Source organism: Streptomyces sp. SAI-135 (assembly GCF_029893805.1).
Classification (GTDB): domain Bacteria; phylum Actinomycetota; class Actinomycetes; order Streptomycetales; family Streptomycetaceae; genus Streptomyces.
This window is the reverse complement of record NZ_JARXYP010000001.1, coordinates 1,036,225-1,079,578: the sequence shown is the minus strand read 5'-3', so window position 1 is coordinate 1,079,578 and position 43,354 is coordinate 1,036,225. Positions and strand designations below refer to the sequence as shown.

At 68.4% G+C, this 43,354-nt stretch carries 39 protein-coding genes and 4 pseudogenes (1 of these 43 cut by a window edge); 17 read left to right on the top strand and 26 right to left on the bottom strand.

The window, feature by feature from the left end; genetic code table 11:
• The 3 genes and pseudogenes from M2163_RS46575 to M2163_RS04775 form a co-directional block, all read left to right on the top strand.
• Positions 1-400 (top strand): annotated as a pseudogene (locus M2163_RS46575) (transposase); the annotation flags it as partial.
• Complete coding sequence (locus M2163_RS46570; RefSeq protein ID WP_348542151.1) at positions 384-2,111, top strand: Mu transposase C-terminal domain-containing protein; 1,728 nt, start codon at positions 384-386, stop codon at positions 2,109-2,111. The pseudogene M2163_RS46575 and the gene M2163_RS46570, both read left to right, overlap by 17 nt.
• Positions 2,112-2,164: 53 nt before the next feature.
• Complete coding sequence (locus M2163_RS04775; protein WP_280893126.1) at positions 2,165-3,133, top strand: ATP-binding protein; 969 nt, start codon at positions 2,165-2,167, stop codon at positions 3,131-3,133.
• Positions 3,134-3,208: 75 nt separating this feature from the next.
• Here the strand turns inward: M2163_RS04775 and M2163_RS04770 are convergent, their stop codons facing one another.
• Complete coding sequence (locus M2163_RS04770) at positions 3,209-4,090, bottom strand: XRE family transcriptional regulator (RefSeq protein ID WP_280892826.1); 882 nt, start codon at positions 4,088-4,090, stop codon at positions 3,209-3,211.
• Positions 4,091-5,022: 932 nt separating this feature from the next.
• Here M2163_RS04770 and M2163_RS04765 point away from each other — a divergent pair.
• Entirely contained in the window at positions 5,023-5,796 is a 774-nt protein-coding gene (locus tag M2163_RS04765) for a GntR family transcriptional regulator (protein WP_280892827.1), read from the top strand.
• Positions 5,797-5,818: 22 nt separating this feature from the next.
• Here M2163_RS04765 and M2163_RS04760 read toward each other — a convergent pair whose 3' ends face one another.
• Together M2163_RS04760 and M2163_RS04755 are read right to left on the bottom strand one after the other, a co-directional pair.
• Positions 5,819-6,244: a hypothetical protein gene (locus M2163_RS04760; protein ID WP_280893125.1), complete on the bottom strand. Its 426-nt coding sequence runs from the start codon at positions 6,242-6,244 to the stop codon at positions 5,819-5,821.
• A gap of 409 nt (positions 6,245-6,653) precedes the next feature.
• Complete coding sequence (locus tag M2163_RS04755; protein WP_280893124.1) at positions 6,654-7,205, bottom strand: hypothetical protein; 552 nt, start codon at positions 7,203-7,205, stop codon at positions 6,654-6,656.
• Between M2163_RS04755 and M2163_RS04750 the strand changes: the two genes are divergently transcribed.
• Positions 7,165-7,695, top strand: a complete 531-nt coding sequence (locus tag M2163_RS04750) for a haloacid dehalogenase-like hydrolase (RefSeq protein WP_280854335.1) — start codon at positions 7,165-7,167, stop codon at positions 7,693-7,695. The two genes, M2163_RS04755 and M2163_RS04750, sit on opposite strands and share 41 nt — an antisense overlap.
• 21 nt (positions 7,696-7,716) lie before the next feature.
• On the opposite strand, the gene M2163_RS04745 is transcribed toward M2163_RS04750, so the two are convergent.
• The 3 genes from M2163_RS04745 to M2163_RS04735 all read right to left on the bottom strand — a co-directional run bounded on the left by M2163_RS04745 (position 7,717) and on the right by M2163_RS04735 (position 9,326).
• On the bottom strand, positions 7,717-8,448 hold the full coding sequence (locus M2163_RS04745) for an A24 family peptidase (protein WP_280893122.1): 732 nt from the start codon (positions 8,446-8,448) through the stop codon (positions 7,717-7,719).
• 255 nt (positions 8,449-8,703) lie between these two features.
• Positions 8,704-9,075: a fic family toxin-antitoxin system, toxin component gene (locus tag M2163_RS04740; RefSeq protein ID WP_280892832.1), complete on the bottom strand. Its 372-nt coding sequence runs from the start codon at positions 9,073-9,075 to the stop codon at positions 8,704-8,706.
• Positions 9,072-9,326: a hypothetical protein gene (locus M2163_RS04735; protein WP_280854338.1), complete on the bottom strand. Its 255-nt coding sequence runs from the start codon at positions 9,324-9,326 to the stop codon at positions 9,072-9,074. Before M2163_RS04735 ends, M2163_RS04740 begins: the two co-directional genes overlap by 4 nt.
• A 147-nt stretch (positions 9,327-9,473) precedes the next feature.
• Here M2163_RS04735 and M2163_RS04730 point away from each other — a divergent pair, with 147 nt between their 5' ends.
• Positions 9,474-9,908, top strand: a complete 435-nt coding sequence (locus M2163_RS04730) for a hypothetical protein (RefSeq protein ID WP_280893121.1) — start codon at positions 9,474-9,476, stop codon at positions 9,906-9,908.
• Between the two features lie 261 nt (positions 9,909-10,169).
• Here the strand turns inward: M2163_RS04730 and M2163_RS04725 are convergent, their stop codons facing one another.
• From M2163_RS04725 to M2163_RS04700, 6 genes are all read right to left on the bottom strand, one after another.
• On the bottom strand, positions 10,170-13,721 hold the full coding sequence (locus tag M2163_RS04725) for an NACHT domain-containing protein (protein WP_280854340.1): 3,552 nt from the start codon (positions 13,719-13,721) through the stop codon (positions 10,170-10,172).
• 25 nt (positions 13,722-13,746) lie between these two features.
• The gene (locus M2163_RS04720; RefSeq protein ID WP_280854341.1) at positions 13,747-14,058 is read right to left on the bottom strand and encodes a trypco2 family protein; all 312 of its coding nucleotides are present in this window, start codon (positions 14,056-14,058) and stop codon (positions 13,747-13,749) included.
• Positions 14,059-14,587: 529 nt separating this feature from the next.
• A complete protein-coding gene (locus tag M2163_RS04715) occupies positions 14,588-15,958 on the bottom strand; it encodes a hypothetical protein (protein ID WP_280854342.1) in 1,371 nt (456 codons plus the stop codon).
• Between the two features lie 135 nt (positions 15,959-16,093).
• Entirely contained in the window at positions 16,094-16,300 is a 207-nt protein-coding gene (locus tag M2163_RS04710; protein ID WP_280854343.1) for a hypothetical protein, read from the bottom strand.
• On the bottom strand, positions 16,297-18,909 hold the full coding sequence (locus M2163_RS04705) for a hypothetical protein (protein ID WP_280893120.1): 2,613 nt from the start codon (positions 18,907-18,909) through the stop codon (positions 16,297-16,299). The genes M2163_RS04710 and M2163_RS04705 overlap by 4 nt, the downstream gene beginning before the upstream one ends.
• A gap of 839 nt (positions 18,910-19,748) precedes the next feature.
• Positions 19,749-20,171 (bottom strand): RHS repeat-associated core domain-containing protein, encoded by a 423-nt coding sequence (locus tag M2163_RS04700; protein ID WP_280854346.1) that lies wholly within the window; start codon positions 20,169-20,171, stop codon positions 19,749-19,751.
• A gap of 26 nt (positions 20,172-20,197) precedes the next feature.
• On the opposite strand from M2163_RS04700, the gene M2163_RS04695 reads away from it, so the two are divergent.
• On the top strand, positions 20,198-20,503 hold the full coding sequence (locus M2163_RS04695; protein ID WP_280854347.1) for a hypothetical protein: 306 nt from the start codon (positions 20,198-20,200) through the stop codon (positions 20,501-20,503).
• A gap of 222 nt (positions 20,504-20,725) precedes the next feature.
• Here the strand turns inward: M2163_RS04695 and M2163_RS04690 are convergent, their stop codons facing one another.
• Entirely contained in the window at positions 20,726-20,977 is a 252-nt protein-coding gene (locus tag M2163_RS04690) for a hypothetical protein (protein ID WP_280854348.1), read from the bottom strand.
• Between the two features lie 805 nt (positions 20,978-21,782).
• Here M2163_RS04690 and M2163_RS04685 point away from each other — a divergent pair.
• A pseudogene (locus M2163_RS04685) lies at positions 21,783-22,418 on the top strand (GntR family transcriptional regulator); the annotation flags it as partial.
• A gap of 9 nt (positions 22,419-22,427) precedes the next feature.
• Here M2163_RS04685 and M2163_RS04680 read toward each other — a convergent pair.
• Positions 22,428-23,287 (bottom strand): IS5 family transposase gene (locus M2163_RS04680; RefSeq protein ID WP_280854349.1). Its coding sequence is split into 2 segments (ribosomal slippage): positions 22,428-22,931 and positions 22,934-23,287, totalling 858 coding nucleotides; the frame shifts between segments, so codons are not numbered across the junction.
• 66 nt (positions 23,288-23,353) lie between these two features.
• On the opposite strand from M2163_RS04680, the gene M2163_RS04675 reads away from it, so the two are divergent.
• Together M2163_RS04675 and M2163_RS04670 are read left to right on the top strand one after the other, a co-directional pair.
• Complete coding sequence (locus tag M2163_RS04675) at positions 23,354-23,770, top strand: DUF6193 family natural product biosynthesis protein (protein ID WP_280854350.1); 417 nt, start codon at positions 23,354-23,356, stop codon at positions 23,768-23,770.
• 47 nt (positions 23,771-23,817) lie between these two features.
• Positions 23,818-24,009, top strand: a pseudogene (locus tag M2163_RS04670) (transposase); the annotation flags it as partial.
• Positions 24,010-24,207: 198 nt separating this feature from the next.
• Here M2163_RS04670 and M2163_RS04665 read toward each other — a convergent pair.
• The 6 genes and pseudogenes from M2163_RS04665 to M2163_RS04640 form a co-directional block, all read right to left on the bottom strand.
• Complete coding sequence (locus M2163_RS04665) at positions 24,208-25,419, bottom strand: MFS transporter (protein ID WP_348541524.1); 1,212 nt, start codon at positions 25,417-25,419, stop codon at positions 24,208-24,210.
• A gap of 203 nt (positions 25,420-25,622) precedes the next feature.
• Positions 25,623-25,742 (bottom strand): annotated as a pseudogene (locus tag M2163_RS04660) (transposase); the annotation flags it as partial.
• Between the two features lie 17 nt (positions 25,743-25,759).
• Positions 25,760-25,909 carry a hypothetical protein gene (locus M2163_RS04655; protein ID WP_280854352.1) on the bottom strand — a complete coding sequence of 50 codons (150 nt, stop codon included), beginning with the start codon at positions 25,907-25,909 and terminating at the stop codon, positions 25,760-25,762.
• Positions 25,910-26,505: 596 nt separating this feature from the next.
• The gene (locus tag M2163_RS04650) at positions 26,506-27,450 is read right to left on the bottom strand and encodes a hypothetical protein (RefSeq protein ID WP_280854353.1); all 945 of its coding nucleotides are present in this window, start codon (positions 27,448-27,450) and stop codon (positions 26,506-26,508) included.
• Positions 27,451-27,471: 21 nt separating this feature from the next.
• Complete coding sequence (locus tag M2163_RS04645) at positions 27,472-28,059, bottom strand: hypothetical protein (RefSeq protein WP_280854354.1); 588 nt, start codon at positions 28,057-28,059, stop codon at positions 27,472-27,474.
• A 279-nt stretch (positions 28,060-28,338) separates the two neighbouring features.
• Entirely contained in the window at positions 28,339-29,328 is a 990-nt protein-coding gene (locus M2163_RS04640; RefSeq protein WP_280854355.1) for an Lrp/AsnC family transcriptional regulator, read from the bottom strand.
• 203 nt (positions 29,329-29,531) lie between these two features.
• On the opposite strand from M2163_RS04640, the gene M2163_RS04635 reads away from it, so the two are divergent.
• The 3 genes from M2163_RS04635 to M2163_RS04625 all read left to right on the top strand — a co-directional run bounded on the left by M2163_RS04635 (position 29,532) and on the right by M2163_RS04625 (position 32,704).
• Entirely contained in the window at positions 29,532-30,887 is a 1,356-nt protein-coding gene (locus M2163_RS04635) for an MFS transporter (protein ID WP_280854356.1), read from the top strand.
• A gap of 90 nt (positions 30,888-30,977) precedes the next feature.
• Positions 30,978-32,213, top strand: a complete 1,236-nt coding sequence (locus M2163_RS04630; protein ID WP_280893118.1) for an amidohydrolase — start codon at positions 30,978-30,980, stop codon at positions 32,211-32,213.
• 26 nt (positions 32,214-32,239) lie between these two features.
• Positions 32,240-32,704, top strand: coding sequence for a hypothetical protein (locus M2163_RS04625; RefSeq protein ID WP_280854358.1), 465 nt, complete (start codon positions 32,240-32,242; stop codon positions 32,702-32,704).
• 333 nt (positions 32,705-33,037) lie between these two features.
• Here the strand turns inward: M2163_RS04625 and M2163_RS04620 are convergent, their stop codons facing one another.
• The 3 genes from M2163_RS04620 to M2163_RS04610 all read right to left on the bottom strand — a co-directional run bounded on the left by M2163_RS04620 (position 33,038) and on the right by M2163_RS04610 (position 34,595).
• Positions 33,038-33,388 carry a hypothetical protein gene (locus M2163_RS04620; RefSeq protein WP_280893117.1) on the bottom strand — a complete coding sequence of 117 codons (351 nt, stop codon included), beginning with the start codon at positions 33,386-33,388 and terminating at the stop codon, positions 33,038-33,040.
• A gap of 408 nt (positions 33,389-33,796) precedes the next feature.
• On the bottom strand, positions 33,797-34,123 hold the full coding sequence (locus tag M2163_RS04615) for a hypothetical protein (RefSeq protein ID WP_280854361.1): 327 nt from the start codon (positions 34,121-34,123) through the stop codon (positions 33,797-33,799).
• A gap of 130 nt (positions 34,124-34,253) precedes the next feature.
• Positions 34,254-34,595: a hypothetical protein gene (locus M2163_RS04610; protein ID WP_280854362.1), complete on the bottom strand. Its 342-nt coding sequence runs from the start codon at positions 34,593-34,595 to the stop codon at positions 34,254-34,256.
• A gap of 241 nt (positions 34,596-34,836) precedes the next feature.
• Here M2163_RS04610 and M2163_RS04605 point away from each other — a divergent pair, with 241 nt between their 5' ends.
• On the top strand, positions 34,837-35,727 hold the full coding sequence (locus M2163_RS04605) for a helix-turn-helix domain-containing protein (protein WP_280854363.1): 891 nt from the start codon (positions 34,837-34,839) through the stop codon (positions 35,725-35,727).
• Between the two features lie 1,567 nt (positions 35,728-37,294).
• On the opposite strand, the gene M2163_RS04600 is transcribed toward M2163_RS04605, so the two are convergent.
• Together M2163_RS04600 and M2163_RS04595 are read right to left on the bottom strand one after the other, a co-directional pair.
• Positions 37,295-38,497 carry a hypothetical protein gene (locus M2163_RS04600; protein ID WP_280854364.1) on the bottom strand — a complete coding sequence of 401 codons (1,203 nt, stop codon included), beginning with the start codon at positions 38,495-38,497 and terminating at the stop codon, positions 37,295-37,297.
• A complete protein-coding gene (locus M2163_RS04595; RefSeq protein ID WP_280854365.1) occupies positions 38,497-38,781 on the bottom strand; it encodes a hypothetical protein in 285 nt (94 codons plus the stop codon). The genes M2163_RS04600 and M2163_RS04595 overlap by 1 nt, the downstream gene beginning before the upstream one ends.
• Positions 38,782-39,618: 837 nt before the next feature.
• Between M2163_RS04595 and M2163_RS04590 the strand changes: the two genes are divergently transcribed.
• The 3 genes from M2163_RS04590 to M2163_RS04580 all read left to right on the top strand — a co-directional run bounded on the left by M2163_RS04590 (position 39,619) and on the right by M2163_RS04580 (position 42,883).
• Positions 39,619-39,894 (top strand): hypothetical protein, encoded by a 276-nt coding sequence (locus M2163_RS04590; protein ID WP_280854366.1) that lies wholly within the window; start codon positions 39,619-39,621, stop codon positions 39,892-39,894.
• A 186-nt stretch (positions 39,895-40,080) separates the two neighbouring features.
• Complete coding sequence (locus M2163_RS04585; RefSeq protein ID WP_280854367.1) at positions 40,081-41,487, top strand: helix-turn-helix domain-containing protein; 1,407 nt, start codon at positions 40,081-40,083, stop codon at positions 41,485-41,487.
• A gap of 115 nt (positions 41,488-41,602) precedes the next feature.
• Positions 41,603-42,883, top strand: coding sequence for an IS256 family transposase (locus M2163_RS04580; RefSeq protein ID WP_280854368.1), 1,281 nt, complete (start codon positions 41,603-41,605; stop codon positions 42,881-42,883).
• A 403-nt stretch (positions 42,884-43,286) separates the two neighbouring features.
• Here the strand turns inward: M2163_RS04580 and M2163_RS04575 are convergent, their stop codons facing one another.
• A protein-coding gene (locus M2163_RS04575) for an IS5 family transposase (RefSeq protein ID WP_280892845.1) crosses the window boundary here: on the bottom strand, positions 43,287-43,354 show its final stretch. Its footprint extends 802 nt past the window's final position; only the last 68 of its 870 coding nucleotides appear in the window; the start codon falls outside the window, past its right edge; the stop codon is at positions 43,287-43,289.

The following is a 43,354-nucleotide window of genomic DNA, read 5'->3' as shown; positions in this document are numbered from 1 at the left end:
CAGCGACGATGCGGTACGTGAGCAGTACGACCCTGCGCGGCACACGCTGGCCGAACGGGAGCGGGCCAAAGCCGCAGAGCTGACCGCGCTGGGGTTCGGCCGGGTCTCGCGTACGACGGTGCAGCGGATGCGGCTCGCCTACCGCAAGCAGGGTTTGTGGGGTTTGGTCGATCACCGCGCCACCCGCGCCACCCGGCCTACCGGGCGGGCCGATGAGCGGGTGGTGGCCGCTGTCCGTGAGGCGCTGCGTCGTCGGCGTGGCCGTTCCAAGGGCACCGTCAGCGGCGTGTTCCCCCTCATCCAGCAGATCCTCGAAGACCGGTACGGCCCCGGGGTGGTGCCCGTCCCGTCGCAGGCCACCTTGTACCGGCTGGTGGCGGCTCTTGCCCGCCCCCGGTGAACTGCCGGCGGGGCGGGTGCGGCAGGTGCCGGCCAGTTGCGAGGGGCGGGCTTTCACTCCGGCCACGGCTTTGCGGCCGGGCGAGCAGGTCCAGATCGACACCACCCGCCTGGACGTCTTCGCTCTCTTCGACGACGGCATCCCCAGACGTCCCGCTCTGACGATCGCCGTCGATGTCGCCACCCGCGCCATCCTGGCCGCCGTGCTGTGTCCGAGCGCGACCAAGGCCGTGGACGCGGCACTGCTGCTGGCGGAGATGGCCGTCCCGCACCCCGCCCGCCCCACCTGGCCAAACATCTGGCGCATGGACCACCAGCAGGGGGCCCTGCCCCACCAGGAGCTGGCCGCACTCGATGAACGTCTTGAGCAGGCGGCGGCCCGGCCGGTCGTCCTGCCGGAGATGATCGTCATCGACCGTGACCACGTCTTCGTCTCCGCCGCGTTCACCGCCGCCTGCGAACACCTCGGCATCAGCGTCCAGCCCGCCCCGCCCCGCGCGCCCACCGCCAAAGGCATCGTCGAACGCGCTTTTGACACCATCAACGCCCTGTTCGGCCAGCACCTGCCCGGCTACACCGGATCCGACACCACCCAACGTGGCCCCGACGCCGAACACGAAGCCTGCTACAGCGTCCCCCAACTGCAAGACCTCCTCGACGAGTGGCTGGTGCACTACCACCACCGGCCCCACGGAAGCCTGCGCCACCCGCTCATGCCCAAGAAGGCGTTGAGCCCGAACCAGATGTGGGCCGCGCTGCTCGCGGTCACCGGCTACGTCCGCGTCCCCCTCACCCGCAACGACTACCTCGAGCTGCTGCCGGTGCACTGGCGGTCCATCACCCCTGCCGGAATCCGCATCCAGCACCGCACCTACGACGCCGACCTCCTGGCCCCCTGGCGCGGCCAGCGCTCCCCCCACCCAGCCCGCGGCGGGAAGTGGGAGATCCGCTACAACCCCCACGACGTGCGCCAGGTCTGGGTACGGCTGCCCAACGGGAAGCTCACCGAAGTTCCGTGGATCCACCGCGACCACATCCACGAACCGTTCACGGGCGACGTCTGGCGGCACATCCGCACCACCACCCACCACCACTACGACAGGGGCAGCGAGCAGGAGGAAGCCGCCCTTGCTGACGCCGTCGACCAGCTCATGCGCCGCATCCACACCGGCCACGCCACCAGAACCGAACAAGCCGTGATGGCCCGCACCACCCCGCTCCCCCTGCCCCGCCACCCCGAACACCACAACCACAGCCACAGCCACGGCACCAGCGACAGTGCCGAGACCGGGGCCGGCACCGGGGCCCGGGCCGGGGCCGGGGCCGGGGCCGGGGCCGGGGCCGGGGCCGGGGCCGGGGCCGGGGATCTCGCACCGTGGGAAGAGGACGACAGCCTCGACGACCTCGACCACGACGACCTCGACCACTTCGACGAAGCCGACGAGGACGACGACCTCGACCAGGACGACCAGGACGACCAGGACGACCAGGACGACCAGGACGACGAAGCCGACGAGGACGACCTCCTCGACCAGGACGACGAGGACGGCCTCCTCGAGGACCTCGACGAGGACCACGGCGATGAGCTCGACGAGGACCACGGCCTCGACGGCGTCCATGACCGGCCCGGCAGTACGACCCCGCCCGAACGGCCCGCCCCGACCACCGGGTTCGGGCTTTACAACGCGCACGAGGAAGCCGACACCTGGTGAACACCCGTCCCGCCCTCGCCGAAGGCGACGAGCCACCCGAACCGTCCTGGCCGCTGACCACCTGGCAGGGCTGGCACCGCTTCGCGACCACCGACCCGCCCGCCCCGCCCCCACCGGGCGGACCACCGCGCCCCCGTGCAGAACGCCTGGCCTACCACTCCAGCTTCGTGACTATCCGCACCCCCGCCATCAGCGACCTGGCCGCACAGACCCGCACCCTGATGGTCCTGGGCCGCCACCAGGAGGCCACCGCACGTCCCTCACTGATCGTCACCGGGCCCGCCGCCGCCGGGAAAACGACCGCTCTGCTGTCCGTGGGCCGCACCTGCCACCTCGCCCACACCCGCAAAAACCCTCCCCCGCCCGGACGAAGCCGCCCCCCAGTCCCGGTCGCCTACGTCCTGGTCCCGCCCGGCGCCACCGCGAAAACCCTCATCACCGAGTTCGCCCGCTACCTCGCCATCCCCACGACCGCCCGCATGACCCAAAACCAGATCACCGACGCCGTCTGCCACACCTACACCGCTGCGGGTGTCCAACTCGTTCTCATCGACGAAATCCACCGCCTCAACCCCCGCACCACCAACGGCGCCCAGGCAGCCGACCTCCTCAAAGACCTCACCGAAAAACTGCCCGCCACCTTCATCTACGCCGGCATCAACGTCACCGACACCCCCCTGTTCTCCGGCGTCCGCGGCGCCCAGCTCGCCGGCCGCGCCTGCCTCATCCCCTGCGGCCCCCTGCCCGCCCGCCACGGCACCCGCGAACCCTTCCGCGACGTCATCACCGACATCGAAAACCACCTCGACCTGCAGCAGCACAAACCCGGCACCCTGCCCCGCCTCGCCCCCTACCTCCACCACCGCACCGCCGGCCGCATCGGATCCCTCACCCGCCTCATCCGCCAAGCAGCCATCACCGCCATCACCGACCGCACCGAACGCATCACCAAAACCGCCCTCGACGCCATCCGCCTCGACCACCTCGCCGAAACCCACCACCACCCCCGCCCCAACCCCTAACCCCACCCCCGCAGGCAGGCACCACAGCCAGCCCCACCTCGCGGCACCACGGCGCCCATCGCTGCGCGTGCGCAGCTAGGCGGCGGCGAGGTGGAGGAGCTCCGGTACGCCGTCCGCGCGGGCGTAGGGCTTGAAGCGGGGGAGCAGGTCGTCGACGAGGCGGGCGCAGCGCGGTGCTCCGATACGGCGGGCCAGGAGCAGGGACTGGGCCGCGGCGGCCGCGGCGGGCTCGGGCTCTTTCAGATCGAGGTAGCTCGCGGCGCGGTAGGCGAGGAAAACACCCTTCGTCTTGTCGCGGGCGGGCGGCAGCAGACGTTCACCCTCGCTGATCAACTGGTGGGCGCGGCGGGTGTCCCCCAGGTCCAGGAGGGCCTGTCCGGAGTCGACGGCGAGGTCGGCCTCGGACACCCACGCGCACCAGGCCGGCCGGTCGACGCCGGCATCCGAGAGGTGGTGCTCGGCCGCCGCGAGGGATCGCAGCACGGCACCGCGGTCACTACGGTCCCCGCGCGCGGCGAGCGCGCGGGCCAGACGCAAGTGGATGAGGCAACGGGCGGCAGGACTCTGCGCGCGGGCCAGGGCGGAGTGGAGGATGCCGGCCGCCGCGGTGTGATCACGGCGCCAAGCAGCCTGATAGGCGAGGTCACCCAACAGCCCAGCACCCAAATCGCGGTCCCCGGCCGCGTGCGCATGGCGCAGACCCGCAATCCAGCTCCGGCTCGCGTGACTGTGGCGGCGCACATCGAAGGCGTGCCAGGCGACGGTCTGGGCGAGGGAAGCCGCCAGGGTGTGCAGGCGCAGCCCGAGGGCCGGTGCAAAGCGGCCGGTCGCGAGGAGCCCGGTCACCGCGGCCAGGTGCGCCTCCAGGAGCGCGGGGGTGTGCTGGCGCTGCTCGGTAGACAGGCCCGCCAGGCGCCGGGTGGAGTCCTCCAAGGAGGCGACGAGGTCTTCACCCACGGGTGTACCGCCGTGGGCCCGGGCGAACACGCCTGCATGGCCGCCGTCCCCGCCCACAGCCCAACCAGACAGAGCAGTGCCGGAGATCGTCAGGAAGGTACGGCGTTCCATCACTGCTCACTCAGCCTCTCTCCAAACGGCACCAAACGGTGAGACCCGAGACAAGCCACCCCATCAGCCGCCCACGGCAGCCCGTTCAGCCAGACATCGACGCGACCCCTGTCCACCAGCCAGCCGAGCGCACCAGCGATAGAGACCTGTGATCCCTCGCCGGGACGAACGCCACGCTCACGCACCCCTGCTTCACCGACCCCGCAACACCCATGCCACCTGCACGACGGCGGCACGGACACCACAGACGCGTTCCCCATCGCCTTGCCGACCGCACAACGCCCCGCCACCCACGGGTAGAAGGTGGCCTCTTCCACACCCCCATCCAATCACCCAGCGCACACGACCGGTAACACCCTCACGGAGACAGGGCCCACGAAAACCCCTCAACTAGCGGGCTAGCTCGTAGAGTTGAACCCCACCTCGATCCCGAGCACACCGAAAAAGGGCAGCGGCCGTCACCCACGACCCCAGACACCACCCCCCGCAACCCAGTCCCCGTCCCCACGCCAGCCCTCCCCGCCAGCCAGGACCAGCCCGCTCACCACGCGAAGACGAACCACCCCGCCCCAACCCCACCCCAACACCTCTCACCAGCACAAACACCAACCAAGCCTTAACACCCCCACCCAACCACCAACACCCCACCCCCTCACTCAACAAACACCACACAACCCCAGCCCACCCACCCCCACCCCACTACCCCCAACCACCCCCAACCCCTCTCAACCAACCCACAACACCCCACCCCACACACCACCCCCCACACCAACAACCCCCCACCAAACTCAGGGAGCCGCTGACCAGTACGGAGTCCGCGTATGGGCCACGAGGAGCCACCGCCGCCGCCGAAGCACGAGGTCGTCGCCAACGATCTGCGTCTTCGACTCGACAACGGCGAGTGGGCGGTTGGGGAAAGACTGCCCTCCCGTGCGCGGCTCGCCGAGGAGTACGAGGTCGGCGCCAACGTCGTGCAGAAGGCTCAGGAAAGGCTCATCGCCGAGGGACGCCTTCAGGGCCGCGCAGGATCCGGAACCTTCGTCACCGAGCTCCGCGGGCGCCGCCGCATGATCCGCTCCCGCCACCGGGAACACCGCGGCGGCAGCCCCTTCCGCGCGGACATGGCCGAACTCGGCCGCACGGGCACCTGGGAGGCACACTCCGAGGCCCGCACACCCGCTCCGCACCCCATCGCCCAGCGGCTGGGCATCGAGCCCGGCGACCCGTGCGTCCGCACAAAGTACGAGTTCCTCGCCGACGGACGACCCGCCCAACTCTCCGTGTCCTGGGAACCGATGGCAATCACAGGCAACACACCCATCCTGCTGCCCGAAATGGGCCCGCTCGCCGGGAAAGGCGTCGTCGAGCGGATGCGCTCCATCGGCGTCGACATCGTCACCGCGCTGGAAGTCCCCCACCCCGCCCGCGCCACCCAGGAGCAGGCCAACCTGCTCGGAATCGGCCGCGGGGACCTGGTCCTCGTCATCGAGCGGACCTACTACGACGGCGACGGCCGCGCGGTGGAGACCGCCGACATCACCGTCCCTGACGCCCGCTGGGAGATTGCGTACGAATTCGGGGTGGACGCCCGGTAACACCGTACGGAGCGCCACGATCTCACCAGCCCCTGCCACGGAGGACCCCCTCCCGCACGGACGGCGCATTACGCGCATGACGCAGAACCCGCAGCTCGCCCACCAGATCGGCAGGCACCGCCACCCGCTCCGGGCACAGTTGCGCCACGGTCTCCAGGGACTCGCACAACGCGGCCACAAACGTCAGCCCTCGCGAGCGCTCCATGAGCCAGTGCGGTCCGGGCGGCGCCTCTTTACCGCCCGGGGGCAACACCACCGCCGCGGATCCGCGAGCGCCGGGCAGAGGCGGCCTGCAGCCGGCGGCATGCGCCGGGACGAGGAACGACAAGGTGGCCGCGCCCGGCATCGGATTCACGCTGTCCGCACCGGGCTCAGTCAGCCGCTCCAGCGCCTGCAATGCGAGGAACCGGCAGATGGTGACGACGCCGATCTCGCCGGCCGTAGCCATGCCACAGCCGCTCGCCCGAGCCGTCCCGTCGCACCCCATCCGGTTACCTCCGCCACCCGCGGCTCACGTGAAGGTAGAACCGGGCAGGGAGCCATGGGCGAACTGGTAGTTCGCAAAAAATCGCGGATCCCCCTCTCCCTCACTCACGGCGCGGTGACGGTTGCTCAGTTCCCTGCGATCGCACGCGCAAGAGACACGGAGCCTGCGGCGGTGGCCTCAGCCCCGCTTCTAATCGTGTGACTCACACGATTTGAAGTGGGTCCATCGTCAAGGCCGGTGAGTGGATTAGCAACGCCCCGCATACCGGGCGCAGTGTCACTGCGAATGTGTGACGCCTGGCCTCGCGTTGGCCGTAGGGACCGTCTCGGTAGCGGCACAGGCAGATCCGGGCACGCTGCTCGCCCAGAGGTCAGTCCAGGGGAGGCTCTCGTTGCGTCTTGCGTGCCGTCGTATCCTCAGGCGAGCTGGAGGCGGCCGGCGAGGGCATCGACCTGGCGGCGGAATGCGGGGCGTACCCGCTGTTGCAGGTCGTGGACCATGATGTTGGCCGCGGGGCTGCGGGAGAGGTCCTGGGGGCGAATTCTTCCAGGCTGAGCAGGTGCACCAGGATGGCGGCGGCGTCGTGGCGCTGGTGGTAGCAGCGGGCGACCTCGAGTCCGAAGGTGAACTGCCTCTCCCGGCTGGGCAGTCGGCTGGTGTCGACCTGGTCGGCCAGCCGCAGTCCTCCGGCCGCGTCACTGGCGAGCATCTCGATGCTCATCGCGTGCAGCGCCACGTTGGTGGGGCCGAACACCGTCCGCTGGACGCTGCCCTCCCCCGCGGTCCGAGCGAGCGGGAGGGCTCGCTGTTCCAGGCGCCAACGGGCTTGCGGCCAGTTGCGGCGGCGGGCGTCGGAGACGACGGCGACCAGTACCGAGCCGGTGATCTTCCGTGAGACAGCGAAGCTCCACGGACTGACCACCGACCGCGCCGACTTCGAGCGGTTCGCCCGCGCCCTGACCGCCGCGCACCTGGAGCGCGCCGCCGAACTCCGAGAACGCGGCCATGCCCTGCCGGGCGCGGCCGCGGCCCTCAACGGGCTCACCGAAGTAGGCGTACGGCAGATCGTGGTCTCGGGGAACATCCGCGCCGTTGCCGAACTCAAGCTGCAGGTCTTCGGCCTGGACGCCCCGATCCTGTGGGAGCTGGGCGCTTACGGGGAGGACCACGACGTACGCGCCGACCTCGTCCAGTTGTCCCTGGAGCGCGCCCACACGACCGCGGACGCCGCCGTGCTGATCGGAGACACCCCGGCCGACATCGAGGGAGCCCACACCAACAGCGTGCGCGTCATCGCCGTAGCCACCGGCCGAAGCGACCAGGCAGCCCTCCGCGACGCCGGCGCCGAGGTGGTCCTCCCCGATCTGAGGGACACCGACCTGCTGGTCAAGCTCGTGCGCCATGGCGGTTGACGGTGTGAGGCCGTCCCTCACCTAGTGGACGGAGCCGAGGAGCACGCCGACCCCGGCTCCTGCCAGGAGAAACGGTCCGAGCGGGAGGGCCGTCGTGCGGTGGGCACGGCGCGCGGCCATGAGGCTGAGGCCGTACAGCGTGAAGAGCACGAACCCCGCGAAGGTGCCGGCCAAAAGGATGCCCCATCCGTACCAGCCGGTGACGGCACCGATAGTCAGGGCAAGTTTCACGTCTCCGAAGCCGAACGAGGCGGGGCTGCTCAGCAGCAACATCACGCAGAAGGAGCCGAGCACGACAGAGCCGAGCAGGGCTGTCCTCCAGCCACCGTCGGCGCCGGGCAGCTGCGCCGCCACGGCGAGCAGGACCAGCGAGATCACAGCGAGCGGCAGGGTGAGCACGTCGGGCAGTCGCTGGACCATGAGGTCCACAGTGGCGAGCAGCACGCCGATCGGGATGAGCAGCAGCCAGACCACCAGTTCCGGGTGGTCTCCGACGGCGGCCGCCAGGACCGCGCAGACCGCGGCCGAGATAGCGGAGAGGGCGGTCGTGCTCGGGCCGTACGCGTCGCCGTCGGTGCAGCGGGCCCGCCCCAGCCAGCCGTTCGCGAGACCGGTGAAGGCGTGTCCGGCGGGACACGTCGTCCGCGAGGGCGCCTCGGGGGGAACGGAAAGCCGGTAGGCGGCGCGCGGTATGAACAGACCGGTGCCTGCACCCCACAGGACTGCCGCCGCGATGATCCAGAACTTCTGCACCCAACGGAGCCTATTCCGGTACAAGTTCGAGCAGCTCAGTGCGGAGCGACTTACGTGGGCCCAAAGCGTGCTGGCCGTCGCCGAGGCGCCGGCGTGAGGTGCTACGTCACGCCGTTGATCCCGTACTCCGGTAGAAAAGCCGCCGCGATGCGACCTGGCGCAGATCGCGGCGCTCCTCAACGACGTCGACGACCGGGGTTCTCTCCCGGCTGGCTCACCTTGCCGGGCCCGAAGGTGATCACCGCTTGGTCCGGGTCAGGGTTTCCAGGTGCGCAGGAATGAGGCGATCCGCTCGGCGGTGCAGCGGGGGTTGTTGAGCTCGTGGGCGAGTGCGGTGAGCTGTTCCCGGGTGGGGTTGACGGGAATGTTGCTGGCCTCGAGGTACATCACGGCGACGGCGCAGGCGACGGTGAGGTTGGAGCGCTCCAGCCACCGGCAGCGGCCCAGGGTGTGCACCAGGGCGGCAGCGCGGGCGAAGACGCCGTCGTAGACGGGAGTGTCGAGGAGTTCTCCGCGGTGGCGGGCGACGGCAGCAATGGGCACACCGTAGTCGTCGGCCGCCGGATCACGGTGCCCCGCACGCTCCGCTACTTCGAGAACCCAGGACTCGTCGACGTGCAGGATCACGCGGCCGCGCCAGGCTGTTGCTGGTCGTACGGGGCGTCGAGTCGCTGCTCCAGGTCGTCGAGGAACGTGCCGTGCTCATCGATGAGCCGCTGTGCAGCTGCCATGCCGGCGGCACGAGCACCGGTGGTGTCCTCGATAATGAGCCGCTCCACGTACTTGTTGAAGTCGAGTCGACGGGAGCGCGCGGCAGCCTTGCCAGCCTCCAACACGCCCTCGTCCAGTCGGACCTGCGTCTGCCTATTCGTAGCCACACCTCATGGTAGCAGGGTGGTAGCAGTCGCGGGCTGGGAACGAACGGCCACCGTCTGCCGGTGTCGCGCTTGGAGCCACCACCCCCATTGAGTGGAGACCCACAGAACGGCATCTCGTTACGTCCGGGCGGTTCTACGATGTCGCCGATGGCTTCCTACGCGAAGGATCCGCGCTGCATCGCCATGGCCGAGGCCCTGGTCCCGTTGCTGCGCCGCTCCAGTCCCGAGAACGCTGGCGGCTTCGGCGGCTCCTGCCAGGTGAACCTGGGCGACGAGGAAGCCGTCGGGCTCGGCGGAGTCGAACTGATCAGGGCTGCGATGCGCAAGGCGGCCCGGCAGTTGGACTGGAAAGCCGAGACGATCGGGTGGATCGGCACGCGATTCGGCACGATGGTCGCCGTTCGGGACACCCGGGAGGTCCCCGAGGAGCATCGGCCCGTCGTGGACGCCGCGATGTACGAGCGCATGAGCGCTGCGGTGACCAGGGTGTCGTCCGAGTCCGGCGACGTTCCTGTGCAGCGCGGCTCGGTCGCCCTGATGACTCAGGAGTTCCGCGCGGCTGTCGCTGAAGCGAAGGTCTGACCTAACGGAGTCCTACTAGGCCGAGCGGATCGTCGGCCGCGGCCAGGCGGGCCAGTCGGGAGCGCTGCTCGCCGATGCCGCGGCATCCGTCCAGGGGACGCAGGGCGTCCGGCCGTACGGCGGTGACGGCGTCGACGTACGTGCGGCCGCCCAGGGCAACCAGGTCGCGAGCCGCGAGAACGCCGAGCCAGGCAGCCTGGGCGCGCACATGACTGCCGCAGTCAGGGCTTGGTCAGACGCATGGGAATGACGTGGCGGGGCTCACCTGCGGTCGGAGTCGGCGTGGCTCGGGTCGGCATCGAGCGCCTGAAGCAGGTCCACGGCGCGAGGGTCGCCGAGTCCGCTCAGCAGCTTCGCCGCGTACCTGCGGACCTCCGCTTTAAGGCTCACGTCGCCGGCCAGGCGGGCGTAGACGTCCGGGGCGCGCATGTCGTCGAGCTCTAGGAGCTTCTCCACCACGGCCACCCGCCCCCAGCCGTCGAGTGTGGCGTCGGCGCTCACTGTCACGTAGACGTCAGCCGCGCGGGCGTCACCGAGCTCGACGAGCACGTTGGCCAGGCTGAATCGTTCGTGGACTTGAAGGTCTGTGCTGTCGGCAAGAGCGTTGAGGCGGTTGGCAGCTCGAACGTCCGCTCGGCGGTGAAGTGCCTGGGCCGCATCCAGTCGGAGGGAGGCTCCGAGCGCCATATTTCCGGCAAGCTCGTCGAGGCGATCGGCGCTATGGGGATCTGCCCCCTCCGCCATGCGACCCACCGCTGACGAGCGGATCCAGTCCTCCACACCGGTGTCGATGGCAACGCCGTAGCAGTGCTCGGCGCCGCGCGGGTCTCCCAGTCCTACGAGCGCCCCGGCCGCGTCCAACCGGTAGAGGATCATGTGGCTGTGATCGGCGGCGAAGCTGTGGCACAGTTCCCTGGCCCGGGGGTCGCCGAGACCGGCGAGCGCTCTGCAGGCCCTGACCCGGACGTGTTCCGGCATGCCAGTGTCGGTGGCGAAGTCATGGCACAGCTGGGCGGCGCGGGGATCGGCCAGCCGCGCCAGGTCAGCAGCCGCCTCCACCCGGATGCCGTCGCCTACGCCGGTGTCGGTGGCCAGGGCGAGAAACTGGTCTGCGACGCGGGGATCGCCCAACCGCTCAAGCGCCTCGATGGCGTCGTGCCGTTGGAGGTCGTCAAGAGTGGTGTCCGCAGCGTGAACTAGGCACAGGTTGGCGGCCCGGGACCCGGTACCCGGGGCCAGTTTCTTCAAGACCGCCAAGCGATCGCTCCGCGGCACCATGTCGTCGATCGCGAAGGCGGCGTAGACGTCGTCGCAGTCTGGTCCTCCGAGCTGCGCCAGTGCTGCGGCCGCCCCTACCCGGCGTTCGGGCTCAACCGACGTGTTCAGGGCAAATGAGGCGTAGATGCGAGCGGCTCGGGGCTCATCGATCTTCGCGAGATCGTCGGTGTCCCTCAGTCTGGCCCAGTCTGGGGACCTGCGGTCATTGGCGCGATCGGCGTAGTAGTCGGAATGAAGTGCGGCGGCTCGCCGAACGAGTTCCTCTGGTATGCCGGTGCCCAGGCGAGCCTGGTTGGCGATGAATCTGTACCCCCACGTTCCCGCGCGCTGCGACGCCAGTCGGCTCAGATAGCGGACGCAGGTGTCGTGGTCCTTCTGGAGCGCAACGTCGAGCAGGAAGCCGACATAGGAGTCGTCTCCGTACGGAGCTTTCCAGTACCGGCGAAACCAGACTCGCGGTCGGACACCCTGTGCGTCACTGCTCGGAACGTATCTCCCGGGACGGCGCAGAAGCTCGTGAAAGGTCCTGGGATCGCGGGCGGCATGGCGGGCCGCGAGGTGCTCCTCGAAGGTCTGATGCAGGAAGACCAGGTCCCCGGCGCTGGCGCTGAGCATGCCACTGCGGCGCAAGGTAGCGTCCAAGAACCGACGCCAGGTGTCGGAGGGGACATGCTGGGCGGCGTCGGAGGAAAGGCGGGCGTCGGGGTGGGCGGCGACGATGTCCAGCGCGAGCGCGGTACTGCCCGCGTGGCGGGCGGCGGCAAGGTGCTCCAGGAGGTCGGGCAGCTTCTCCACGACACGGTTGGCGGCCCTCTGAACCACCTCACGCCGGCCGGCCACGAAGGCCATGGTCTGCGCGCCCAGACCGCCTGAGCCGGAGGAATCATGGTGCTCGCGGAGCAGCAGAAGAAATCGGTCATACAGAGTGCCGCGACTCTCGGGTAGGGCCTGACGGGGGTTCTCGGCATAGACCTGGCACAGCATGGCGGCCATCAGCGGGACGGCGGCAGGGCTCCGCAACCGTGCGCGGTCGAGGGCACGCAGGAAGGCTTCGGTGGCCCGTTCCGGATCTTGACGGGTTCCGGGCAAGGCCGCGAACCAGCGTCGGGCGACGGTGCGCAGATCCGACGAGGAGAAGGGCTGCAACGTATACCGGGACACGTCCGCGCCGAGAGCGGTTAGTTCGCTCTCCGGCGCCGGGCGGGTGGCCACCACGAATCGGTACACCTGAGGATCCTGGGCCGCCAGGGTACTCATCAGCCTGCTTCTCGGATACTCGGCGGTGACTTCGTCCAAGCCGTCCACCAGGACGAGCCAACGGGCCGCGTACTGAGGCCGGGTGCGAAAGAAATGGGGCGTAAGAGTTTCGTTCAGTCCGTGGGGAGAGAGCTCGTCCGTGACCGCAGTGGCCAGCACCTCCGGAAACGGGACACCCTTCGTCCCGGGTGCGGGCGTCAGGGACGCGGCCTGGACGAGCACTGGGATCTGGGCTGAGGTCCCCTCCACTACACGGCGGGTCAATTCGGCCGCCCATGTGCGCAGCAGGCTTGACTTGCCGCCCCCGGGGCCAGCCACGACGATTCCATTGTGCGGCTGCGCAAGCACGTCGTCCGGCGAAAGCGTGTCCGCCACCACCGTCTTATCCGCAGGCCGGTCCGCGTCCGACGGTTGGTGCTCCGAGCGATGGTGGGTACGCAAGTCTTGGCGCAAATAGACGTCGGCAAGCGGGGGAAGGCGGCTGGCGGTCCGACCAGGCAGGGCTGCGGGGTAGGGGTGGTCACGGACGGCCCTGGCAACGGCCGCTAGGTACGGGGCCAGCAGCCGCTCCGTGTCGGGTACTGGCGCGGGTTCGATCACCATGTTGCACAGGCCGTGCGCAGCGAGTGCGGCGCGGAATGCCGGCAGCCCCGCCGGAGCGGTGATGGGCACCGCAGCCAGGACACTGGCATCGTCCGCGACAGCGCGATCGGTCACCAGTACGCCGATGAGCAGCGGGCCACAGAACAGGGCGGTGCCGGATGCGCCAGCCCAGCCCGACCCGCCGGCCCGCTGCCGGGGCACGATGCCCTCGTCGACGTGGACGGTCATCAGCCGGGACTTGACCGCCTGCAGGGGGTCTACGCTGCCGCGTACGACCATGGTGTCGCGCAGGTTGCCGGGGCGTGCTTCCGCGTCCGGGAATCCGATGCCTTGGCAGGGCACCCGCTCCTGGCCGGTGACCTCACCGAATCGCATCCTGCCCGGCAGTCTCTCCTCCCTCCAGGCGGATTCCTCGATGGCGAGCAGTGCCACGTCCTGTTCAGGGAAACGGTCGAGGTCCACCGGAGCGGTCGGCCAGCAGACCTGCGACGCCAGCCAACGGTGGCGCGCATGCCGGTCCAGCGGCCGAACCTCCACCGGCGTGTTTGGCGGCAGGTCCCGCACCACGTGGTAAGCGGTCAGCACTAAGTGGTCCGCCAGCAGGTAGCCGCTGCCCACCCGCCGGGTGAGGGGGACCCACACCTCGACGACCCGCAGCAGAGCCTCCGCCTCCATTCCCATGGCTCGTCAGCGCCGGTGATCAGGACGGACGCTGCTCGACGTCGCGGGAGACGCGAGCGTCCTCGCCTTCGGCGTCGATGGGCTGCAAGGTGAGCCTGATGGTGTGGACCCGGCTCGCGCTGGCCGCACCGCGGGCCTGGGCGGACCACGGCAGCACGAAGATCTTCGTTCCGGCCTCGCCCTCCTTCCGGACCTCCACAGTGAACTCCAGCTCCACCGGTCCGGTACGGAACCTCAGTGCCTTGCTGCTGCCCTCATCAATGGCCTGCTGCAACTGCGTACGGATGGCAGCCACGGTCTCGCCCAGCTCGGCCCACGGCTCCTGCGACACGTTTCCCCCCCAAGCCCGAATGACCTCTCAGAGTAGTGCAGTTGTACACGACGCCGGTCTGCAGACACCCTCGATGGTTCAGGGCCCTGGTGAGCTCCCGGTTGGCAGCCCGCGCCGCCTCCAACTCGGCGTCCCGTTCCTCCAGGATCGCTGTCGAGTCGGCACCCAGACCATAGGACAGAACGGTGGGCCGCTTGGGGCGGAAGGCGTCAAGCGCAGGGTCGTCCGCGAGCTCGGCGAGCTCGGCGGGGGACGCGTACGCGGGTATGCGATGGCTCCAGAGTCGTTGTGCGTGGTGTGGCGGAGAGGGAGGGCACGCCCTTTGTTCCGGCGCCAATGCCTGGCGAGCTCGCTTCATGGATCGCAGTACGGATCCCTGTCATCACCACCAACGGAGGCAACAAGTGGCGTCGTGGGCCGCCCAGTCGGCTAACCCAACGACAAACGTGGCCCGTGTGCTGTTCTGCCGGAACTCCCCCGGCCAACGGCCACCCGTATGAGGTAGTCGCTTCACGGCCCGAGGGTGGCGTCACGCGCCTCGGGCGGCAAGCAACTGGGTTCGGGTGTACAGGGTCCTGCCGTCCGCGGGTGTTTTCCGCAGCAGCTGGAACAGGCCCCGTGGAGGTTCAGGGTCGTGGGGTTTGACCGCGGGCGCGGAGATGTCGTCGAGGAGGACGTCGACGAGGCGGGCGAGGGTGTGGCAGCCGTTGCCCGAGTAGCCGAATCCGATCCCCCAGCCGTCCCTCTCGGGCGCGAGCCACAGGGTGCCGTCCTGGGTGCGTACCCAGGACGTGTTGTTGCTGAGGATGAGCTCGGCGAGCGGCGATTGGGTGGGCAGGCGCTGGAGGGTGTAGGTGAACAGGTCGTCGTTGCGGGTGCGGAGTGCGCGGTGCAGAACCGGGACGCCGGCGACAGGATCGTCGAGGAGGACGTCGCTGTCGGGGTCGCGGGCGTTGTCGAGCAGTACTTTCTCCACGACCGTGGGGGGCTTGTCGGACGGCGCGGGGACCAGGCGCGCGGCCCACTCGCGGGCCGTTGGGCAGGCGTCCGGTTCCACTGCGGTCATGGCACCGGTGTGCCAGTCCTGGCCTCCGTCCCAGCGCTGGGAGAAGTCCGCGACCCGGTGCGCGAGGACATCGCGGCGTGCGGTGATGGTCAGCCAGCCAGCACGGCGGACCATCTCCGAGGGTTCCTGCGGGGCGGGCCGGCTGATGGGGGCGGGAACCGCGCCGAGGACCAGGTGAGCGCCGTCGCCGCCGTCAGCGGCGTTCTTGCGCAGTTCGGCGATGTTGCGGGTCGCAGAGGCGTGGCCGCGACGGCGGATCTCCCGCGCGAGGTACCAACACAGTTCAGCTGCCGGGGAGCCGTCGGGCTCATCGGCGGCGAGTTCCACGAGTGCGGTGATCGGGGTGCGGATGTCACGTGCGGGGACGACCGCGGGCGGTGCGCCCGGGCGCCAGGCGGCGATCGCGTCGCGGTCACGCAGACTGTGGAACCAGTAGGGGGCCGGCTGCCCGAGTACGGCCGACAGCTGGGCCCAGGTCGTCTCGTACTGCCGGCCTGTCCCGTTGAGATCACAGGCCAGTAGCTGGGGCACGTCGGGGTCTGTCACCTGGGTGCCGGTCTGGGCGGCCACCACACACGCGTACCGGTCGGCCAGATGCTCGCCGTGAAGCCGGCGCAGGGCCCGGATCACTGCCTGGGGGCTGGCGTTGCCGTCGATCAGCGAGTGCGCCAGACCGACTCCGCCTCCTGCGGTCTGCCACCGCAGCACCGCATAGTCGTCGAGTAACTCGGCCTGGTCGAAGTCTGCGTCGCCGGCCCCGACAGCCTGCTCCAGCCAGTGCGACTGATCGTTTGCACCGTCGTCCTGCCCGGATCTCCGCGTGAACCGCCCCATGTCTGTCCCTCCGTTGGATTCTTGATGCGGCCCGCCAGGTAGGCGAACACCCGTGATTGCGAACCGACTTCACCTGCCCTTCCCTCACGCGGGGGCTCCCATCCCCCGCCACCTGAACTCCCTCGTGCGGAACCTTCAGCTGCTCTGCTGTGAAGGCAGTGACACTCGACTCACGATCGCGGTGCCGAGCCCGAGCGGCTCGCGGTCGTCACGCCGCACGACCTGCGTCCGGGACTGCTTCGGCTTCGCCTTCTGCGTGATGCAATCGCTCTTCTTCGCCGCCTCCCGGGCAGCGGCCAAGGCCTGGCGCGCGAGGTCGCCCCGGTTCACCTCACCGATCACGCGATCACCACGCCAGCCGTCTCTCCGTCCAGCGGGCACTCGGCCAGCGCGGTCAGCCGGGCCGCCCACGGCGCGGCCGCTGCCTGCTCGGTACGGTCTGCGGTGCGCTCGCGCAGCTGCTCCAGCCGCACCGTACACAGGTACTCGGCGGTGCGCTCTCTGGCAGTGTCGGCGGCCTTCGTCGCTGCGGCGACGGCGTCCGCGCCGTTCGGGTTCGCGCGGAACCAGCGGCGGTTCTGCTCGGTCTTGTAGGCCCGGCGTGCTTCCTCCTCGGCCTCAGGAGTCCTGCCCAGCCGCCCGAGAGCGCTGCTGCGGTACTCGGGCAGCGCCTGCTCCACGGTCTGCCAGGCGTCGAATGCGAGCACGGCGGCCGCCGCAACAGGGTCCGCCTCCAGCTCGCCCGGCTCCACCAGCTCAAGGAACTGCTGGTGGGTCGCCTCGATGTCGGCTTCCAACGTCGAGCGGACGTGCGCGGCCACCGCGGCGACGTCGGCGGCATCGTCCAGGTCTGCCGCCCAGGTCGCCGCGACCAGCCCGGCCTCCACGATCGCTGCCTCGGTCCGGCGCCGAAGACCGCATGCCTCGCACAGCCCGGCCGACCGTTCTCGCCCGCATTCCCCGCACGGCAGTTCCTGGCGCACCGCTTCGGCGGCCGCCGCCTCCTGCCGCTCACGCTCCCCCCGCTCCCGGGCAGCTCCACGAGCCGCCTCCCGCCGGGCCTGCTCCGCCCGCGCCTGTTCACGGCGCCACACGAAGTCCTCGGCCTCCGCCACGGCGTACTCACGCAGCCGGTCCTCGAGAACCCGACGGCGCTCCGTCACACCGAGGGCGGGCAGCTCCCGGTCGATGTCAGCCGAGATCCGCACCCGACGGGCACGGCGAAAGTGAATCACGTTCCCGCAGTTCGCGCAGTCGCCGCCGGTGTCCAGCCGGATCCCGTCGTCACAGCGCACGTCCGAGCACGCTGGCCGCTGCACCAGGCCCCGCCTAGTGATCCAGCCGAACGGTCTGCTCACTCGCGCCTCGCCACCGGTCTCCTCCAGCCGGTCGGTGAGCCGGTCGGCCAGCAGCCGCGGCGCACCCTCCGGCTGCATCAACAGGTCCTTCAGCCGCTCCAGCTCAGCCTTCACCGCCGCCACGACCTGGTCCTGCTGCCAGCGGTTTAGCCCCGCCCACAGCCACGCGACCGGTCCCAGCGCCACCCGCAGACCAAGATCGTCAGGAAGGTCCGGCCTCCCCTGCTGCCGCGTCTTTCCACCCACCACGGCCTTCGGCCAGCCACCGGCCTGCGTCCCGCCGGCAAGCTGCCCACCCTGCTCATCGACCGCGGACTTGCCAGGTTTTTCCCCGCGGAACGGGCCGACCTCCACCACCGGCAACGCAGACTCGACAGCGGTGTGCTCGCCATCCGCGGCCTGATCCTCGCGCACGCACACGCGCTCCGGCCGACGGCCCTCACCCCCGCGGCCTTCGCCGGAAAAACCCTCAGAGAGCGGGAGGGGAACGACGGGAGTAACCACAGGAGCGTGGTCTGCGTGGAACTCTGCACCATCGGGACGCTCCCGATCCCCCGCTTCCACGACCTGCTCGGCACTACAAACCTCAGGCGTACCCAGGGAATTCGCATCCTGGCCAGGAGCAAGATCTCCGAACGCACCATCAGGACGCTGCGAAAACACCGCTCCGGAGCCCTCAACGGCCTCCGCAAGGGCCAGAACCCGGCCGTGCGCGCGGGCGACCGGCAGCAGCATGACCTGACCACGGCCCTTCATGCGCGTCGCCGTCGCCTTCCGCCCCCGGGCAACGACCCCGGCATCCGTCAGCCGGGCCAACACCTTCCGCGCCCCCGACGGCGAGCACCCCAGCAGCCGCGACAGCGTCGCCGCCCCTCGCCCCTCCTTCTTCCGCACCAAGCCGCCACACAGCTGCAGCCAGCCCGACGCCCGCGTGTTCAGCACCATCAACAACAGCCCGAGCCGGTCGGTCGCCGCCCCCTTGCCCGTCCGGCCGGCCAGCAGCCCCGGCGGTGTCGGTTCCTTGCCCTCCGGCCTCCAACCAGGGCCGAACAAGGCCTCCAGCAAGCGCAACAGCACCGCCAGCTCCACCTTCGACAGAGCCAGCGGGTGCGCCGCTCCCCCGTCCTGATGCGCCCGCCACAGCGGCATGACCAGGCAGTCCAGCCCGACCGGATGTCCCTCAGCGTTGGTGACCACCCGGGTGTGCAGGGCGTCGGCCTCTCGCAGCACCGGCAGCACGTCGTGATGGACCGTCGACTCCGTCATGCCCAGCCACCGACTCAGCTCCGCACCCCAGATGTACGACAGGAGGTCATCCTTGCGCCCCTCAGGCGCTCGCGACTTGGCGTACAGCGCGACCGCCGCCAACCGCGCAGCGTCCCCGAGCCCAGCCAGAGAAGGGTCCGCCAGCAGGGCCCGGACCGCGTTCAGCAACCGCAGTCGCATCCCCCGACCCAGCCGCAGCGCGTCATCCAGGCCTCCGCCGGGCAGCAACCGCAGACCATCCCGCCGTGCAGGAGGCTCTGGCCCGTCGAGCAAGGAGGAGTTGGTGAACGCCGGCAGCACCGCGGCTGTCGCCGCAACGCCACTCATTCCCGCGCCTTAAGAGCAGGCGAGGCGAGCCGCACTGCGGTCCAGATGTCGATTGCCGCATCAACGGCGCTCCGGGCATCCCAGGCAGACCGTTCAAAGGACATTGTCCCAGTCCGCTCACGTGGCGGAGGAGTCGGTCGAAGGGGAAACTGTGACCGGATAGACGGCGCAAAATGCGCCAACCGGGCATGGATGGGCTGACAAAGGGCAGCACGATGCTGCAACATTGGGTCATGCCTCGCTTCAACCTCGAGGTGGGCATAACGAAGGCCTCTTTGGCACTTCGTGGTTCGCTCCAGAACCAAGATCGAACTGTCCGACCGGCCGCTAACCGGAAGGACAGAACCTTCGGGAGGGCCCGCTAAACCCGCCCGGTGGCAGATCGGACGCCCTCGCCAAGGTGACCGCTAATCACCTCGATGGCCGGGCGTCCCGGCGGCTCAAACCCGTTCACCGGGCGCCGCCGCAATCGATCACACCATCGCTCCTCCTCTCGGAGCGCAGGTGTGCCCGCCGCCGAAACAGCGCGGGAAGACAAAGAAGGCACCCAGCCGGAGCGTCATCGCTGCTACGGAGGATGCCTTGTTGCGTGCCTGGCAGTGGGTACGGGTACTCTCGTGCACGTCGAGACCTTCCCTGGATAGGTTCTCGGCCACGGGATCCGGAGCGCCAACTCCTGGGGTCCCACAGGGTCCGCGAGGTCGCACTCGCGGGCCCTTGCCTTTTCTCTATGTCTAGTGCCTGAGGGACACCGTACCCCCCTGCGATCACCCGCCGACAGCCCGGTACAGCATCTGTCGCCGGTGACGCTAGGCCTTCTGACAGGGCGACAGAGCCTCCTACGACTCGTCAGGGTTCCAAAGGTCATGCACCCCTGGCGAACCCGCCCCATCTCCAGCTTCGCCATCCCGCGTGCGAGGCAGCGTGGCGCCAGCGCCTGCCGCCGCGCCCTCAGCGATGCCGCAGACGATCGTGGCACCGCATGCGATTGCGCTGACGATGCCGGCTCCGATAGCGCTGTACTTCAGTGCCCCACGCCACCAGCTCTTGCCGTCGAGGTCGTAGTTGTTGACGGGATCGACGCGGCAGTACTCGTAGGCGCTTGCCGAACCACCGGGTACCGGGTCGACGGACAGGAAGCGTCCGGTAGTCGGGTCATAGATACGTATCCCCATGCGGGTGGCACCGGTCACCGTCTCGCCCAGCCAAAAGCCGACTCCCCCGAGGTCCTCGCGACGCTCCGGAAGGTCGCCGAGCCCCACGCTCACCTCTCCGCCGTGCCCAGGCGTTGGGCACCGACACTGCCCACGTTCGGGAGGTTCTCACCTGGGCCGGTGTCCCCATCACCGACGTGCGGATGAAGGGCCGGGGAGTCAGCACGGGCGTGAAGGCCGCCGACATCCCCCTTCCGAGCCCCTCTCCCAACCCCTCCCCCGAGGGCCCTGGACCTGTTGTTGGCACAGGTCACGCCAACAACAACGACACCGAGCTGACGGTCTCCCGCCTCCCGAGCGGGGCCCAGATCATCTCGGTTCCCCACCCCACGAACCCCGCCCGGACCCACGTCCAGGTCATCGGGCCGATCGAGAGCTGAACCCATGGACTACGCATCAATGTACCGCCAGGCGATGGCGGACGGCTCCACCGAATACGCCCAAGTCGATCGTCGCCTCCGCCCCCATCCACGCATTTCTGCGCCTTATCGCATACGCCAGCGTTATTGTTTATGTCACGTGTCCAACCAGCCTCTTCAATAGTGTGACTCGTCTCAGTCGTCACCCTCGACGTCGGCGTCCTGGTGCTCGCCATCGCAGGCTCATAGGCCGGAGCGCTCACGAGGCTGGCCAATCAGCGAGCGCAGCACCGGCACCGTAGAGCCGGCCGCGGTCAGCCCAACTAGCACAGCGGCTGCGCGGGGGACCTCCGTCAGCGCGGCGAGACCGCCGACGACCAGCCCGAGCACGAGCGCGGTGAGCAGAACGACGGTGGTGTGCAGGGACAGAAACGGCGGCTCCGTTTCAGAGCCGCTCCGGCCGGGCCGCGCCGGCGGCGGTGTCATCTGGGTCATGCCAACAGCATCACCCCAAGCATGCCGCTGACCTGCACCAATCGAACAAGCTGAGTCCTACGCCGATCAAGACCGCCCACTACCGAACACACCACCGTCCTGTTCCGGTTTGTTTCGCCGTGTTCAGTGCCGTTCCTGTCAGGCGGGTCTACTCTGCTGCCCACAAAGCACGCACCGGGGGGACGACGTGGCAACCAGTGGCGGCAACGATGGAGGAAGTTACGCGGCAACGCTGCAGGAGCTGGCTGCGGCGTTCACCGAGCTGAAGCGGGATCGTGGAGCCCCCTCCTACGACCGCATCCTCGTGCGCGGAAAGAAGGTGTGCGGCGAGCGGCATGCGATGTCGAAAGCCTCAGTGAGCGAGGTGTTCGCCGGACGGCGGGGCCCGGCCTCCCTGGACCGACTGCTGTGGCTGGTGCGGGTCCTGCTCTCCTATGACGACGGCGAAGAGGTGAAACCGCCCGAACGGCGTGATCCCGAACTCCAGGTCTGGAGGGACCGTTGGCACACGCTCGAACGCGCCAGGGCCGCTGCCCGCCGTGCACTTTCGACGGGTGACGCGGAAAGAGTGCTCGCGTCGGACCCGGACTCGGCTGCGGCCACCTCCCTGGTGGAGGGTATTGAGCCCGACGACACATTCTTGCGGTCCGGCAGGCATCAGCGCCCCAGCACCTTTGACCTCCTGAACGAACTCCCCGCATCCGCCACGCAACCAGTGGGAGAAGACAACGCAGCCGCAGCCAGCCGGGGGGCGCCGCCGCCACCAGATAGCTCGCTCGCCACACCGTCGTCCCTGAGCCTTGCGGACGAGCCGCAACCGACGATGGTCGGGCTGCCACCGAGGCTCGCGCAGGCGTTCTCGGCGCCGGAAGTCCGCGTGGACGCGGCCTGCCTGACCGCTGAGACGCTGATGTTGGCGCTAGCTGAACCGCTGCGGCTGATCCACGAGGGCCGCATCCGCCCTCAGTCGATCGACGTGCGGATCCTGCTGCCCTCCCGACAGATCAACCTGGCGTTCCCGGTCTCTGTGAAGAGCCCCAGGGACACCTCTGTGAGGAGCCTCGACGGCGATCCGGTCCACCAGCGCTGGCTCGAGCTGCGCAACGTCCAAGGGCAAGTCCTGCGTCACAATCTGGTGGCACTTCGCTCGACGCACGGCATCGACGCCCGTGTGACCTTCCGCGCGCTGCCCTTCACCCCGCCCATGAAGCTGTACCTCCTCAACGGGACGGAGGCCCTGATGGGGTACTACATGATTGCCAAGCGGAGGGAAGAGGTGGAGGGCCAGACCCTGGAGACGTACGACACCCTCGGCGCCGCGTCCCTCCTCTTCTCCTACGTACGTCAGGCAGGAAGGCGGGAGGCAGTTTTCGTCGACCAATCGCAGATGTGGTTCGACGCCCTCTGGGAAACCATTACGACGGACCTGTCACTCTCCTAGGCCCCGTCTTCAAACAGATCTCACCCAGAGCAGGAACGACGCTAGGCTGACCGCCGCCTCGTAGGAGGTGGCGGTCTTGTCGTACCTGGTGGCGATGCCTCGGAAGTGCTTCAGTCTGTTGAAGCACCGCTCCACGGTGTTGCGTCGACGGTATGTCTCGCGGTCGAAGCCGGGTGGTCGGCCGCCCTGGCGGCCGCGGTTGTGTCGGTGTTGCTGTTGATCGGCCTTCTCGGGGATGGTGTGGCCGATCCCGCGTTTGCGCAGGTAGGCGCGGAACCCGCGAGAGCTGTATGCCTTGTCTGCGACCACGTGGGCGGGGCGGCAGCGCGGGCGGCCGAAACCGAGGCGCGGGACGCGGATGCGTTTCAGCAGCGGCTGCGCACAGATGCCGTCATGGCGTTGGCCGGGAGTGATCAGGAGGGCCAGGGGTCTGCCTCGGCCGTCGCAGGCGAGGTGGATCTTGGTCGTGAGGCCTCCGCGTGATCGGCCGAGGGCCTGATCGTCCGGTTCGTCCGGCCGACGCACCCCCCTTTTCGTCCGGTGGCGGCGGCATGCTGGTGAGCTCGCACGATGGTGGAGTCGATCTGGACGAGCCAGTCGATGTCGCCGGCCGCATCAGCCTGGGCCTGGATCTGCTGGAGCGCCTGGGTGCAGACACCGCTCAACGCGTAGCGACGGAAGCGGGTGTAGACCGTTTGCCATGGCCCGTAGCGGTCGGGCAGGTCACGCCACGGCAGGCCGGTGCGGATCTTGTAGATCATTCCGTTGATGACCTGCCGGTCATCCGCCCTCGGCCGGCCAGTCACGGCCCGCGGTATGAGCGGAGCGAGTAATTCCCACTCCTGGTCGCTGAGTTCATGTCGGCGCATCAGGCCATGATCTGCCAGAGGGTGATCTTTTGATGACGGGGGCAGCAGCGCCTGCACAATCACGGCATGACCAATACTGTCGAAGCAGCCTGGCACAAGATCCTGACCACTGCGGGCGAACCTCTCCGACCTGAAGAATCGCCGCTTGCCGCTCCGTTTGCCGAGTTGGTGCTGGTGGCGCATGCCGAGCCGTTGCTTCGTCAGCTCTACCCCTGGACCGGTATGTGGGAGCTGCACTTCAGCAGGTGCACGGAGATCCGCCACACCTGGGACATCCCCTACATCGGCACCCTGGGAGACGGCCGGTACTACGTCGAGGGGCCGAGCCGCACCAGCCCGCGGATCGCCGAGACAGACAGCGCGCAAGCTGCAGTAGCGATGGTCATTGATCGTCTACCACCACGCTGCGGCCCAGCCTTCATCGGCAATGCAGAGGCACTGGCCGCCTACGAGAGGGCGCGGGACGGCAAATGGAACCTTTGAAGACGGGCCCTAGTGACTTCCGATGCGACGCATATCCCCGATGCGCCCGCGGCTTCACGGTCCTCCCGCGCAGGTGGGCAGTGGAAAGGACGCTCGGCTGGCTCATGCACCACCGCCGCCTGGCCCGTGACTACGAGACCCTCCCGGCCCGCTCCACCGCCAGGATCTACCTTGCGATGATCGCCCTGATGGCCCGCCGCCTCACCAGAGAATCCACTCCAACCTGGCGAGGACTCTGATACCTCGTCAAAACCGCTTCTCAGGACGAAATATCAGGAGAAGACGCCCCCTGACGCAGAACATTGCCGACATCCAAGGTCAGCTCGATGAACGCGCCGATGAACTGGAGGCTGCCCGCGCGGCTAACCGAGAGCTGACCCGAGCCCTGAGCCAGCGCGAGTGACCGATACGAGGCGCGCACTGAGTGTGATCGCTGGTCAGCCCATGAGATGTGCGGACGACTTCGGCAGGTCCGGTGACGGGTCCTGCAGGCCGCTGAGCGCCAGGACCGTCATCACCACCGCAGCCCCCGCCGCCACGCCGAAACCGGCGTGCGCACCGCCCGTGTCCACCACCCGCCCCGCGACTGCCGCGGCGCCGGCTATTCCTGCCGCGCTTGCGGAATTGCCCCAGGTGAACGCCTGGGTGAGGACGGCGCGCGGGACCGACGACTCGGTGAGGACGGAGGCGAGGATCAGGAGGACAGGCACGGCGAGTCCGGTGAGGGCGAGGGTGGCGCCGACCGCGAGGGGCGCATCGAGGAAGATCAGCGGGCCGCTCGAGAGGGTGAGGACGGCTGCGGCTGCGGCCTGGCGGCGCCGGGGTGAGCCACCGTGGCTCCCCGCTCCGTAGGCCCAACCACCCACCAGATTCGAACAGTTGGAGGCGAAGTAGAGCAGCGCTGCCACGTCCGGCGTGCCGTGTCCGACCGCGTACGCGGCAACGGACACCTGCATCGCGCCGAAGAACACCCCGAGGGCGAGGCCGAGCGCGACCTGCCGCAGGAATGCGGAGCGGAACAGGGCGCGTCCGGCGTGCCGGCGCTCGGCGCGCCCAGCGATGGGCGGCACAGTACGACGCTGGGCGGCGAGGGTGAGCCCGCCGCCGACGACGAGCGCGGCGGCAAGGAGGACCCCGGCGCCCGGGCGGCCAGCCGCCCCCAGGACGCTCACCAGGGCCGGGCCCGCCATATAGGAGACGCCGTTGACGAGGGCCTCCAGGGCGAAGGCGGTGGGCAGCGCGGCAGCCCGTTCGCCGGACAGCAGGGCGGACCAACGAGCGGCGGACAGGGCACCAATCTGGGGCAGCGTTGCCCCGACGAGCACCCCGGCGACTACGTCCGGAACGGTGCCGGCGAGCAGTAGCCCCATGGCCCCGGCATGTGCGCTCAGCACGCAGTAAAGCACTCGCGCCTGCCCGAACCTGTCGACAAGGCGCCCGATTTGGGGCCCGGCGACGGCGTCCGCGACAGCAAATCCGCCGGTGACGAGACCCGCGGCGGCATACGACCCGGTGCGTGCGTGCACCAACCAGACGATGCCAATCCCCGTCATGGCGATGCCTAGACGCCCGACAGCAGCGGGAAGGAAGAAGGCCCAAGCACCCGAAGTACACAGCAGGGTGCGGTAGTTCGCCGACGCCGAAGGCACGGCGCATCCCTTTCGCCGCCCGGCGGGACGCGCCACACGGGATCGTCGGCGTCCGGATGTGCCGACCCGTGGCTGCGCCTGGAGCCGTCCAGTGGTGGCGTGGAGCGGGGACGCGCACCCCACGCCGACTCCGTCACCGGGCAGATGTCATGCGGTTGTTGTTGACGTCGTCGATCTTAGAGGAACGGCGCGGACATGATTGCCATGTAGACGCACTTCAGGGCAGCTTGCTCGTTGGGGAAGTGTCCACGGGCCTTGACCGCCCGGCGGATGCGGGCGTTGACGGACTCGATCGCGTTGGTGGTGCAGACGATGCGCCGGATCGGTGCAGTCGAGCTTTTCAAGTGCCCAGGGGCTCGACGATGCCGGCCAGGTCCGGGAGGCGGGGGATCAGGTCCCAAGTGGCGACCTGATGGGGACCGAGTAGGCGGGTGCGGGCGGGGAGCAGCGCGGCGTCGTCGTACGTGCTGAGGCGGCAGGTCCTAGACATCAGCTCGCCCCCAACGCCGCCGCCCGGACGGCGCACGGGGAACGAACACCGCTGACCGAGCCGGCGCCGGAGAGTCATGCGCTCCGCACTGCGGTGCTGGATTCCGCCGCGGCACCCTGCGACGCGCCCTCGAGCCGAGAAGCGGGCGGTGAGACCGTCGGCCGTGGTCGTGACGGAGCGCACCTGCAGGCCGTTAGGGATGTTCCGCATCCGGATCGGCTGCTCGAAGACCCTGTTAAGCAGCGTGTCCCCCGTACCGGGCAGCGCACCGCCCGAGACCTGGAAGTCCCTGAAGACGATGCGGTTACCGGACACCACCGTGACGGTGTGGTCACGGTGGCCTCCTTCCCAAGAGGCGGCAGGATAGCCGCGCTCACCTGACCTGGACGACGGTCCTGGAAGATCTCCGGAGCCCGAGCCCGTGGTGTCCCGGCGCGTGATCGCGTCCACGACATCGCGAGGTCTCATGGACGTGGCCATGGGCGTCGTGGTGGGACGATCGGCTCGATCTGGGCGTACTCCTTTGCCCGGCTGACGGAGGCGCCGACGATATCGTCGAGGCCGGTCGCGCCGTGGGTGTCCAGGTAGGTGTTCAGCTACTCGACCACATCGGCGAGGGCCGGTGCGCCCCGCATGAGCAGCAGGCTGGCCAGTTCCACGGCGCGTGCGCCCGACAGCAGGAACCTCACCACGTCCAGGCCGTCCCGTGCGCCGTTGGTGCCGATGACCGGGACTGACGGGATCGGTGGGACTGGGTCCGCGCCTTCGCTCGTGATCCCGCTCCCGAGCGCCGCGAAGCATTTGCTGACCCAGTAGAGGCTGACCGGCAGCATCCAGTGGCCGCCAACGGCCCCCCAGGATCCGAGTTCCGGTTCCCACATGTCGAGGTTGGGTACGAAGCCGCCCAGCCGGCCGATCACGGTCACCGTGTCCGCACCGTTGTCGGCCGCCGCGCGGGCCATCCCCACGATGTCGCTCGCCTGTCCGGGCAGCTTGACGATCAGGGGGCAGTCCAATGCGGCCCGTACGGTCCGAACGTAGTGCCCGACGCCTTCGGCCTCGGTGAGCTGCCGGACAGCCGTGCCCTCCCTGCCGTGCGGTGCGCCGACGTTGATCTCGATGGCTGGTACGGCTTCGGCCATGCGGGCCGCCAGTGCCGCCGCCCCCTCGGCGGAGGCCACCGTGACGCTGCCGATCACCGCCGAGCCGCGCTCCGCCGCGTAGCGGTGGGTCCGGTCCAGCATCGCGACCCAGTCATCGATGCCGGTCTGGGCGAGTCCCGACCGGTTGAACAGGGTTTCGTCGCCGACGGCCCCGTCCCATGGTCTCGGGACCACTGCCGCGTCGAGCAGGGTGTAGTCGGCGATGTCCAGCTGCCGGGCCGCCGCCGGGGATTCGTTAACCGACTTGGCGACGACCGCGCCCGCGCCCGCGTCGACGCAGGCTCTGATGCCGTCTTCGGTCATGGTGTACTCGCATGACGCGGCGATCACCGGGTTGCGCAGGCGCAAAGCGCCGAGGTGTGTCGACAGGTCAGCCACGGACGTCTCCCACCGAGTTGGTCAGGGGGGCGAAGCAGTCCCTGGCCGCCGCCGTGAGCAGCGCAAGATCTGTCCCACCGAGGTGCAGGCTAGGAAGGGACAGCGGGCCTTGCAGGGGCCGTAGCCGGGCAAGGCGTGCTGGACCAGGGCCCATTGGTCGAGGTGGGTGCGGTCAAGGTGTGCCGCCGCGCCGCGCTGCCAGCGGTTGTCGTGCTGAAGGCATAGCCGGGTCGTGGGGTTGCCGGCCGGGCGGTCCGGGCAGATGCGGCAGCGCCCGTAGTCGACCCCCCGTGCGGCGAGGAGAGGCGTTGCGGTGTTCATGAAGGTGCGCTTGGTCTGGCCGGTCTGTTCTGCCTGTTCCCATTGCAGGTACTGGGTGCCGCACAGGTTGTGGCCCACCCGGCGGATGCGCTCGCAGCCCTCGACAGCGCACTGCCAGGCGAACACCGGATGCTGCGCCGGGACATAGATCAGGGTGTCGCGGAAGAGCGGGTCGAAGCCGGGGGCCTCGATCAGGGCCGTGAGCAGTTCGAGGCGGTCACGGCCGATACGGGGAGCGTCGGCGCGGCCGGGCAGCAGCGTCAGCGGGATCGCGGCCGTTGCCCCCATACCTGCTCCAGCGCCGCGGCGAAGACGGAGTCGTGAACGTCGACATGGCCGTAGACCTGCTCGACGGTCGCGGCTGAAGCCCAGCCACCGGCATCCCATGCGATCAGCGCATTGCTTGTCTGGCCGGATCCGGCCGAGGCGGTGCCCCCTTCAAAAGGATCTCCCTCTTGGTGGGTTGGGGCCGCCGCCCTGGGGTGTTCCAGCTTGGCGGGCCAGAAGCGAGCTGCCCGGGCCGTCCTCCGGCACGGGTGGCGATGTGTCACGGCGGAGGAATCCGTTTCAAGCCCTGTGCAGTAGGCGCCCTTCTTGGTCGAAGATCACGCCGATGCGTTTGGCACAGCGGAGCACCACGCTGCGGTCGACGACTTCGACGTCGGGCAAGTGGCTCTCAATGGCGGCTTCAAGCCGGCCGACCTCAGTGAGATCGCGCAGCCAGAGGGCGATGATGACGTTGTTGGGCCCCGCGATCCGAAAAGTCCCGCGAATGTCCCGGAGGGAATTGAGCCGTGGGCTGATGGTGGCGGCCGTCGCGGCAGGGACGCGGAGGAAGAACCAGGCGTAGATGGGCCTCCCGATCGCGGCGGCCTGCACCTCGGCGCGCAGCGTCACCCGGCCCGTCTGCAGCAATTCCCGGACCAGGTCTCGGACGCGGCGGGGGCTCAGTCCGGTCTGGTCGGCGATCGAGGTCGTAGCTGCGCGTGCATCGCTGACGAGCGCGGACAGCACGGCGCTCTCATGGGACGTGAACGGACGGGTCACCTCGATCGTGGTGCGGGTGATGGGGCGCAGCCTGGCCTGTTCGGCATCGGTCAATACATTCAGGCGCCAGTTCGATCCCTCTCCGATGATCTCGGACACCAGATGTGTCCGGATGCCGCGGACGTGGGCGAGTCCGCCAAGGCGTTCGAGGAGGTAGTTGGTGAGGCTGTGCAGGTCCGGGGCGATGACGGTGAGCAGGAGGTCGCGCCCGCCCGAGGTGATGTCGATGGTGATGCACTGCGGGTCGTCCAGGAGTTGTTCGGCGATCAGCAGCGGCTGGCCGGCGCCGTCGATCTCGACGATCGCAAGTTCCTGCTGCCGTGCCGCCGCTGAGGTGTAGGCGCACGTCCAGGCGACGCCGTCGCCTCGGAGGCGTTCCCACCGCCGCGCTGCCGTGACCGGGTCGATCCCGAGCACCGTCCCGATGCGGGTCCAGGAGGCCCTGGGGTCGATCTGAAGCGCATGGACGATTCGCTGATCGAGTTCGTCCAGGAGGGCGGAATGCTGCACGAAGACGGCCTCTCTGGATCAGATCCTGCAATGCGATGCGGGGATCGCGGCAAGCGAACGATCCTTTGCCGGTCTCATTCGCCCCATCGAACAGGGAGAGTGCCGTTATGTCCAGTAGTACTTCCGCCTCAGAAGTCGACGGACCAGATCGCCTCACACCGCCGCCCCACCCGGCACGGATCGCCTCAATCGTCGGCTTCCTGGTGTTCACGGAACTGGCGTCGGGCATCGCCCAGGGATGGGTCATCCCGTTGCTGCCCAGTTTCGTAGAGCGGTACGGCCGTAGTCCCGCTGACGCGAACTGGATCGTCGCGACGGCGCTGCTGTCCACCCTGATCTGTGTGCCAGTGTTGGCCAAGCTGGGAGACGTGTACGGCCATAAGCGCATCATGCTCGTCGTCGTCTCGGCCGTGGTCGTCGGCTCAGTGATCGTGGCGGTCGCTCCCACCTTCCCCGTCCTGCTGCTCGGCCGGGCTCTGCAGGGGGCGATCTCAGCATTGCTCCCGCTGGAATTTGCGATCGTGCGTGAGCGGGCCGGTGAGCAGGCTAACCGAGCCATAGGACTGCTCGTCGGCTCGTTGACCGTCGGTGCGAGTCTCGGTCTGCTGCTGGCCGGGTTGGCCCGCCAACACCTCAGTCTCGCCGCCACCCTCTGGATACCGGCCGTGATGATGGTAGTCATCGTGCCCTTCCTCGTCCGCCTCGTTCCCGAGACGACCGCGCGTCGCCCCGGTGGCATCGACTGGGCCGGCGCGGCCCTGCTCGGGGGCGGCCTGGCACTCTTCCTCGCCACGGTCGGCAACGGCAGTCGTTGGGGCTGGACGGAGGCGCGGACGCTGGCAGGGTTGATCGGCGGTGCGGCGCTGCTGGTCATCTGGGTGGCCATCGAAAGACGCGTCACGAACCCGATGGTCCCGCTCGACGTCATCTGGCACCGCGGGCAGCGGATACCCCTGCTCACCGCATTCGTCTTCGGAGCCCATCTGTTCGGAAGCTCGGCGCCCACCGCTTCCTTCCTTGGCACCTCCCCGCACGCGGCCGGCTTCGGGTTCGGGCTCAGCGGAACCGCCCTGGGCGCTTCCTTGACGGTGATGGGGGTCGCGATGACCCTCAGCGCCGCGATCGCCGCCAGGCTGGCAGAACAAGTCGGCCAGAGCGCCACACTTGTCGGCGGCGCGGTGATTTCGGCCGGGGCCTACCTCCTGACCGTCCTGACCCGACACGACCTCGCCTGGTTCCTCGTCTGGCAGGCCGGGCTCGGCATCGGCAGCGGACTGGTCGCGGCGATCCTGCCGGCCATCGTGGTGACGCGGGCGCCGCAAGACTCCGTCGGCATCATGTCGGGCCTTTACAACACCTCCCGCACCGCGGCGGGCTCGGTCGCCGGAGCGGTCTTCGCCGCCGTGATGTCGGCCATGGTGACAGTGCTGTCCTCGGGGCAGGCCGGAGTGGCGGAATCGGCCTACGTCGTCATCTGGAGCATCTGCGCCGTCTTGTCCGTGACGGTCGGGTTCCTCGCTCTCGCGGTAACCCGCTCACGTCGTGCGATCCCGGCCTGAGGCCCAGCGAATTCCGCGACCCGTCGGCGGTTTCCTTCATCATCGCCCCGCCGTTTCCTGCACCACTGATTCCCATAGAGGGAGACATACATGACAACGACCCGCAGTCATTCCGTCGACGCCGAAGAGGTGCTCACCCTCATCCGCCGGGCAGTGGACGAGCGGGCCGATCGCCTCATCGCGCTCAGTCACGCAATTCACGCCAACCCCGAGCTCGGCTACGCCGAACATGCCGCGGCAGCCCAGGTGGCCCAGGAGATGGAGAACGCCGGGTTCGCGACCGAACTCGGCGCGTACGGTATGCCCACAGCGATCGAGGCCGTGTCGGGTGCGGGCGAGCTGACCGCCACGATATGCGCGGAGTACGACGCGCTGCCTTCCATCGGGCATGCCTGCGGACACAACATGATCACTGCGATGAGCGTGGGCGCGGCTGTGGCCCTCGCCGAGGTGGCCTCCGACCTCGATCTTCGCGTCAAACTGCTCGGCACGCCCGCCGAGGAGCACGGGGGAGGCAAGGTCGACCTTCTGCGCGCAGGCGCCTGGGAGGATGCGACGCTGTCGCTGATGGCACACGGTGCCACCGGCCCTGACAGGCCCGCCGACGGATTCAGAAGCACCGCCGCCGAACGCCTCCAGGTCACCTTCACCGGTCGAGCGGCCCATGCGGCCGGAATGCCCACCAAGGGGATCAACGCGGGCGCAGCCGCGACGATCGCTCTGAGCGCCTTGGGCCTGCTGCGACAGCAGCTCAGTCCGAACGTCAACGTGAACGCCTACGTCTCACACGGCGGCGAGGCCAGCAACATCATCCCGGAGCGGGCGGAGGTCATCCTCGAGGTCCGTGCCTACGATCTTGAGGAATGGCGCGATCTGCGCCGTCGTGTCCTGGCGTGCTTCGAGGCGGGCGCGATCGCTACGGGCTGCACCTGGACGCACCGTACAACCGAGAATCTCTACGCACCGATGGTGCACCATCCTGAGCTCGCCGCGGCTTGGGATCGGGCCTTTGAGAGTCTGGGCCGCGTGCTGGACCGCGGGCAGCAGCAGGCGGGAGGGGGTTCCACGGACATGGGCAATGTCTCCCAGGTCGTGCCCTCGATCCATCCCGGGGTCTCAGTGCTCGGCTCGGACGCGGTGCCCCACACGGCCGCGTTCGCCGACGCCGCCGCGAGCCCCCAGGCCGACGCCGCTGTACTCGACGGAGCAAAGGCACTGGCACTCACCGTGGCGGACATCGCACTCGACAAGAGGGTGCGGTCCGATCTCATCGACCTGCAGAAGCGGCGTCCCGCTGGGGCGACCCGAACCACCTTGGACACTTGAGAGATCGTTCGGCCCAGGCTGGGGCGATGGTGCCGACTGCGTCCGATGACGACGAGACGAATGCCGCGCGGTCACAGCGGGCACCGGTCGACGCCGTGGCCGTGGCCGCAGTCGGCGAACAGTGTGGCCGGGGCGCCTCGCCGTGGCCGGCCACGTCAGGGCTCCCGGTCCAGCGTTGCCAGGAGCTGGATGACGTCATTGCAGATGCCGCCGGTCAAGGACACCGCGAGCGGAACGCCCTGGGTGTCTGCGGCCGGCCGACCAGTGAGATGGACGCCCGCGGCAAACACACCACTTTCCGGGAACTGCGGGCCATGGCTCCGGACCGGATCACCGTGGTGGTCACGCACCGGCTCGACAACGTGCGGATGGCTCACCGGGTCATTGTCCTCGACCAGGGGCGCATCCGCGAACAGGGTTCTTTCGACGAGCTCATCGCGACCGAGGGAAGTCAGCTGGGCGAGTTGTACGCCCTTGCCCAGGACCGCTGAGCACCACGGACATCGCGTCTCATCACGGGGCCGCGCCAGCCAGCGCGGCCCCGCCTCTCCCCTCACCCTTCCCCCGACACCGAGGACGCCCACCTTGTACGCGAGATCGGCGCCATCGTCGACGCAGTCGAGGCGTCCCCTACCCAGCACGAACGCGCCGTCGGCCGGCACGGCACGATGCCGGGACTCCAGCTGATCCACGGCGACGCCGTCGATTACCTGAAGCAGGCCGAACCTTACGACGTGATCTACTCGATCCACGGCTTCGGCTACATCGACCCGCACCGGCTCCTGCCGGCCCTAAGCTTCGCCATTAAGCATGAGATGGCGCAGCTAGCAGGCTCTCACCCACCAGATGGGGGTCCAGTCGATGTATCCGTGCTGTCCCGCGGCATCGGCTCCATAGGTACTTCCATCGGATCGCAACCACTTCACCCAAGTTCCAGGTGTCTGGTTGTTGAAGAACTCTCCGGGCCCGGAGAGTCCGATGGGTTCGTTCCTTCCGCATGCCGAGAAATCGAACCGATGGCCGTAGTTGTCCACTCCGCAAACGTGCCCGTAAGCGCAGGAGATGGTCGCGGGTTTGGCTTCGGACACCTGCGCCGTGCCGAGTGTCGCTCCTATGGCCAGGAAACTCGCGGCGAGAGCGAGGTTGAGCTTTCTACTGAGTTTGATCAACTGCATTCAGATTTCTCCTTGTTCGGGTGCTCGTGTAGGGACATCGCGCGAGGAGTTTGCGGAGCATTCGATGGCTCTTGCCCGTGAGCAAGATTGATCCGGTTCTTTGAGACAGCGGCTGGGTTGGTGCTCGGGTGACCGAGCAGGCCCTAGCCTTCGGCACCGCGCGGAGGGAGTCTTGTACGAAGGCGCAATCACGGCGGGGGAAGCTTCAACAGTGACTGCACTGATCGACCGGCCCGGCGAGTACATCGGCCGTCCGTCGGCCTCCTTGCGCGGCATCGTTATCCGCTACCGAGGCCACCGCATGGCGGGGCGCGGCCCACGCAGGTCGCCGTTCCCTCGGCGGCCGTCACCGTGCTCCTGGGATGGGGGCAGCCGCTGACCGTCCACAGGGGTCCGGAACAAGGGGTTTCACCAGGTCTGTGGCCTGCGATGATCGCGGGTCTGCAGACCGCGCCCATGCTGGCGGGCTTTAGGGGATCCGCATCTGCCGTCGAGATCGAACTCACTCCGCTCGGCGCATACCGGCTCCTGAACATACCTCTGCCCCACCTGGCGAAGACGGTTTGTCGGCGACTCTCCCTTCGGGCCGGGCCGGTACTCGACGACCGGCTCACTGGAACCATCGCCCACCGAGGTGCGGTGGAGGGTAATGCGGCTGCCGGACCCGCCGGGCGAGGCCGTCAGCTCCGCGTCCGGACGGGTGACGAGCAGGTGACCGGGGATGGTGGCCGGCACGGCGGATCCACTCCTGCTGCCGCCCCAGGCCGCATCCCGTCGGTCCGAAGGAGCCTGAGTCGCTGAGTGAATGGGAAGGGCCCGTCGGCGAATCGATGGGCCCTCATGCACGATCGAGGTCAGCAGCAGATCAGCAGGCTTTTACATACCAGATATGGGTCCAGTCGATGTATCCCGACACTCCCGAGCGGGCGAAGCCCGTTTCGTATCCATCGGCCCCGTACCAGTAAGCGGTAGTTCCAGGTGTCTGATTGTTGAAGAACTCCCCAGGGCCAGAGAGACCGATGGGCTGTTTGGGGCCGCACTTGTAGAAGTCGAAGCGGTTGCCAGTCCAGTCCACGCCGCAGACGTGCCCGTAAGCGCAGGAGATGGTCGCGGGTTGAGCTTCGGACACCTGCGCCGTGCCGAGCGTCGCTCCGATGGCCAGGAGGCTCGCGGCGAGTCCGAGGTTGATCTTTCTGCTGAAGCTCATGACATCCTTTCGCGCAGATTCATGATTGCTCGAGTGCATTGAGCTTTCTCCTTTTTCGGATTCTCGTTTAGGGACATCGCACGAGGAGTTCGCGGTGCACTGCCCGCGAGAAAAAGACTGATACCGACTCTTGAGACGGCGGCTGGGTTGGTTCTCAAGTGGCCGAGCAGGCCCTAGCCTCCGACCCTGAGCGGCAGGAGTCTTGTACAAAGGCGCAATCACGGCGGGGGAAACTTCAACAGTGACTGAACTGATCGACCGGCCCGGCGAGTACATCGGCCGTCCGTCGGCCTCCTTGCGCGGCGTCGTTATCCGCTACCGAGGCCACCGCATGGGCGGGGCGCGGCCCGCGCGGGTAACCCTTCCCTCGGCGGCCGTCACCGTGCTCCTGGGGTGGGGGGAGCCGCTGACCATCCGCAGCGGTCAAGGACAAGGAGCGTCACCAGGTCAGTGGCCTGCGATGATCGCGGGTCTGCAAAGCGCGCCGATGCTGGCGGGCTTCAGTGGATCTGCATCTGCCGTCGAGATCGAACTCACGCCGCTCGGCGCATACCGGCTCCTGTGCCTTCCTCTGCATTACCTGGCCAAGACGGTCATCGACCCGGACCACATCATGGGAGCCGGCTGGGCTGCGAACGCCACCGAACAGCTGGCCGCCGCACCGCACTGGCCCCAACGCTGGCAGATTCTCGACATCTTGCTCACCCGGCGGCTCAGCAACGGAACGACGGTCCCCTCACCGGCCGCCACCCATGCATGGAACCTGCTGCGTGATCGTGGCGGCGCCGCATCCTTACGCGAGCTGACCGCGGTCACCGGCCTCGGTCAGCGCCGTATACAAGGGCTGCTACGGGAGCACATCGGGCTGCCTGCTCAAACACTCTCCCGCATCATCCGCTTCCACCGCGCCCTGGCCATGGCATCGAGCGGCCTGGACTCGCTCGCCGACTTGGCCAGCCAGGCGGGATACCACGACCAGCCCCACATGAACCGAGACTTCCGAGCTCTCTCCGGTCAGACGCCAGGAGAACTGCTCGACATCATGCGCCGAGCACCAGCACGGCACAGCAAGGGACACCTCCAGTCCTTCAACGACTTCGGGCTCCACACCCCAGCAAGCCACCCTGCTTGAGACCGTGTTCGTGATCTACCGGGATGCCAGCCATGTGGTGCACCAAGTGCCGAAGTCTGGTCCTGGGGTCAGACCACCCCAGGAGCGGTCGTCGAGCCACACTTGTCCGGCATTGCTTCCTGTGATCACCAAGCGGGAGAAGGTACCGCAGCCCATCTCGCCGAGGACCAAGGTCCCCGTAACCGAGTAGTCGGCGTCGCCTCCCCTGCCCGGCCCCGGCCAGTCCATGAAGTGCGGGAACGGGGTCGCCAGGAAGCCCACGTGCAGACACTCGGCTCGAAGGTCGTGCAGGACCTCTTCGTCGTCTACTTCCTCTGCCAGGCGAAGGAGTCCGTAGTCCGGTCCCGCTCCGCCGCCAGCGACCGAACTCAGGAAACTTCGGTAGGAGGCGGGAAGTGTGACGCGGTGCAGCTGCTCGAATGAGCGGATCGTCTCCTCCGCCAGAGGCGGGTGAAGCCGGTACCGGTGGTGAGAGGCGCCGAAGCGGCGATGCTCGGGGTCTTCCCGAGCCATCACGGCAACACGCGAGCGCACCGAGGCGCCGTTCCAAGTCCCCCTCGGGGTAGCAGCGTCACTGGTCACGCCAGAACCGTACCCTCGCCCGGCCACACCCGGACCAATGGCTTGGGACCCGGCCGCGTGGCGGAACGGCCGCGGGTGAGTCGGCGGACCATGACGCCAATCATTGCCCATCGGATCATGGTCTCCGATCGGGCCGGCCTGGCCTCGTAATCCCGGGCCAGGCTCGGTGGGCGGTGAGCCATGAGAAGGTGCGTTCCACCGCCCACCGCTTCGACTGAGCTTGGAAACCGCGCTGATCGGGGTACTTCCGGACGATCTCCAACTCGCGGCCGAGAGTGTGAGCGGTCCAGTCAACCAGGCGGCCGACAAAGCCCTGGTCAGCCCAATCTTCCGCACGCCGGGGTGGTCGAGGCGAGTCCACAACAGCGGGTGCCTGGCACCGTCGCGGTCCGGGACGCTCGCCGGGTGGTTGCAACTCCATCGCGGCGGCTGACCTCGTGCCCACAGCAGAGACTGCCCGTGGCGGCCGACGTCAAGTCGGCTCTGCCTGGTCTGGCGAGTAGTGATCCGCCGCCTGGATCGCCCCTGTGACACCCCCGCGCCAGGCAGACCGGCGCGAACGTGGGAGGTTCGAGACCGAGCGGTTGGTCCGCGGCGCACACGTGCTTGCCGGCAGGCCGCTCGCAGGCTTCGCCGTCATGCATGGAGCACCAATGCCCTTGCTCGTCGCGTGGACTTGCCCCTTCCGTGGGCCAGGCCCTGCTCCTGGCTCGCGTGTCGGCTCCTGGCCGTGCCGGATGCTGGTGTCAGGGTCGGGTGGCTGCACCGGGGGCCGCGAGGCGTACCCTCGCTCCGGCCGGCACATGGACGGTGCAGGCGAGGTGTCCTTGTGCCTGCCCTGTGGGCCAGAGCAGGTCGCAGCGGAGGTCGACGTGCCGCCGGCCCGGCACTACCGGCACGCTCTCGTTGACGGGGTGGACGATCCCGTCAACGGTGAGCGTCCAGCAGGATGCCGGGCCGGGGACTTCGACGCGTAGCGTCGGTGTCACTCGAACCTCACGGACGACATGAAGTCGTTGAAGGTGTCGTCACCGTTGTCCGGCTGGTGGAGGACCTGGACCATACCCGTAGGGTCGGAGGCGGGGTTGTCACCTGCGAAGTTTCGGATGAGGGTGTAGGACTGCGGTCCGATTTTCACCGTGAGGTCGCCGTCCTCAGTGTCGTAGTCGTCCTCGCAGAACCAGTGGACAACCTTGTTCGGCGGCCCGATGAGGATCATCGAGCTGATCTCGTCCTCCAGCTCGATGTCGTTGGTGAAGATGTTGTTCTGGATGACCGTCGTGTCGTTGAGGACCGGCACCCCGTCCGCTGCCGCGAACGCGAAGTACGGGCTCGCGGTGACCCCGCTGATCAGGCTGTCGAGGTTCAGCAGGAACGCTGCGAAGTCGGCGAACGCCTTCAGCGTGGTCACCGTCTCCTGGAGGGTCGCCAGCGTCGACTTGAGCTGCTCGAGGCTTCGCAGCGGCGAGTTCCCGGGGACCATGAGGAAAACGAATCCGTCGTCGTCCCCGGCCTTGGGCTGGAAGTCCGCGTGCCTGAAGGCCGCGAGCAGCTTCGGGATCAGGAGTGCGGGGATCAGCACGGGGACGGCCGGCAGCGGAAGTGAATGTGTGAGGTCGAGGGCCTTGAGCGTGACGGTGGCGACGAGCTGGTAGTGGAGCGGGGCAGGTACCGGATTGGTCGTGGTGAGTTCGTCCACGGCGGGCTGGAAGGCGATGGCGATCTCGGTCCCCTTGACCTTGGGTACACCGCCTTCGGTGAATGGAACGCCTTTGCTGACGTTCCACTTTTCTTGGGCGAGCGGCTGGCCGTTCTGGTCCTGGACAACCCACACCACCTCCAGCTGGACCGGCACCTTGGTCTGGCTGAGCATCGGGATCGAGCCGGTCAGCTGACCGAGCAGGCCGTTGACCCCGGTGGCTGTGGGCGTGCCGGCCAGCGGCTGTCCGCCAATGATCGAGGTGCCCAGCCCGGCCGGGGTCAGCTGGCTCTCGGGCTTGAAGTCCGCGAACCTGACGTCCTTCGTGATGAAGGTCGCGTCGAGGGCCCCGTGCAGGATCTCCGTGACGTCGATCGGGCCGGGGAGAGGTTCGATCGTCGCTTCGACAAGGGCGCCCCCCGGGTGCGGTTTGACCACCGCCTGCAGCGTCTTCGCGAGGGATTCGAGAAGCTGTTGAGGTTCGGGCATCAGCCCACCCCACCTGCGACAGCAGCCTGCTGCAGCGAGAGAAGCATGTCTTCCCCGCTGGACAGCATGTAGTCGCCGACTTTGACGTCGATCTGGTCGTTGTGTCCCTCGTTCATGAGGAGCCGAATCTTGCCCGGCGCGTCGAAAGTGATCTTCCAGCCGTCGTTGTGCGCCGCCATGGTGTACGCCATGGGGATCTCGATGCGCAGGACAGATCGCCGGTTGATGTAGATGGCAGTGCGAACGGGCGCCGCTGCCGCTGCGGCTGGTGCGTGGTCGGCCACGATGAGCCGCCTCCTTCGCCAGAGAAATCGGGGCATCAGCAGCATGACCACCGCTCCGCGTCCCCTCCCGTGGCACGCGGGACCGTCCCTCCGTACGGAGCACGGCGCACAAGAGCGCTTTCGTCTACTCCTACGCTCCTGGCGCCTCGATATCGCTCGGTTGCCCGGCCTCGCTTGCCGTGCTTCGTTCCATCCGCCGCAGCAAGTGCGTGCCCGCAGAGCCGGGCTCCGTCGCCCTCCAGCGAGCTGGCGCCGTGCAGCCTGTCGAACCGACGCGCGTCGTGTGGATCGCCTCCGTGACTGCGGGCCCGTGCCGATCAGGACGTCTACCTGACCGGGAGACGGGCGGGCAGTCCGCAGTGCCCGAGTGCTCGTTGCCCGCGGTGGACGGGGGCTTCGCGGGGCACCTGCACGCGGTCGGCGTGCAATTTCACGTGATCTCGCAATTGCATGTTCCGGGGTGTGTTACCCCGGCATGCTGATCAGATCGACCCCGTTCACGACCGCATCGTTGCGTACGGCTCACACGGGAACAATTTTCACGATCGATTCCTATCGTTTGGCGATCGAATGTGACAGGAAAGTCTCTGCGATGGAAATCAGCCGTGTCTGACACGCGGCGCTACGGAAGCTGGGCAGATTTCTGAATTGACCGAAACGAAAGTCGTTCATCCTGGGGCGACCGACGATATAGCCGTGCGCGTGGCTTATGGGGCGATTCGCTTATCGCACTGTGTGTCGCTAGCTTCACCCTCAGGTGCGTGCGGGGCTTCGTACGCCGCGTCCAAACATTGTCCGAAGTCCCGCACGCTTGCGACACACACGAAGGAGTGCCCTATGGGGCGATCTACCCCTCGGCGCCGCCGGGCTAAACAGCCGTCCGGCCGGTTCGCGCATGACAAACGTAATGGGCGTAACGAAAAGTTCCGTTACGTGAACCGGTTTGGCAAGCGCGCGGCAGTCGCGTTCATCGCGTTGCTGTTCACCGGCTATCTGCTGATTTTCCAGCCGCCCATCGAGGTGACGGTCTCGCACGAGGCTGTCTATGCCTTCGGCGCGGTGCTGTCCGGCGCGGCCTTCAGGACCTTCCGCAGCCGCCGCGACCGGCGCTGACGGATACCGCCGGGCGGCCGGAGGCTGCATATATCCACCTCTCGCCACCCGCATCCGGCGGTCCGGTCCTGACGCCACCAGGACCGGGCCGCCGGTAGGCAACGTGTGACGAAACCCGGGGAAATTCGGCTGTATCAACGCCGCACTTCCCGCTCTGAACCCTTTTCGTTACGGGATGGACGAACCGTGCGTGATACATGCGAGTACTGCGGCTCCGCTCTCGCGGGCGGGCCGGGCAAGGGCCGGCCACGGAAGTACTGCGGGGATGCCTGCCGTCAGGCCGCTCACCGGCGGCGTCTGCAGGAGGGGAGCTCACCGGCTGCGGCCGCCTGCCCGGCCCCCGCACCCGCCGGGCCATCGGTTGATGACCGGCCGGCGCTGCGGACCCATCCGGCCCCGCGTCCCGCGCCCGGGCCGTCGGCCGGCGAGGACCTGTGCACCGAGATCGCCCGCGACATCCAGGACGGGGCCCGCGACCTGGCCCGGCTGCTGCCGTCGCTCGACGGGGAGGAACCCCTGCGGCGGATCGCCCAGTTGCAGGAACAACTGAACGGCTTGACCGCGGCCCTCGTGGGACGCGCCCGATACCGGCGGGTGACCTGGGCCACCGTCAGCTCCATCCTGGGCATCAGCGAGGACACCGCGCGCCACCGCTACACCGAGCGCTACATCCTGCGCCGCCTCGCCCGCTTCAACCGCTCCGACACCACCCTCACCACCCTCGCCGGCCTCTACCGCAGCACCGACTCCCCCGACACCCCGGGCGAGAACGAGAACGCGGCAGAGGCCGGTGACGCGGGCGGCGACCGCGGTGATGGCCCCGAACAGCAGTCCGCACCCGTCGAGTCCACCGGCGCCGCCTACAACCGGCTCTCCCCCATCCTGTCCATGCTGATCCGCACCGCCCAGCTCACCAACAAGGACGTCGCCGCCCGCATCGGCTGCTCCCCCTCCTTCATGTCCCGGATCCTGTCCGGCGAACGCGTCCCCACCTGGACACTCACCCGCAAGTTCGCCCAGGCCTGCGGCGCCGACCCCGCGGTCCTGCGCACCGTGTGGGAATCCGAGAAACTCAGCGAGAAACACCGCGAACCCGAACCCCAGCCCGACGAAGAGCCCCCGCCGGCAGCCGAACGGCTCCGCTGCGCCATCCAAACCCTGCACCTGCGCGCCGGACGCCCCGCCCCCACCGACATCGCCGTCGCCAGCCGCTGGCTCCTGCCCGCCAGCGCCGTCGCCTCCCTCCTCGAGGCCACCGTCCTGCCCCACCCCGACGTCCTCGAGACCTTCGTCCGGATCCTGGGCGGCGACACCGACCACTTCACCCAACTCCTGGACGACGCCCGCAACGAAGCCGGCGACAGCGCCCCCCTCCTCCTCACCATCCCCGGCGCACTGACACCCCCAGATCCTGCCCCCGTCGGCGCGGACGCCGTCATCAAGACCTTCAGCAAGGTCCTCACCGAAGACCAGACCGTCGAAGACGGCCGTGCCCGCCTCTTGCGCAAACACGCCACCCAACGCGCCACGGCCGCCGGCACCCCCACCCGGCCACGACCCCGCCCCCTCACCACAATCACCGAACTCCGATGATCCACCCCGGAGCCGCGCTTCCCCGCCGGCCTACACCTCGATGTAAGCGACCACCACCACGGGGCGCGGGACTGTAAGACGTTCGGTGTAACTCCCGATCATGGAAGATGCATCGATGACCAGTGAGAACGTGCCCCTATCCGAGGGTGTCGAGTCCTCAAGCGCGGTGTCGGCGAAGGCCGTTGACGACCAGTTGATCGACGAGCTGGTGCACCGGGCCCAGGCGGAGGGACTGCAGCTGACCGGCGAGGGCGGGCTGCTGCAGCAGTTGACCAAGCGGTTGCTGGAGTCTGCCCTGGAAGGCGAGATCACGGACCATCTCGGCTATGACAAGCACGACCCGGCCGGCAAGAACGGCGGCAACTCCCGCAACGGCAAACGCTCCAAGACCGTGCTGACCGATGTCGGCCCGGTGAGGATAACGGTGCCGCGCGACCGGGAAGGCGCCTTCGAGCCGAAGATCGTCAAGAAGCGGCAGAAGCGCCTGACCGGCGTCGACGAGATGGTCATCTCCCTCGCCGCGAAGGGCCTGACCACCGGCGAGGTGCAAGCCCACCTGGCCGAGGTCTATGGCGCCGAGGTCTCCCGCCAGACAATCTCGACCATCACCGACCACGTCCTCGAGGGCATGGCCGAATGGCAGAGCCGTCCCCTCGACGCTGTCTATCCGGTGGTCTTCATCGACGCCATCCACGTGAAGATTCGCGACGGCGCGGTCGCCAACCGGCCCATCTACGTGGCCCTGGCCGTCACCACCGAAGGCCGGCGGGAGATCCTGGACTTGTGGGCCGGCGAGGGAGCCAAGCACTGGCTGCACATCCTCACCGAGATCAAGAACCGCGGCGTCAGCGACGTGCTCATGCTGGTCTGCGACGGGCTGAAAGGTCTGCCTGAAGCGGTGGAGACGGTCTGGTCCAGGACGATTGTGCAGACCTGCGTCGTGCATCTGCTGCGGAACTCCTTCCGCTATGCCGCCCGCCAGGACTCGGACAAGATCGCGCGTCTGCTCAAGCCCGTCTACACGGCGCCGACCGAAGGAGCCGCCCTGGACCGGTTCGCTGAGTTCGCCGACGCATGGGGCAGGAAGTATCCAGCGATCGTGAAACTGTGGGAGAACGCCTGGGAGGAGTTCACCCCGTTCCTGCGGTTCGACACCGAGATCCGGCGCATCGTCTGCACCACCAACGCGATCGAGTCGGTCAATGCGCGGATCCGGCGAGCGGTCAAGGCCCGTGGACACTTCCCCAACGAGCAGGCCGCGTTGAAGTGCGTCTACATGGCGATCATGTCGCTCGATCCCACCGGCCGAGGCCAGGCCCGCTGGACCATGCGCTGGAAGACCGCTCTGACTTTCGACATCACCTTCGACGGCCGCCTCTCAGCAGTCCGCCAGTAGCCCCAACTACCACCAGTTACACCACTCGTTTGAGGTGCCCGGGCGGGTGGTCATGAAGTGCGGCCAGGGCCGCAACGGAACCCTATGGCTCCGCGCCGGCCGTACCTGGGTACGCATCGACGCCTGAGACCCGCGGCCGTCAGACCAGCGGCATGGCGCTTGTCAGGCCCACCGGTCGGCGGTCGGGGAGGCGCCGATCGCCGCCAAGAGATGCTGGTGCAGGGAAACGGCCCAAACCAAGCCCGCGTGGGCCGCGACCTCCTCAACGGATTCCTCACGGGAACCAGCCTCTCCCTCGGCCTCCCACCACCATCACCCTGAAGCGCCGACGCCAGTAACAACGGACGTGCGACGCCTGGAACAGCCGTCTCCCTCGCCTTAGAGGTCGTTTTCTCCCGTTGTTTCATCCCGGAATCTGCCGTTTGGTGTGCCGTGTCGGATCGCGCCAGGAGATGGTGTTCTCGCTGGTGA

Coding starts and splice junctions, on each gene's coding strand:
- M2163_RS04765 (WP_280892827.1), top strand. CDS start 5,023: ATGGGCCACGAGGAGCCACCGCCGCCGCCGAAGCACGAGGTCGTCGCC.
- M2163_RS04760 (WP_280893125.1), bottom strand. CDS start 6,244: ATGGCTACGGCCGGCGAGATCGGCGTCGTCACCATCTGCCGGTTCCTC.
- M2163_RS04730 (WP_280893121.1), top strand. CDS start 9,474: ATGGCTTCCTACGCGAAGGATCCGCGCTGCATCGCCATGGCCGAGGCC.
- M2163_RS04725 (WP_280854340.1), bottom strand. CDS start 13,721: ATGGAGGCGGAGGCTCTGCTGCGGGTCGTCGAGGTGTGGGTCCCCCTC.
- M2163_RS04715 (WP_280854342.1), bottom strand. CDS start 15,958: ATGGGGCGGTTCACGCGGAGATCCGGGCAGGACGACGGTGCAAACGAT.
- M2163_RS04705 (WP_280893120.1), bottom strand. CDS start 18,909: ATGAGTGGCGTTGCGGCGACAGCCGCGGTGCTGCCGGCGTTCACCAAC.
- M2163_RS04690 (WP_280854348.1), bottom strand. CDS start 20,977: ATGACCCAGATGACACCGCCGCCGGCGCGGCCCGGCCGGAGCGGCTCT.
- M2163_RS04675 (WP_280854350.1), top strand. CDS start 23,354: ATGACCAATACTGTCGAAGCAGCCTGGCACAAGATCCTGACCACTGCG.
- M2163_RS04655 (WP_280854352.1), bottom strand. CDS start 25,909: ATGTCTAGGACCTGCCGCCTCAGCACGTACGACGACGCCGCGCTGCTC.
- M2163_RS04645 (WP_280854354.1), bottom strand. CDS start 28,059: ATGGGGGCAACGGCCGCGATCCCGCTGACGCTGCTGCCCGGCCGCGCC.
- M2163_RS04630 (WP_280893118.1), top strand. CDS start 30,978: ATGACAACGACCCGCAGTCATTCCGTCGACGCCGAAGAGGTGCTCACC.
- M2163_RS04625 (WP_280854358.1), top strand. CDS start 32,240: ATGGTGCCGACTGCGTCCGATGACGACGAGACGAATGCCGCGCGGTCA.
- M2163_RS04620 (WP_280893117.1), bottom strand. CDS start 33,388: ATGCAGTTGATCAAACTCAGTAGAAAGCTCAACCTCGCTCTCGCCGCG.
- M2163_RS04610 (WP_280854362.1), bottom strand. CDS start 34,595: ATGAGCTTCAGCAGAAAGATCAACCTCGGACTCGCCGCGAGCCTCCTG.
- M2163_RS04600 (WP_280854364.1), bottom strand. CDS start 38,497: ATGCCCGAACCTCAACAGCTTCTCGAATCCCTCGCGAAGACGCTGCAG.
- M2163_RS04590 (WP_280854366.1), top strand. CDS start 39,619: ATGGGGCGATCTACCCCTCGGCGCCGCCGGGCTAAACAGCCGTCCGGC.
- M2163_RS04580 (WP_280854368.1), top strand. CDS start 41,603: ATGACCAGTGAGAACGTGCCCCTATCCGAGGGTGTCGAGTCCTCAAGC.